This window comes from Actinomadura meyerae (assembly GCF_900188445.1).
Lineage (GTDB): Bacteria > Actinomycetota > Actinomycetes > Streptosporangiales > Streptosporangiaceae > Spirillospora > Spirillospora meyerae.
In genome coordinates this window covers 1-53977 of record NZ_FZOR01000052.1, presented here as the reverse complement: position 1 = coordinate 53977, position 53977 = coordinate 1, and the positions used below count along the sequence as shown (strand labels likewise).

43 protein-coding genes are annotated in these 53977 nt (G+C 73.8%); 23 read left to right on the top strand and 20 right to left on the bottom strand.

All coding sequences use genetic code 11. The features are described from left to right. From CHF16_RS35015 to CHF16_RS34970, 11 genes are all read left to right on the top strand, one after another. Positions 1 to 198, top strand: a 198-nt coding sequence (locus CHF16_RS35015; RefSeq protein WP_143228241.1) for a response regulator transcription factor, incomplete at its 5' end; no start/stop codon positions are given. 160 nt (positions 199 to 358) lie between these two features. Next, positions 359 to 2971 (top strand): cation-translocating P-type ATPase, encoded by a 2613-nt coding sequence (locus CHF16_RS35010; protein ID WP_089330471.1) that lies wholly within the window; start codon positions 359 to 361, stop codon positions 2969 to 2971. A 133-nt stretch (positions 2972 to 3104) separates the two neighbouring features. Continuing rightward, positions 3105 to 4073, top strand: coding sequence for an Acg family FMN-binding oxidoreductase (locus tag CHF16_RS35005; protein ID WP_089330470.1), 969 nt, complete (start codon positions 3105 to 3107; stop codon positions 4071 to 4073). A gap of 53 nt (positions 4074 to 4126) precedes the next feature. Beyond that, positions 4127 to 5608 carry a beta/alpha barrel domain-containing protein gene (locus CHF16_RS35000; protein WP_245869715.1) on the top strand — a complete coding sequence of 494 codons (1482 nt, stop codon included), beginning with the start codon at positions 4127 to 4129 and terminating at the stop codon, positions 5606 to 5608. After that, positions 5605 to 6801, top strand: a complete 1197-nt coding sequence (locus CHF16_RS34995; protein ID WP_089330469.1) for a TIGR04053 family radical SAM/SPASM domain-containing protein — start codon at positions 5605 to 5607, stop codon at positions 6799 to 6801. Before CHF16_RS35000 ends, CHF16_RS34995 begins: the two co-directional genes overlap by 4 nt. Positions 6802 to 6923: 122 nt before the next feature. Continuing rightward, positions 6924 to 7277: a PRC-barrel domain-containing protein gene (locus CHF16_RS34990; protein ID WP_089330468.1), complete on the top strand. Its 354-nt coding sequence runs from the start codon at positions 6924 to 6926 to the stop codon at positions 7275 to 7277. 31 nt (positions 7278 to 7308) lie between these two features. After that, on the top strand, positions 7309 to 7479 hold the full coding sequence (locus CHF16_RS40650; protein ID WP_179271853.1) for a hypothetical protein: 171 nt from the start codon (positions 7309 to 7311) through the stop codon (positions 7477 to 7479). Positions 7480 to 7657: 178 nt separating this feature from the next. Beyond that, complete coding sequence (gene chvE, locus CHF16_RS34985) at positions 7658 to 8788, top strand: multiple monosaccharide ABC transporter substrate-binding protein (RefSeq protein WP_245869714.1); 1131 nt, start codon at positions 7658 to 7660, stop codon at positions 8786 to 8788. 64 nt (positions 8789 to 8852) lie between these two features. Beyond that, positions 8853 to 10475 (top strand): multiple monosaccharide ABC transporter ATP-binding protein, encoded by a 1623-nt coding sequence (gene mmsA / locus CHF16_RS34980; RefSeq protein WP_089330467.1) that lies wholly within the window; start codon positions 8853 to 8855, stop codon positions 10473 to 10475. Continuing rightward, on the top strand, positions 10472 to 11713 hold the full coding sequence (gene mmsB / locus CHF16_RS34975) for a multiple monosaccharide ABC transporter permease (protein ID WP_089330466.1): 1242 nt from the start codon (positions 10472 to 10474) through the stop codon (positions 11711 to 11713). The genes mmsA and mmsB overlap by 4 nt, the downstream gene beginning before the upstream one ends. A 44-nt stretch (positions 11714 to 11757) precedes the next feature. After that, the gene (locus CHF16_RS34970) at positions 11758 to 12768 is read left to right on the top strand and encodes a LacI family DNA-binding transcriptional regulator (protein WP_089330465.1); all 1011 of its coding nucleotides are present in this window, start codon (positions 11758 to 11760) and stop codon (positions 12766 to 12768) included. Here CHF16_RS34970 and araB read toward each other — a convergent pair. The 6 genes from araB to CHF16_RS34940 all read right to left on the bottom strand — a co-directional run bounded on the left by araB (position 12765) and on the right by CHF16_RS34940 (position 20536). Further along, positions 12765 to 14393 carry a ribulokinase gene (gene araB / locus CHF16_RS34965; RefSeq protein ID WP_089330464.1) on the bottom strand — a complete coding sequence of 543 codons (1629 nt, stop codon included), beginning with the start codon at positions 14391 to 14393 and terminating at the stop codon, positions 12765 to 12767. The genes CHF16_RS34970 and araB overlap by 4 nt on opposite strands. 51 nt (positions 14394 to 14444) lie before the next feature. Continuing rightward, a complete protein-coding gene (araA, locus tag CHF16_RS34960) occupies positions 14445 to 15941 on the bottom strand; it encodes an L-arabinose isomerase (protein ID WP_179271852.1) in 1497 nt (498 codons plus the stop codon). Positions 15942 to 15943: 2 nt separating this feature from the next. Next, positions 15944 to 16609, bottom strand: a complete 666-nt coding sequence (locus tag CHF16_RS34955; protein ID WP_089330463.1) for an L-ribulose-5-phosphate 4-epimerase — start codon at positions 16607 to 16609, stop codon at positions 15944 to 15946. A gap of 119 nt (positions 16610 to 16728) precedes the next feature. After that, positions 16729 to 17781 carry a LacI family DNA-binding transcriptional regulator gene (locus tag CHF16_RS34950; protein WP_245869713.1) on the bottom strand — a complete coding sequence of 351 codons (1053 nt, stop codon included), beginning with the start codon at positions 17779 to 17781 and terminating at the stop codon, positions 16729 to 16731. A 143-nt stretch (positions 17782 to 17924) separates the two neighbouring features. Continuing rightward, entirely contained in the window at positions 17925 to 19334 is a 1410-nt protein-coding gene (locus CHF16_RS34945; protein ID WP_089330462.1) for an MFS transporter, read from the bottom strand. Then, positions 19331 to 20536, bottom strand: a complete 1206-nt coding sequence (locus tag CHF16_RS34940) for a M20 metallopeptidase family protein (RefSeq protein ID WP_089330461.1) — start codon at positions 20534 to 20536, stop codon at positions 19331 to 19333. The genes CHF16_RS34945 and CHF16_RS34940 overlap by 4 nt, the downstream gene beginning before the upstream one ends. Positions 20537 to 20607: 71 nt before the next feature. Between CHF16_RS34940 and CHF16_RS34935 the strand changes: the two genes are divergently transcribed. From CHF16_RS34935 to fdh, 4 genes are all read left to right on the top strand, one after another. After that, on the top strand, positions 20608 to 21714 hold the full coding sequence (locus CHF16_RS34935) for an Lrp/AsnC family transcriptional regulator (protein WP_089330460.1): 1107 nt from the start codon (positions 20608 to 20610) through the stop codon (positions 21712 to 21714). Positions 21715 to 21754: 40 nt separating this feature from the next. Next, positions 21755 to 22519 (top strand): SCO6745 family protein, encoded by a 765-nt coding sequence (locus CHF16_RS34930; protein ID WP_089330459.1) that lies wholly within the window; start codon positions 21755 to 21757, stop codon positions 22517 to 22519. A gap of 159 nt (positions 22520 to 22678) precedes the next feature. After that, positions 22679 to 24394, top strand: coding sequence for a hypothetical protein (locus CHF16_RS34925; protein WP_218826987.1), 1716 nt, complete (start codon positions 22679 to 22681; stop codon positions 24392 to 24394). A 94-nt stretch (positions 24395 to 24488) separates the two neighbouring features. Next, the gene (fdh, locus tag CHF16_RS34920; protein WP_089330458.1) at positions 24489 to 27779 is read left to right on the top strand and encodes a formate dehydrogenase; all 3291 of its coding nucleotides are present in this window, start codon (positions 24489 to 24491) and stop codon (positions 27777 to 27779) included. Between the two features lie 21 nt (positions 27780 to 27800). Here fdh and selD read toward each other — a convergent pair whose 3' ends face one another. From selD to selA, 3 genes are read right to left on the bottom strand one after another with little or no spacing between them, the layout of a single operon-like run. Next, positions 27801 to 28808 carry a selenide, water dikinase SelD gene (selD, locus tag CHF16_RS34915; RefSeq protein WP_089330457.1) on the bottom strand — a complete coding sequence of 336 codons (1008 nt, stop codon included), beginning with the start codon at positions 28806 to 28808 and terminating at the stop codon, positions 27801 to 27803. Next, positions 28805 to 30568 (bottom strand): selenocysteine-specific translation elongation factor, encoded by a 1764-nt coding sequence (gene selB, locus CHF16_RS34910; protein WP_089330456.1) that lies wholly within the window; start codon positions 30566 to 30568, stop codon positions 28805 to 28807. Before selB ends, selD begins: the two co-directional genes overlap by 4 nt. Then, on the bottom strand, positions 30568 to 31890 hold the full coding sequence (selA, locus tag CHF16_RS34905; protein ID WP_179271851.1) for an L-seryl-tRNA(Sec) selenium transferase: 1323 nt from the start codon (positions 31888 to 31890) through the stop codon (positions 30568 to 30570). Before selA ends, selB begins: the two co-directional genes overlap by 1 nt. A gap of 213 nt (positions 31891 to 32103) precedes the next feature. On the opposite strand from selA, the gene CHF16_RS34900 reads away from it, so the two are divergent. After that, positions 32104 to 33369, top strand: a complete 1266-nt coding sequence (locus CHF16_RS34900) for a PucR family transcriptional regulator (RefSeq protein ID WP_245869712.1) — start codon at positions 32104 to 32106, stop codon at positions 33367 to 33369. A gap of 3 nt (positions 33370 to 33372) precedes the next feature. Here the strand turns inward: CHF16_RS34900 and CHF16_RS34895 are convergent, their stop codons facing one another. The 3 genes from CHF16_RS34895 to CHF16_RS34885 are packed head-to-tail and all read right to left on the bottom strand — an operon-like array spanning position 33373 to position 37467. After that, positions 33373 to 35148, bottom strand: a complete 1776-nt coding sequence (locus CHF16_RS34895; RefSeq protein WP_089330453.1) for a fatty acyl-AMP ligase — start codon at positions 35146 to 35148, stop codon at positions 33373 to 33375. Next, positions 35145 to 36149, bottom strand: a complete 1005-nt coding sequence (locus CHF16_RS34890) for an acyl-CoA desaturase (RefSeq protein ID WP_089330452.1) — start codon at positions 36147 to 36149, stop codon at positions 35145 to 35147. Before CHF16_RS34890 ends, CHF16_RS34895 begins: the two co-directional genes overlap by 4 nt. 31 nt (positions 36150 to 36180) lie before the next feature. Beyond that, positions 36181 to 37467: a lipase family protein gene (locus CHF16_RS34885; RefSeq protein WP_089330451.1), complete on the bottom strand. Its 1287-nt coding sequence runs from the start codon at positions 37465 to 37467 to the stop codon at positions 36181 to 36183. 154 nt (positions 37468 to 37621) lie between these two features. On the opposite strand from CHF16_RS34885, the gene CHF16_RS34880 reads away from it, so the two are divergent. Next, positions 37622 to 38842, top strand: coding sequence for an MFS transporter (locus CHF16_RS34880; RefSeq protein WP_089330450.1), 1221 nt, complete (start codon positions 37622 to 37624; stop codon positions 38840 to 38842). A 38-nt stretch (positions 38843 to 38880) separates the two neighbouring features. Here CHF16_RS34880 and CHF16_RS34875 read toward each other — a convergent pair whose 3' ends face one another. Further along, on the bottom strand, positions 38881 to 39579 hold the full coding sequence (locus tag CHF16_RS34875; protein ID WP_089330449.1) for a hypothetical protein: 699 nt from the start codon (positions 39577 to 39579) through the stop codon (positions 38881 to 38883). Between the two features lie 172 nt (positions 39580 to 39751). Between CHF16_RS34875 and CHF16_RS34870 the strand changes: the two genes are divergently transcribed. Next, the gene (locus CHF16_RS34870) at positions 39752 to 41203 is read left to right on the top strand and encodes a carbon-nitrogen hydrolase family protein (RefSeq protein WP_143228240.1); all 1452 of its coding nucleotides are present in this window, start codon (positions 39752 to 39754) and stop codon (positions 41201 to 41203) included. 33 nt (positions 41204 to 41236) lie between these two features. Here CHF16_RS34870 and CHF16_RS34865 read toward each other — a convergent pair whose 3' ends face one another. Continuing rightward, positions 41237 to 42058 carry an IPT/TIG domain-containing protein gene (locus CHF16_RS34865; RefSeq protein WP_179271850.1) on the bottom strand — a complete coding sequence of 274 codons (822 nt, stop codon included), beginning with the start codon at positions 42056 to 42058 and terminating at the stop codon, positions 41237 to 41239. A gap of 174 nt (positions 42059 to 42232) precedes the next feature. On the opposite strand from CHF16_RS34865, the gene CHF16_RS34860 reads away from it, so the two are divergent. From CHF16_RS34860 to CHF16_RS34840, 5 genes are all read left to right on the top strand, one after another. Beyond that, complete coding sequence (locus tag CHF16_RS34860; protein ID WP_089330446.1) at positions 42233 to 43921, top strand: ExeM/NucH family extracellular endonuclease; 1689 nt, start codon at positions 42233 to 42235, stop codon at positions 43919 to 43921. A gap of 105 nt (positions 43922 to 44026) precedes the next feature. Then, the gene (locus CHF16_RS34855) at positions 44027 to 44332 is read left to right on the top strand and encodes a hypothetical protein (protein WP_089330445.1); all 306 of its coding nucleotides are present in this window, start codon (positions 44027 to 44029) and stop codon (positions 44330 to 44332) included. Positions 44333 to 44396: 64 nt separating this feature from the next. Further along, positions 44397 to 45383: an LLM class flavin-dependent oxidoreductase gene (locus CHF16_RS34850; protein WP_089330444.1), complete on the top strand. Its 987-nt coding sequence runs from the start codon at positions 44397 to 44399 to the stop codon at positions 45381 to 45383. 79 nt (positions 45384 to 45462) lie between these two features. Further along, positions 45463 to 46968 (top strand): PucR family transcriptional regulator, encoded by a 1506-nt coding sequence (locus tag CHF16_RS34845; protein ID WP_089330443.1) that lies wholly within the window; start codon positions 45463 to 45465, stop codon positions 46966 to 46968. 4 nt (positions 46969 to 46972) lie between these two features. Then, positions 46973 to 48400, top strand: coding sequence for an aldehyde dehydrogenase family protein (locus CHF16_RS34840; protein ID WP_089330442.1), 1428 nt, complete (start codon positions 46973 to 46975; stop codon positions 48398 to 48400). Here CHF16_RS34840 and CHF16_RS34835 read toward each other — a convergent pair. From CHF16_RS34835 to CHF16_RS34810, 6 genes are all read right to left on the bottom strand, one after another. Continuing rightward, positions 48397 to 49461, bottom strand: a complete 1065-nt coding sequence (locus tag CHF16_RS34835) for an alpha/beta hydrolase (RefSeq protein ID WP_218826986.1) — start codon at positions 49459 to 49461, stop codon at positions 48397 to 48399. The two genes, CHF16_RS34840 and CHF16_RS34835, sit on opposite strands and share 4 nt — an antisense overlap. 75 nt (positions 49462 to 49536) lie before the next feature. Next, entirely contained in the window at positions 49537 to 50148 is a 612-nt protein-coding gene (locus CHF16_RS34830; protein WP_089330441.1) for a hypothetical protein, read from the bottom strand. A 107-nt stretch (positions 50149 to 50255) separates the two neighbouring features. Continuing rightward, a complete protein-coding gene (locus CHF16_RS34825; RefSeq protein WP_218826985.1) occupies positions 50256 to 51056 on the bottom strand; it encodes an SAM-dependent methyltransferase in 801 nt (266 codons plus the stop codon). Positions 51057 to 51129: 73 nt separating this feature from the next. Beyond that, positions 51130 to 51582, bottom strand: coding sequence for a hypothetical protein (locus CHF16_RS34820; RefSeq protein WP_143228239.1), 453 nt, complete (start codon positions 51580 to 51582; stop codon positions 51130 to 51132). Between the two features lie 60 nt (positions 51583 to 51642). Continuing rightward, entirely contained in the window at positions 51643 to 52044 is a 402-nt protein-coding gene (locus CHF16_RS34815) for a hypothetical protein (protein WP_089330439.1), read from the bottom strand. Between the two features lie 23 nt (positions 52045 to 52067). Beyond that, positions 52068 to 53977 (bottom strand): RHS repeat domain-containing protein (locus tag CHF16_RS34810; protein WP_143228238.1); only part of this gene is annotated, 1910 nt, incomplete at its 5' end.

Sequence of the window (53977 nt, the reverse complement as noted above, 5' to 3'; positions counted from 1 at the left end):
GAACAAGAACGCCACATCTTCGACCTCATCGGCGAAGGCCTCACCAACCGCCAGATCGGCGAACGCCTCTACCTCGCCGAAAAGACCGTCAAGAACTACATCTCCAGCATCTTCGCCAAGCTCGGCATGAGCCGCCGCACCCAGGCCGCCGCACTCGCCGCCCAGCTCAAGGCCGACCGCAGGGACTCGCACGAATAGCTGAACTTCCGCCGCCGGGCCGTCCCGCCCCCGCCGCGCGGGCGTCGCCGCCGCGTCCGGGGGCATGAAGCGGACGATTCGCGGGACCGCGGTCGCCGGGGAGTCCGCCCCCGCGCGCCTCGCCGGAGGGGGCGCGGGCCGAGGGTGACAGGAGGATGGGATGACGACGGCTCTCGCGCCCTACCGCAGGCCGGCCGAGGACGTCGTGCGCGACCTCGGCGGCGACGCGTCCCGCGGGCTGACCGCCGCCGAGGCGGCCGCCCGGCTGGAGCGGGATGGGCCGAACACGCTGCCCGCCGCGCGCGGGCGCGGGCCGCTGCTGCGGTTCCTGCTCCAGTTCAACAGCCCGCTGATCTACGTCCTGCTCGCGGCGGCGGCCGTGACCGCGCTGGTCGGCGAGCACGTGGACGCGCTGGTGATCCTGGGCGTGGTGATCGTGAACGCCGTGGTCGGGTTCGTCCAGGAGTCGCGGGCGGAGAGGGCGCTGACCGCGCTCGCCGCGATGGCGCGCACGACGGCGGTCGCCGTCCGGGACGGCGCGCCGGTCCGGGTCCCGGCGGCGGACCTGGTGCGCGGCGACCTGGTCGTGCTGGAGGCCGGCGACAAGGTCCCGGCCGACCTGCGGCTGCTGCGCACCGACGAGCTGGCGGTGGACGAGTCGGCGCTGACCGGCGAGTCGGCGCCGGTCGCGAAGGACCCGGCGCCGCTGCCCGAGGTCGCCCTCGGCGACCGGGCCGCGATGGCGTTCTCCGGGACGCTGGTGGCGGCGGGCCGGGGCGCCGGGCTGGTCGTGGCGACCGGCGCGGACACCGAGCTCGGCGGCATCAACCGGCTGGTGCAGGGCACGGCGGCGGTGCGGACCCCGCTGACCCGCAAGATCGCCCACTTCAGCCGGGTGGTGACGGTCGCGATCCTGGTACTGGCCGCCGCCACCTTCGCGATCGGGGTGCTGCGCGGCCGGGGCGTGACCGAGATGCTCACCGCGGCGGTCGCGCTCGCCGTCGGCGCGATCCCCGAGGGCCTGCCCGCCGTCGTGACGATCACGCTGGCGCTCGGCGTCGCGCGGATGGTGCGGCGCGGCGCGATCGTCCGGCACCTGCCCGCCGTCGAGACGCTCGGCGGCACGACCGTCATCTGCACCGACAAGACCGGCACGCTCACCCAGAACCAGATGACCGTCACCGCGATCAGCGCGGGCGGGCGCGACTACACCCTCACCGGCACCGGCTACGCCCCGCACGGCACGGTCGAGCACGACGGCCGCGCGGTCGACCTCGCCGAGCACCCCGCGCTCCGGGAGACGCTCGCGGCGGGGCTCGGCTGCAACGACGCCCGGCTCGCCGAGACCGGCGGCGGCTGGCGTATCACCGGCGACCCCACCGAGGGCGCCCTCCTCACCAGCGCCGCCAAGGCCGGGCTCGACCGCGTCCCGGAGCGGACGGCGACGCTCCCGTTCAGCTCCGAGCGCCGCTACATGGCGACGCTGCACGAGGACGGCACCGTCTACGTCAAAGGCCAGCTCGAACGGGTCCTCCAGCTCTGCGGCGACGCCGCCGGGCCCGGCGGCGAGCCCGTGCCGCTGGACGCGGACGCCGTGATCGCCCGCGCGGAGGCGTACGGCGCCGAGGCCCTGCGCGTCCTGGCGTTCGCCCGGGGTCAGGGCGACTCGCTGGACGAGCTGCCCCGGCTGACCTTCCTCGGCCTTCAGGCGATGCTCGACCCGCCCCGCGAGGAGGCCGCCGCCGCCGTCCGGACCTGCCACGACGCCGGCATCCAGGTCAAGATGATCACCGGTGACCACGCGGCCACCGCCGCCGCCATCGGCGAGCGCGTCGGGCTGGCGGGCGAGGTCATGACCGGCGCCGAGCTGGCCGGGGACGTCTCGCCCGAGCGGGTGCGGGCGACCACGGTCTTCGCCCGCGTCTCCCCCGAGCAGAAGCTCCGCCTCGTCCAGGCGCTGCAGAGCACCGGGCACGTCATCGCGATGACCGGCGACGGCGTCAACGACGCGCCCGCGCTCAAGCAGGCCGACATCGGCGTGGCGATGGGCCGCAGCGGCACCGACGCCGCCAAGGAGTCGGCGGACATGGTGCTGACCGGCGACGACTTCGCGTCCATCGAGCAGGCCGTCGAGGAGGGGCGCGGCGTCTTCGACAACCTGGTGAAGTTCATCGTGTGGGCGCTGCCGTCCAACATCGGGCTCGGCCTCGTCCTCGTCGCGGCGATCGTCGCCGGGACCGCGCTGCCGATCCTGCCGCTGCAGGTGCTGTGGCTGAACATGACCGCGGTGCTCGTCCTCGGCCTGCCGTTCGCCGTCGAGCCGAAGGACGAGCACATCATGCGCCGCCCGCCGCGCGACCCGGCGCTGCCGCTGCTCACCCGCGCGATGACCGCCCGCATCCTGCTGGTGTCGGGGATCCTGCTGGCCGGCTCCTTCGGGCTCCAGCACTGGGAGCGCGGCCACGGCGCCTCCCCCGAGGTCGCGCAGACGATCGTCGTCAACGTGTTCGCGCTGACCCTGCTCACCTACATGTTCAACTGCCTGTCCCTGGACCGGCCGCTGCTGTGGCGGGGCGTCCGCCGCAACCCGTGGATCGCCGTCAGCGTCGCCGCCCTCGCCGCGCTCCAGGTCCTCTACACCTACACGCCCGGCATGAACGACGTGTTCGGCTCCGCACCGCTCGGCGCCGCCGCCTGGGCGCGCATCGCGGTCATCGCGGTGGTGTCGTACCTGCTGGTGGAGGCCCTGAAGCTCGCCCAGCGCCGCCGCTGACCTGCGCGCGCCGCGCGGGGCCCCGGACCTGCCGTCCTTGGTCCCCTTCCGCGCGGGACCTTCGGCCCTGTGGCCCCCGCCCCCGCGGCGGAAGCCTGGTAACGCACAGCGCCGGCTCGTGGAGGTGTGCGGAATGCTCCATCCGTTCGCGACGCACGTCGGGGTGCGCCGCCTGGTCACCGCGGCCATCGCGGCGCCGTCGGTGCACAACACCCAGCCCTGGCTGTTCCGGCTCGACCGCGACGCGTCGGTCCTGGAACTGCACGCGGACCTGGACCGCACCCTGCCGGTCATCGACCCCGCGGGCCGCGCCCTGCACATCAGCTGCGGCGCCGCCCTGCTCAACCTGCGGCTCGCGGTCCGGTCGACCGGGCACCGCCCGATGGTCGAGCGGTTCCCCGACCCCGAGCGGCACCCGGCGCTGCTGGCGTCCGTCCGGGCGGTGGAGGCGACGATGCCGTCGCCGGGGCAGGCCGAGCTGTACGCGGCCATCCCGCACCGGCGCACCAACCGCGGCCCGTTCGGCAAGCGGCGGGTGCCGCAGGCCGTCCGGGACGAGCTGCTGGCCGCCGCCCAGGAGGAGGGGGCGGTGCTCGCCCTGCCCGGCCCCCAGACCACCGCTTACCTGCTCAGCCTGATCGCCGCGGCGGACGCGAAGCTCGCCGCCGACCCCGCCTACCGCGACGAGCTGGCCGCCTGGACACCGGGCCGGACCCGCGGCGACGGCATCCCCTGGTACGCCTTCGGGCCGCGGCCGAGCGGGCGGGGGCTGCCGCTGCGCGACTTCGGGCTGTCCGGGCCGTCCGCAGGGCGGAGCCGCGACGACTTCGCCGCGCGGCCGCAGCTCGGGGTGCTGCTCACCCGCGGCGACGGCCCCCGGGACTGGCTGCTGGCCGGGCAGGCCCTGCAGCGGGTCCTGCTCACCGCCGAGCGGCGCGGCGTGTCGGCGTCGCTGCTCACCCAGCTCCTGGACGGGCGCGGCCCCGCGACGTCCGGGCCCTGCCCGAACGGGCACATCCAGGCCGTCATCCGGTTCGGCTACGGGCAGCCCGTGCCCGGCACGCCGCGCCGGCCGTTCCCGGAAGTCCTGGAACGCGTCTGATCCGCGACCGGACGCTACCGGACGCGCCCGATCCGAACCGAGAGAGGCGAACGATGCCCACACCCGTCCAGGAGTCCACCACGGTGCCCCGGCCGCGCGACACCGAGCGGGCCCGGATGCCCGACGCGGCCCTGCCCCGCATCATCCAGGGCGGCATGGGCGCGGGCGTCTCGGGATGGCGGCTGGCGCGCGCCGTCGCGCGGACCGGGCAGCTCGGCGTGGTGTCCGGGGTGGCGCTGGACGCCCTCCTCGCGCGCGGCCTCCAGACCGGCGACGAGGGCGGCCACCTGCGCCGCGCGCTCGCGCACCTGCCGCTCCCGGGGGTGGCCGAGCGGATCCTGGAGCGCTACTTCGTGCCCGGCGGGATCGAGCCGGGTCGGCGGTTCCGGCCGGTGCCGAAGCTCGGGCTGCGGCCGAACCGGACCCGCGACGAGCTGACCGTCGCGGGGAACTTCGCCGAGGTGTGGCTCGCCAAGCAGGGGCACGGCGGCCCGGTCGGCGTCAACTACCTGGAGAAGATCCAGCTCGCGACACCGGCCGCCGCGTACGGGGCGATGCTGGCGGGCGCCGACTACGTCCTGATGGGCGCGGGCATCCCGAGCGAGATCCCCGCGCTGCTGGACGCGCTCGCCGCCGGGTCGCCGGGGAAGGTCACGGTCGACGTCGCGGGCGCCGCCGAGGGCCGCCCGTTCGCCTTCGACCCCGCCTCGCTGGCCCCGCCGGGGACGGAGGCGCCCCGGCCGCGGTTCCTGGCGATCGTGTCGTCGCCCGTCCTGGCGATGTACCTGCACCGGTCGCCCGCCACCCGCCCGGACGGGTTCGTGCTGGAGTCGGCCGTCGCGGGCGGGCACAGCGCGCCGCCGCGCGGGCGGCTGCGCCTCGACGAGAACGGCGAACCCGTCTACGGCAAGCGGGACCGCATCGACCCCGCGAAGGTCGCCGCGCTCGGCCTGCCGTTCTGGCTCGCGGGCGGGCACGCCCGCCCCGGCGCGCCGGACGAGGCGCAATCCGCCGGCGCGGCGGGCGTCCAGGCCGGCAGCGTGTTCGCGCTGTCCCGGGAGTCCGGCCTCGACCCGGAGCTGCGGCGGCGGCTCATCGCGCGGGCGCTGGACGGGACGCTCCGGGTCCGCAACGACCCCCGCGCCTCCTCGACCGGGTTCCCGTTCAAGGTCGCCGAACTGCCCGGCACGCTCTCCGATCCGGACGTCCACGCGGCGCGCCCCCGGCTGTGCGACCTCAGCTACCTGCGGACCCCCTACCTCAAGCCGGACGGGACGGTCGGCTACCGCTGCCCCGCCGAACCCGTCGACGCCTACGTCCGCAAGGGCGGCGCCGCCGAGGACACCACCGGGCGCCGCTGCCTGTGCAACGGGCTCGTCGCGAACACCGGCCGCGGCCAGCACCGGCCGGACGGCTACACCGAGCCGCCGCTGCTGACCCTCGGACAGGACCTCGGCTTCCTGCCGGAACTCGTCCGGGCGGCCGGAGCCGACTACTCCGCCGCCGACGCCGTCGACTACCTCCTCGGCCGATGAAGGAGATCCGCACGCCCCGCCACGACTCCGGCGACCGGCCGTTCATCGTGATCTGGGAGGCCACGCGGGCGTGCCCCCTGGCCTGCCGGCACTGCCGCGCCGAGGCCCGGCCCGACCGCGACCCCGGCGAGCTCACCACGACCGAGGCGCGCGGCCTGATGGCGCAGGTCGCCTCGTTCGGCCGGCCGGCGCCGGTGTTCGTCATCACCGGCGGCGACCCCTTCCAGCGGCCCGACCTCTACGAACTCGTCCGGCACGGGACCCGGCTCGGGCTGCCGGTCGCGGTCTCCCCGTCCGGCACGCCGACGCTCACCGCGGCGGGCCTGGCCCGGCTCCGGGACGCGGGCGCGCGGGCGATCTCGCTGAGCCTCGACGGGTCGACGGAGCGGATCCACGACGCGTTCCGAGCGACGCCCGGCGTCTACGGCTGGACGCTGGACGCCTGGCGCGCCGCCCGCGACCTCGGCCTGAAGGTCCAGATCAACACGACGGTCGCCGGGCACAACCTCACCGACCTGCCGGAGATCGTGCGGCTCGTGCGGGAGATGGGCGCGCTGACGTGGAGCGCGTTCCTGCTCGTCCCGACCGGGCGCGGCAGGCTGCTGCCGGGGCTCGACCCGCTCCAGGTGGAGGACGTCCTGAACTTCGTCTACGACGCGGGCGCCCACATTCCCGCCCGGACGACCGAGGCCCACCACTTCCGCCGGATCGCCGTCCAGCGGGAGATCCTCGCGCGGCACGGCGCCGACCACGCCGAGGTGCTGGGGCTCGGGCCGCTCTACGCGACGCTGCGGCGGCGGCTGGACGAGCTCGACCTGCCGGTGCGGCGCGCCCGGCGCCCGCCCATGGACGTCGGCTCGGCACGCGGGTTCGTGTTCGTCTCGCACCGGGGCACCGTCCACCCGAGCGGGTTCCTGCCCGCCGCGGCCGGCGACGTCCGGCGGGAGCCGCTGCCGGACATCTATCGGCACGCGCCGCTGTTCACGGGCCTGCGCGACACCGCCAACCTCACCGGGAAGTGCGGCGCCTGCGAGTTCCGGACGATCTGCGGCGGCTCCCGCTCGCGCGCCCTCGCGGTGTCGGGCGACCCCTACGCGGCCGAGCCCTGGTGCTCCTACGAGCCCGGCTCGTTCCCCTACCCGGACGACCTCGCCGCCCACGGCCTCCCGATGCCCCGGCCCCACCGGACATGACCCCGCCGGACATGACCCCGCCGGACATGACCCCGCCGAACCCGGCCCCCAACCGGACATAACCGCTGTGAGCTGGGTAGATCCTGGAACAGGCATCCGATCCAGAAGGCTGGGCGAGGGACATGTTCCAGATCGAGGACATCCGGGAGTGGCGCGGCCGGCCCGTGCTCGACGAGTCCGGGAGCAAGGTCGGCGAGCTGGAGGCCGTCTACGTCGACACCCTCACCGACCAGCCGGCCTTCGCCACCATCAAGACGGGCATGCCGATGCGGCAGCGGCTGGTGTTCGCGCCGCTCGACGGGGCGACGGTCGGGCCGGACCACGTCCGGGTCGCCCACCCGAAGAAGCAGATCAAGACCGCGCCCGCGATCGACACCGACGGCGAGCTGCTCGCCGCCGACGAGGGCGCGGTCTTCGCCCACTACGAGCTGGCCTACCAGGCCGCGCCGGACGAGCGCCGGCTCGCGCGCCGCTGAGCGCCGGCCCCGTTCCGGGAGGGAGCGCACCGTGGCACTGTTCCTGTTCATCCTGCTCATCGCGGTGGCGCTGGGCATCATCGGCGTCGTCGTGAAGGGCCTTTTCTACCTGCTGATCATCGGGATCGTGCTTTTCCTGATCAACCTGGTGCTGAGCGGCCTGCGGATGGGGCACCGCCGGGGCTCCCGCCCCACCCGCTGACGGCCCGGCGCGCCACCCCCATCCGGGCGGCCTGTGCCCGGGCCCGCGCCCGGCGCCGGATGTTTGCGATAACAACAACCGGGTCACGGTTGTGACGCGGGCCACGGGGGCCCTTGACATGCCAGTGTGACCGGTAACACTGTGACCGGGACACCGGCACCACCCCCGAGGTGAGACGTTGAAGCACAGGAAGCTCGTCAGCCTGGCGCTGGGCCTCGGCCTCGCGCTCGGCATGACCGCGTGCGGCTCGACCCAGAAGACCGTCGACAAGGAGAAGGCCGACAAGAAGCCGGCGGCGGGCGCGCTCGTCGGCGTCACGATGCCCACCCGCTCGTCCGAACGCTGGATCCACGACGGCGACAACCTCAAGAAGCAGCTGGAGCAGCTCGGCTACAAGGTCGACCTCCAGTACGCCGAGAACGACATCCCCACCCAGGCCAACCAGATCGACAACCAGATCACCAAGGGCGCCCGGCTGCTGGTGATCGCGTCCATCGACGGCACCGCGCTCACCACGCAGCTCCAGAAGGCGGCCGACAAGGGCGTCCCGGTCATCTCCTACGACCGGCTGATCCGCAACTCCCCGAACGTCGACTACTACGCCACCTTCGACAACTACAAGGTCGGCGTCCTGCAGGCGACGTCCCTGCTCGCCGGCCTCGGGCTGAAGAAGCCGGACGGCTCCGAGGGCACCGCGAAGGGCCCGTTCAACATCGAGGTCTTCGCCGGCTCGCCCGACGACAACAACTCCACGTACTTCTACAACGGCGCCATGGACACCCTGAAGCCATACCTCGACCGGAAGGCCCTCGTCGTCAAGAGCGGCCAGACCGACTTCAAGACGATCGCGACGCTCCGCTGGGAGGCCGAGCGGGCGCAGAAGCGCATGGAGGACCTCCTCACCCGGCACTACGGCGGCGGGACGAAGGTGAACGGCGTCCTGTCCCCCTATGACGGGCTGTCGATCGGCATCCTGTCGGCGCTGAAGTCCAACGGCTACGGGACGCCCGGCCAGCCCTACCCGGTCGTGACCGGCCAGGACGCCGAGGTCGCCTCGGTCAAGTCGATCATCGCGGGCGAGCAGTACTCCACCGTCTACAAGGACACCCGGCAGCTCGCCGCGGTCACCGTGAAGATGGCGGACGCCGTGCTGAAGGGCGGCAAGCCCGAGGTGAACAACGTCAAGGACTACGACAACGGCGTGAAGGTCGTGCCGTCCTACCTGCTCAACCCGGTCGTCGTGAACAAGGGCAACTACAAGAAGGAGCTCATCGACACCGGCTACTACACCGAGGCCCAACTGGGGTGACAGCGGGGCGGGCGCCCCCCGGAACCTCTCCCGGGGCGGCGCCCGCCCGTCCGCGAGGAGAACCATGACCGACGCGATACTGCGGATGCGCGGCATCACCAAGACCTTCCCCGCGGTCACCGCCCTCCAGGACGTGAACCTGGAGGTGCGGCGCGGCGAGATCCACGCGATCTGCGGCGAGAACGGCGCCGGGAAGTCGACGCTGATGAAGGTGCTGTCCGGCGTCCACCCGCACGGCGACTACACCGGCGAGATCGAGTTCGAGGGCGAGCCCTGCCGGTTCTCCGGCATCCGCGACAGCGAGCAGCGCGGGATCGTCATCATCCACCAGGAGCTGGCGCTCAGCCCGTACCTGTCGGTCGCCGAGAACATCTACCTCGGCAACGAGCGCCGCGGGCGGTTCGGGCTGATCGACTGGAACCGGACCAACGCCGACGCGGCCCGGCTGCTGGAGCGGGTCGGGCTGCGCGAGAACCCGGTGACGCCGGCGATGGAGCTCGGCGTCGGCAAGCAGCAGCTCGTCGAGATCGCCAAGGCGCTGTCGAAGCGGGTGAAGCTGCTCATCCTGGACGAGCCGACCGCCGCGCTGAACGACGCCGACTCCGCGCACCTGCTCGACCTGCTGCGCGGGCTGCGGGACGAGGGCATCACCTGCGTGATCATCTCGCACAAGCTGAACGAGATCCGCGCGATCGCCGACTCCACGACGATCCTGCGGGACGGCCGGACGATCGAGACGCTCGACATGCGCTCCGGCGTCTCGGAGGACCGCATCATCGCCGGGATGGTCGGCCGCGACCTGGAGCACCGGTTCCCCGAACGCGTCCCCGCGATCGGCGACGAGGTGCTGCGGATCGAGGACTGGACCGTCCACTCCCCCACCCAGCACGGCCGGGTCGTGGTGGACCGGGCCTCCCTCACGCTGCGCCGCGGCGAGATCGTCGGGCTCGCGGGCCTGATGGGCGCGGGCCGCACCGAGCTCGCGATGAGCGTGTTCGGCCGCAGCTACGGCACCGGGATCAGCGGCCGCGTCTACAAGGACGGCGAGGAGATCTCGGTCCGCACGGTCACCGACGCGATCCGGCACGGGATCGCCTACGCGACCGAGGACCGCAAGACCTACGGCCTCAACCTCATCGAGGACGTCAGGCGGAACGTCTCCGCCGCCGGGCTGCGCGGCCTCGCGCGGGCCGGCTGGGTGGACGCGGGCCGCGAGTACGCGACCGCCGAGCGGTTCCGCACCGAGCTGAACATCAGGACGCCGAGCGTCCTCACCCCGGCCGGGCAGCTCAGCGGCGGCAACCAGCAGAAGGTCGTCCTGTCCAAGTGGATCTTCACGGACGCGGACGTGCTGATCCTGGACGAGCCCACCCGGGGCATCGACGTCGGCGCCAAGTACGAGATCTACTCGATCATCAACCGGCTGGCCGACCAGGGCCGCGCCGTGCTGGTGATCTCGTCCGAGCTGCCGGAGCTGATCGGGATCTGCGACCGCCTGTACGCGATGGCCGAGGGCCGGATCACCGGCGAGGTCACCCGCGCCGAGGCGACCCCCGAGCGGCTCATGCAGTTCATGACCCGGCAGACCCAGCAGACGGCGCCGGCCCGGCAGACGGAGCAGACGGAGCGGATCGAGCCCGCCCGGGAGGACGGGCCGGCCCAGCGGACCGAGGAGACCAGAGCATGAGCAGCGTCGCACCGGCCGGGAAGGCCCTGGCACCGCCGCCTGCGGAGCGGCCGAAGCAGGGCCGCGGCCTGCCGGTCAACCTGCGGCAGAGCGGGATCTACATCGCGTTCGCGCTGATCGTGGCGCTGTTCGCGGTGCTCACCGACGGGCAGCTGCTGTCCCCGCAGAACATCTCCAACATCATCGTCCAGAACTCCTACATCCTGATCCTCGCCATCGGGATGATCCTGATCATCATCGGCGGGCACATCGACCTGTCGGTGGGGTCGGTGGTCGCGGTGACCGGCGCGATCGCTGCGGTGCTGATGGTCGAGCACGACGTGCCGTGGCCGCTCGCGATCCTGCTGACGCTGCTCGCCGGCGCGGCGATCGGCGCGTGGCAGGGGTACTGGATCGCCTACTTCGAGATCCCGGCGTTCATCGTGACGCTGGCCGGGATGCTGGTGTTCCGGGCGCTGACCCTCACCATCCTCGGCAACCAGGGCATCGGCCCGTTCCCGGACGAGGTGCGCACGATCGCGAACGGCTTCCTGTCCGGCTACCTCGGCAACATCGGGCTCGGTCCGCTCGGCGGCGCCGACCTGTTCACGCTGCTGGTCGCGCTGGCGCTGGTCGGCGGGTACGTGGCGCTCGGCTGGCGGAACCGGCAGGGGCGCATCCGGTACGGGCAGCAGGTCGAGCCGCTCCCCGTGTTCGCGCTGCGCAACGCCCTCGCGGTCGTGGTCGTCATGTTCATGGCCGTGCAGCTCGCCCGGTTCAAGAACATGCCGTGGGTGCTCGTCCTGCTGGGCGCGCTGGTGCTCGGCTCCACGCTGGTGATGAACCGGGCCGTGTTCGGCCGGCACGTGTACGCGCTCGGCGGCAACCCGCTCGCGGCGCGGCTGTCCGGCATCAAGGTGAAGTCGGTGTCGTTCTGGCTGTTCGTCAACATGGGCGTGCTGTCGGCCGTCGCCGGGATCGTGTTCGCGGGACGGCTGAACCAGGCGGGCCCGACCGCCGGGAACATGTTCGAGCTGGACGCGATCGCGGCGGCGTTCATCGGCGGCGCGGCCGTGCAGGGCGGGGTCGGCAAGGTGGTCGGCGCGATCACCGGCGGCCTGATCATGGGCGTGATCAACAACGGGATGTCGCTGCTCGGCGCGCCGAGCGAGCGGGTCATGCTGATCAAGGGGCTGGTGCTGCTGGCGGCGGTGGCGTTCGACATCTGGGCCAAGCGGCGCGCCGGGACGTCGCGCTGAGCGGGCCGCCCGGGGACGGCGGACGCGGTAGGTTCCGAGGTGACATGACCGCCACGCCACCACCGGCCCGCCCCGGGCTCCGCGACGTCGCCCGGCTCGCCGGGGTGTCCCACCAGACCGTGTCGCGGGTGTTCAAGAACCATCCGATGGTCAGCCCGAAGACCCGCGACCGGGTGCTCGCGGCCGCCGCGCAACTGGACTTCCGGCCCAACGCGGCGGCGCGGGCGCTCGCCACCGGCCGGTCCCGGACGCTCGGGGTCGTCAGCTTCGACACCGCGCTGTTCGGCCCGGCGTCGATCATCGCGGCGATCGAGCGGAACGCGCGCGCCGCCGACTTCTTCACCAGCGTCGCGAGCCTGGAGTCGCCGGGGCACGGCGCGGTCGCGGGGGCGGTCGACCGCTTCCGCGACCAGGGCGTGGACGGCATCATCATGATCCCCGGGCACGTCCCGCCGGACGAGGCGCTGCGGCACCTGCCCGGCGACCTGCCGACGGTGCTGCTCGGGCCGGAGGCCGCCGTCCCGACGGTGTCCGCCGACCACTACCTGGCGCCCAAGGAGGCGACCCGGTACCTGCTCGGCCTCGGGCACCGGACCGTCCACCACCTGCCGGGGCCGGACGACTGGTCGGAGGCGACCGAGCGGACCCGCGGCTGGCGGGACGCGCTCACCGAGGCGGGCGCCGAGGTGCCCGACTGCGCGCCCGGCGACTGGAGCGCCCGGTCCGGCTACGAGCGGGGCCGGCTCCTCGCCGCCGACCCCCGCGTCACCGCGGTGTTCGCGGGCAACGACCAGATCGCGCTCGGGCTGCTGTGGGCGATCCACGAGAGCGGCCGCCGCGTCCCGGGCGACGTCAGCGTGATCGGGTTCGACGACATCCCGGAGGCGGCGTTCCTGACGCCGCCCCTCACCACCGTCCGGCAGGACTTCACCGCCCTCGGCCGCCACTGCGTGGAGCTGCTCGTCGCACAGCTCACCGGGACCGAGGCGAACGTGCCGAAAGTCGTCCCCAGCGAGCTGGTCGTCCGCCGCAGCACCGCCCCCGCCCGCCCTTAGCGCAGGGCGCGGAGGCGGTGCATGATCTCGCCGCCGGCGAAGTGGTCGTGCAGGCTCCGGTAGATCGCGTACAGGTCGTCGTAGGCGTCGGCGCGGGCCTGATCGGGGACGTAGGCGGACGGTACCCGGCGCCCCATCGCGGCGGCGGCCGAGGTGATGTCGGGGTGGGCGCCGGCGGCGACGGCGGCGTGGATCGCCGAGCCGAGGGCCGGGCCCTGGGACGAGCCGATCACCGAGAGCGGGCGGCGCAGGACGTCGGCGTACACCTGCATCAGGAAGGCGTTCTTCAGCAGGCCGCCCGCGACGACGAACTCCCCGACGGGGACGCCGGACGCCTCGAACGTCTCCACGATCATCCGGGTGCCGAACGCGGTCGCCTCGATCAGCGCGCGGTACACGTCCTCGGGCTTCGTGGCGAGCGTCTGGCCGACGATCAGGCCGGACAGGTCGTGGTCGACGAGGACCGAGCGGTTCCCGCTGTGCCAGTCGAGCGCGACGAGCCCGTGCCGCCCGACCGGCTGCGCCTCGGCGAGCGCCGTGAGGTGCTCGTGGACGGTCCGCCCCTCGGCGGCGGCGACCTGGTTGTAGTAGGCGGGCACGCAGTTGTCGACGAACCAGGCGAAGATGTCGCCGACGCCGGACTGCCCGGCCTCGTAGCCCCACAGGCCCGGCACGATGCCGTCGGCGACGACGCCGCACATGCCGGGGACCTCGGCGAGCGCGTCCGAGGACATGACGTGGCAGGTGGACGTCCCCATGATCGCGACCATCTGGCCGGGCCGGACGGCGTCGGCCGCGGCGGCGGTGACGTGCGCGTCGACGTTGCCGACCGCGACCGCGATGCCCTCGGGGAGGCCCGTCCAGGCGGCCGCCTCCGCGGTGAGGGTCCCGGCGAGGCCGCCGAGGGGGGCGAGGTCGTGGCCGAGCTTGTCCGCGAAGCCGGCGAAGCCGGGGTGCAGCGCGGCGAGGAACTCCCGGGACGGGTACCGGCCGTCCTGGTAGATGCCCTTGTAGCCGGCCGTGCAGATATTGCGGGACTCGGTGCCGGTGAGCCGCCAGACGATCCAGTCGGCGGCCTCGATCCAGCGGTCCGCCTCCGCGTACAGCTCCGGGTCCTCTTCGAGGAGTTGCAGGCCCTTGGCGAACTCCCACTCCGAGGAGATCTTGCCGCCGTAGCGGCGCAGCCACGGCTCGCCGCGCTCGGCGGCCAGGGCGTTGATCCGGTCGGCCTGCGGCTGCGCGGCATGGTGCTTCCACAGCTTCGGCCACGCGTGCGGCCGGTCCGGGTACCGCTCGCAGAGCGGGGTGCCGTCGGCCGCCGCGGGGAGGATCGTGCACGCGGTGAAGTCGGTGCCGATCCCGATGACCCGCGACGCCGGGACGCCCGCGACGGCCAGGGCCTTCGGGACGGCGAAGCGCAGCACGTCCACCCAGTCGCCGGGCGCCTGGAGGGCCCAGTCGGGGGCGAGGCCAGTGCCGGACGGCAGCGCCTCGTCGATCACCCCGTGGCCGTACTCGTGCACGCCGTCGCCCAGGGTGGCGCCGTCCCGGACGCGGACGACCACCGCCCGCCCCGACAGCGTGCCGAAGTCGACCCCGACGACGTACCGCTCGTCCTCGCTCATGCGCCCTCCTCCGGGCCCTGCCTCGCAGACCCCGCTCTCACAGACCTGCCCTCACAGCCCCTGGGCCAGGCGGTGGTAGGCCTGGTTCCAGCGGATCTCCTTGGTGAACTGCCGCAGCGTGGTGCCGCCGTCGATGGTGAGGAGCTCGACCCCGGCCATCTCGGCGAGGTCGTCCAGCACCTCGGTGCCGAGCGCGGCCGACAGGACGGTGTGGTGCGGCGCCCCGGCGGTCAGCCACGCCTCGGTGGACGTGCGCAGGTCCGGCAGCGGGCGCCACACCGCGCGGGCGACCGGCAGCATCGGCAGCGGCTCCGGCGGCGCGACGACCTCGATCTCGTTCGCGACGAGGCGGAACCGGTCCCCCATGTCGGCCAGCCCGGCGACGACGGCGGGGCCGGGCGCGGCGTCGAACACCAGCCGCACCGGGTCCTCGCGCCCGCCGATGCCGAGCGGATGGATCTCCAGTGAGGGCCGCCCCGCCGCGATGGACGGGCAGACCTCAAGCATGTGCGCACCGAGGATCAGCTCGTTGCCGGGCTCCAGGTGGTAGGTGTAGTCCTCCATGAACGAGGTGCCGCCGGGCAGCCCGGCGGACGCCGCCTTCAGGGTGCGCAGCAGCGTCGCCGTCTTCCAGTCGCCCTCGCCGCCGAAGCCGTAGCCGTCCGCCATCAGCCGCTGGACCGCGAGGCCGGGGAGCTGCCGCAGCCCGCCGAGATCCTCGAAGTTCGTGGTGAACGCCTTGAAGCCGCCGTCGTCGAGGAACGTCCGCAGCCCCAGCTCGATGCGGGCGCCGTAGCGGAGCGACTCGTGCCGCTCGCCGCCCGCGCGCAGCGCCGGGACGACGTCGTAGGCGTCCTCGTACTCCTTGACCAGCTCGGTGACCTCGACGTCCGGGACGGCGTCCACCACCTCGACCAAGTCGTTCACGCCGTAGGTGTTCACGGAGACGCCGAACCTGAGCTGCGCCTCGACCTTGTCGCCCTCGGTGACGGCGACGTCCCGCATGTTGTCGCCGAACCGGGCCAGCTTCAGCGTGCGCAGCTCGTGGTGCCCGGCCGCCGCGCGCGCCCATGCCGAGATGCGCGCGCCGACGGACGGGTCGCTGACGTGCCCGGCGACGGTCTTGCGGGCGACGCCGAGCCGCGACTGGATGTAGCCGAACTCCCGGTCGCCGTGCGCGGCCTGGTTCAGGTTCATGAAGTCCATGTCGATCGAGTGCCAGGGCAGCTCGACGTTCGCCTGCGTGTGCAGGTGCAGGAGCGGCTTGGACAGCGCGTCCAGGCCGGCGATCCACATCTTGGCCGGGGAGAAGGTGTGCATCCACGCGATGACGCCGACGCAGGCGTCGTCGGCGCTCGCGTCCAGGCAGGTCCGGCGGATCGCGTCCGCGCCGGTCAGGACGGGCCTCCACCGCAGCGCGACCGGCAGCGCCTCGCCGAGCCGCGCGGCGATCGCCGCGGACTGCTCGGCGACCTGGCGGAGGGTGTCCTCGCCGTACAGGCCCTGGCTGCCGGTGAGGAACCAGATCTCGCGGTTCGGAAAGCTCATGGTCAGCCCCTCTGCCCGTAGACGTTCTGGTAGCGGTCGTACAACCGGTCGATGTCGCCCGCGTCCATCGGCAGCGGCTCGCCGAGCTGGCGGGACAGGTGGACGGTGCGGGCGGCGTCCTCGCACATCACGGCCGCCTTCACCGCGGCGCGGGCGTCGGCGCCGATCGTGAACACGCCGTGGTTGCGCATGAGGACGGCGGGGCTGCGGTGCCCGGCGAGCGTCTCCACGATGCCGCGGCCGATGTCGTCGCCGCCGATCAGCGCGAACGGGCCCACCGGGATCTCGCCGCCGAACTCGTCCGCCATCGCCGTCAGCACGCACGGGATCGGCTCGTTGCGCGCCGCCCACGCGGTCGCGTAGGTCGAGTGGGTGTGTACCACGCCGCCGACGTCCGGGCGGTGCCGGTACACGTACGCGTGGGCGAACACGTCGCTGGACGGCTTGAGCGGCGATCCGTCGGCCGGCTTGCCCTCCAGGTCGCAGAGCACCATCGAGTCGGGGGTCAGGTCCGCGTAGGGGACGCCGCTCGGCTTGATGAGGAAGGCGTCGTCGCTCACCCGGGCGGACACGTTCCCGGCCGTCCAGACGACCAGCCCGCCCTCGACGAGCATCCGGTGGAGGGCGGCGAGTTCGGTGCGGAGCGCGGCGGTCTCCGGCTCTGTCATGTCCGCTCCTTTGTTAGCGCTAACATCATCGGGCTGCCGACGGGGACTCGCGAGGACTGGGCGGGGACGGGCTGGGGCGGGCTGAGGACGGGCGGGGGCGGGCAGGGACGGGGCGGGGGTCAGGTGGGGCGGCGCACCCCGGTGCTCTCCCGGACGACGAGTTCGGGTTCGACGACGCGGTGCGTCCCGTCCGGGGCGGGAACCGGCCGCGCGCCGCTCTCGATCCGGTCGAGCAGCAGGCCGAACGCGCGCCGCCCCACCTCGGCGAAGTTCTGCCGGACGGTGGTGAGCGGCGGCGGGAAGTAGGCGGCCTCGGGCACGTCGTCGAAACCGACGACGCTCACCTCGCCGGGCACGTCGCGGCCGGCCTCGCGCAGCGCCCGCAGCAGCCCGAGCGCCATCGCGTCGTTGGCCGCGAACACGGCGGTGACCTGCGGGTCGGCGGCGATGCGGCGGCCGAGCTCGTAGCCGGACCGGGCGCTCCAGTCGCCCGCGGACGCGGCCGGGACCTCGCGCCCGGCGGCCTCCAGCGCGGCGCGCCAGCCGTCGGTGCGGCCGCTCGCGTCGACCCAGTCGGCGGGGCCGGCCAGGTGCGCGACGGTCTCGTGGCCGAGGCTGAGCAGGTGCCGGACGGCCCGCTCCGCGCCGGCCCGGTGGTCGACCGCGACCACGGGGAACGGCACGTCGCCGCCCGCGCCGACCGCGACCAGCGGCGTGTCGGAGGGCAGCTCCTTCAGCCCGTCGGCGGCCGACTCGTGCGGCGCGACGACCATGATCCCGTCGGCGGACTGGGCGCGCAGCCGCTCCACGCCCTCGCCGATCGAGCGGCGGTTCAGCGAGCTGAGGCTGACGATGCTGACGTTGTAGCCGTGCTCGCGGGCGGCCTGCTCGATGCTGAACACCGTGGACGCCGGGCCGTACAGGGTGGTGTCGAAGCTGACCACGCCGAGCACCCCGGACCGGCCGGTCGCGAGCACCCGGGCCGCCGAGTTCGGCCGGTAGTCCAGCGCCTGCACCGCCGCCATCACCCGGGCGCGCGTCTGCGGGCGCACCTTCTCGGGGGTGTTCAGCACCCGCGACACGGTCATCGCCGAGACGCCCGCCATCGCGGCCACGTCCTCCATCACCGCCAGCCGCCGGCCGTCGGGCGCCTCCGGTGATTCGGCGGCCACATCGCCTCCCCGAGCCGAGCCATCGCTACGCCCCGAATGTTTGCGCTAACTCCCGCGAATGTCAACAGCGGGCGCCCCGCGCCGGCGGGGCGCCCGCGGCCGTCCCGGCGGCCCGCCGGCCCGGCCCGCCGCATGGCCCGGCGTCAGTCCGCCGAGCGCCCCCGCGCGGCGAGCGCGAGCACGGCGGCCAGCAGCGCGAACCCGGCGCCGACCAGCCAGACGGCCAGGTAGCCGCGCTCGGCCGGGTCGTCCGAGCCCGCCGGGGCGGCGAGGAGCGTCCCGAACATCCCGCCCGCCACCGCCCCGCCGACGGTCTTGACGTTGTTGTAGACGGCGGTCGCCACGCCGGTGCGGGACGGGTCGGACGCCTCCGCGATCACGGTCGGCATCGCGCCGAGCGCCACGCCCATCCCGGCGGCCAGGACGGTCAGCTCGGCGACGACCAGCCACAGCACGTCGTGCGCCGCGGCGAACGCGGCGAAGCCGGCCGCCACCAGCAGGAACGACCCGATCAGGGCGTTGCGGTAACCGACCCTGCGGGCGACGACGGCGGTGGACGCCGACGCGACGACGCTGACGAGCATCGCGGGCAGCATCGCCAGCGCGATCGACAGCGACGACAGGCCGAACCCGTAGCCGGCCTCGTCCGGGTCGGTCGCGAAGAAGGTCGAGTTCGGCGACTGGCTCCCGAAGTAGATGACGCCGAACGCGAACGAGGCGAAGTAGTAGGGCGCGACGTGCCGTCCGGCCATGGCGCGCAGGTCGACCAGCGGCTCGGCGGTCCGCAGCTCGACCACCGCCCACGCCGCCAGCAGCGCCAGGCCCGCGAGGACGGGGACGAGGGTCGTCCCGGACAGCCACCCGTTGTCCCCCGCGCCGGACACCCCGGCCAGGACGGCGACGACGGCCAGGCCGAGCAGCGCGACGCCGGGCCAGTCCACCCGCCCGGTCGCGCGGCGCGCCGACTCGGGGATGGCGACGAAAGACACCGCCACGCACACCAGCGTCAGCACGGCGGGCACGCCCAGCGCGAGCCGGACGTCCCCGAACGCCTTGTCCGCGATGCCCATGCCGAGCCCGCCGAGCAGCCCGCCGAGGGTGAGCGCGCCGACGAGCCGGGCGATCGCGGAGCGGGCGAGGTCCACCGGCAGCCGGTCGCGGACGAGGGAGATCTCCAGCGGCAGCAGTGCCGCGAGCGGGCCCTGCAGGAACCGCCCGGCGAGCAGGACGGCGAAGGACGGCGCGAAGGCGACCAGGACGGAGCCCACCGCGACCGACACCAGCGCGATGCGGAGCATGCGGCGGTGCCCGTACAGGTCGCCGAGCCGCCCGAACGCGGGCAGCGACACGGCCGCCGACAGCAACTGGACGGCGATCACCCAGGTCAGCGCGGAGTCCGAGACGCCCCACTCGTCCCCGATGCTGGGCAGCACGGGCGCGATCCCGGCCTGGAGGAACCCGCTCACCAGCTCGAACAGGACGAGCAGCCCGACGACGGCGGTGACCGACACGCCGGGCGGGGCCGGCTCCTTCCGGTGCGCCGCGGTCGTCACTCGGCCTCCAGGCGGCGGACGGCCAGCTCGGCCAGCAGGGCCGCGGCGTCGGGCAGCACGGAGTCGTCGTAGACGGCCTGCGGCGAGTGGTTCATCGGCGCGGTCGCGAGGTCGCGGTCGGGCGGGCACGCGCCGAGGCAGACGAACGCGCCGGGCACCCGCTGGAGGACGAACGAGAAGTCCTCCGACCCGGCGACCGGGCGCGGCGCCTCCAGGACGCGGTCGCCGCCGAAGACGTCGCGGGCGGTGGCGAGCGCGAACGCGGCCTCGTCCGGGGTGTTCACGGTGACCGGGTACTGCTCCCGGTAGTCGACGTCGGCGGTCACGCCGTGGGCGGCGGCGACGCCGTGCACCACCCGCTCGAACCCGGCGCGGACCCGGCCGTGGGCGTCCTCGGAGAACGACCGGATCGTGGCGGTCAGCTCGGCCGTCTCGGGGATGACGTTCGCGGCCGTCCCGGCGTGCGCGGACCCGACGGTGACGACGGCGGGATCGAAGACGTCCAGGTCGCGGGTGACCATCGTCTGCAGCGCGTTGATCATCGCGCCGAGGGCGGGGACGGGGTCCTTGGCGCCGTGCGGCGAGGAGCCGTGCCCGCCCTTCCCGCGGATCACCACGTGCGCCTCGTCGGAGGCGGCCATCATCGGCCCGGGGCGGGTGACGACCATGCCGCGCGGCAGGGCGGTGGAGAAGACGTGCAGGGCGTAGGCGGCGGAGACCCGCTCCCCGGCGGCGTCCAGTACCCCCTCGTCCACCATGATCTTGGCGCCGCCCATGCCCTCCTCGCCGGGCTGGAACATCAGCACGACGTCGCCGGGCAGCTCGGCCCGGCGGGCGGCGAGCAGCCGGGCCGCGCCGACCAGGCCGGCGACGTGCAGGTCGTGGCCGCAGGCGTGCATGCGGCCGGGGATCCGCGAGGCGTAGTCGAGCCCGGTGTCCTCCTGGACGGGCAGGGCGTCCATGTCGGCGCGCAGCAGCACCGCCGGGCGGCGCTCCCCGCTCGCCTTGCCGCCGCGCAGGACGGCGGTCACCGAGGACAGTCCCCTGCCGGTGCCGATCTCCAGGGGCAGGCCGTCCAGCGCGGCGAGGACCTTCTCCTGCGTGCGCGGCAGTTCCAGGCCGGTCTCCGGCTCGCGGTGCAGGGCCCGGCGCAACTCGGTCAGCTCATGCCGCAGGTCGGCGGCGTCATCACGGAGAGACATGGCAGGTATGGTGCGGATCGCACCTTTCATCACCGCTGACATGCCGGTATCCGCCAGAAGAGCCCGATCGAATGCACGCATCAGCCGAGCTGGACGAGCTGGACCACCTGCTCGTCACCGCGCTCCAGACCGCGCCGCGCGCCGACTGGCGGCGCATCGGCGCCGCCCTCGGGGTGGACGCCTCGACCGCCGCCCGCCGCTGGGCGCGGCTGACCGCGTCCGGCCTGGCCTGGCTGACCTGCTTCCCGGCGTCGGTCGACTGGATGACGCCCGTCGTCGCGTTCATCGAGGTGGACTGCGCGCCCGGCCGGCTGCACGCGGTGGCCGCCGAGCTCGCCGAGGACCCGCACGTGTTCAACCTGGAGCACGTCACCGGCGGCCGGGACCTGATCATGACGGTGGTGCTGCGCGACAACGCCGAGCTGGCCCGGTACGTGGGCTTCCGGGTCGGTCGGCTGGCGGGCGTCATCGCGACCCGGACCCAGCTCGCCACGACCCTGCACGCCGAGGGCAGCCGGTGGCGGCTGGACCGGCTCGACCAGTCCCAGCGGGACCTCCTGGTCGGCGCCCCCGAGCGCGGCACGGGCGACTGGGCACTGCGGCCGGGAGACGAGGACCTGGTGCGGCTGCTGGTGCGCGACTGCCGCCTGCCGGTCGCGCGGCTCGCCGAGGGCAGCGGGCTCAGCCCGACGACCGTCCGGCGGCGGCTCGCCCGCCTGCACCGGGGCGGGGCGCTGGTGTACCGGTGCGAGGTCGCCCGGTCGGCGTCGGGCTGGCCGGTCACGGTCTACCTGTGGGCGACCACGCCGCCGGACGAGGTGGCGCAGGTCGCCGGGAAACTCGCGGGCATGCGGGAGACCCGCATGTGCGCGTCGCTGTCCGGCCCGCACAACCTGCTGTTCGCCGTGTGGCTGCGCTCGGTGGAGCACGTGCAGTCGTTCGAGGCCGGGCTGCGGCGGCGCTTCCCGCGGCTCACCGTGGCCGACCGGGCGGTGGCGCTGTGGCAGCTGAAGCTGGCGGGCCAGCTCCTCGACCCGCGCGGCCGGCACCTGCGGACCGTGCCGTTCTGGACGTGGGACGACCCCGGCACCGAGGACGAGCAGGCGGCGCTCGTGGCCCGGCTGCGCACGGGCGAGCGGCCCTCCCCTGCCCGCCCCGGCCCACCGGCCGCCGGGTAACCTCCCGCTTACCGGTCGCCCCCGAACGCGAGGAGCCCCCATGACGGACCAGCCGGACCTGACGGACCAGACGGAGCTGAGCGCCGCCGAGACCGTGCGCGCCGCCGACACGACCATCCACGACATCGGCTCGAAGTGGATGCTGGACCCGGCCGTCTCCGAGCACGGCACCCGGCTCGGGTACGCCAACCCGTTCGCGTTCTACTTCGCCGGGCGCGCCGGGGTGCTCGGGGACGTCGACGGGAGCGTGGCGTGGTCCGCGCTGGGCTTCTTCGAGCCGGGCGTCGTCCGGGCCATGTGGGACGAGGGTGTCGCGGTCGCGGGGGCGCGGGAGGCCGCGCGGCGGTACGCGCGCGCGTTCACGGCCTGGGCCGAGGAGCGCGTCCCCCATGACCAGCGCCTATGCGAGCTGGCCGAGCGGGTCGCGGACGCGGCCGACGGCGCGGGCCTGCCGCTCTTCTGCGGCTGGCGCGCCGAGCCGCGGCCCGATCCCGGCCCCGGCCGCCTGGTGCAGGCGCTCCAGGTGCTGCGCGAGCTGCGCGGCGGGATGCACCTGGTCGCGACGACGGCGGTCGGGCTGACCCCGCTGGAGGCCGTCCTCACCAACGAGGGCGAGGGCAAGGCGAAGTTCTGCGGGTGGCAGGGCGGGTTCCCCGACTGCACCGCGCTCAAGCCCCGGCTGGCCGAGGCCGAGGAGATCACCGACCGGCTGTCCGCCGCGGTGTACGAGCGGGCGCTGTCGCCGTCCGAGCGCGCCGAGTTCGCCGGCCTGGTCGCGAAGGCGGGCGCGGCCGTCCTCCCCTGACCGGCGTCCTCCCCTGACCGGCCCTGGCCGGGCTCGCCTGATCGGTTTGTCGCGGCCGGACAAGGCCACCGCGGAAATTGTGCGAAGGAGCGACTGTCGTCGGGAGATCGACGGGTTCATTGTTGCCCTGTTACCGATCACCTCCGGAAGGAGCCCGTGATGGGGCGACCCCCACTCCCCCTGACGGCCCTCGCCGCGTCCCTCCTCGTGCTCGGCGCTGCGGCCGGGCCGGTCGGCGCGCGCGAGGCCGACAGGTCCGAGACGCCGGTGGCGTCCGGTTCGCCGGTCACCGACGTCGCCGAGTCGGTGGTGCGGGTCAGGGTGCCGCTGCCCGCCGCCGCCGGCCCGCGCCCCGAAGCCTGCGACTGGCTGTCCTACCTGCGGTTCCGGCACAAGGACGGGCCCGCCGAGTCGGCCCGCGCCGACAAGATCCTGGTCGCGCAGCCCGGCATCTTCGAGGGCGCGGGCGCGTTCGACAGCGTCGCCCGCAACACCGTGTCGGCGGCGGCGAAGAGCGGGCGGCACATCGAGTTCTGGGCGCTCGACCGGCGCTCCAACTGCCTGGAGGACCGCACCGGCGTCCTGGCCGGCCTGAAGGCGAAGGACGTGCACCTCGCCGTCGACTACTACTACCGGCAGAAGGAGGTCGACGGCCGCACGTTCGCCGGCTACCAGACCAACGACCAGGTGAAGTGGCTCCAGACGGTCGGGCTGGCGCAGACCGTCCGCGACCAGTACGACCTGATGGCACGTGAGCTGCCCGACCAGGCGGAGCGCAAGCGCCGGATGATGTGCGGCGGCCACTCGCTCGGCGGCGTCCTGACGGCGTACTTCGCCGAGTGGGACTTCGACGGGAATCCCGCCACCACCGGCGACGCCGGGTACAACCAGTGCTCCGGCTACTTCGCGCTCGACACCCGCATCGCGAAGGGGCTCCCGGGCCTGGGCGGCGAAACCCCGGCGGAATGGGTCCCGCTCGTGGAGTTCGGCGCGGGCGCCGTCCAGGCCGGGCTGGAGACCGGACTGGTGCCGCGCGCGCTGTCGGCCCCGGCCGTGGTCAACACCGAGACGATGAACCTGCTGTCCATCGCCGGCCTCGCCGCCAACCTCGACCCGGGCGGCCTCTCCGACCTCGCGACGTACGTCCCGTCCGGGTTCAACCAGGACATGACGTACCGGCTGCTGTTCTCCAAGGACTACCCGACCTTCCTCACGGGCTCCCCGTCCGTGAAGGACTTCCGGTTCACCAACGCCGCCGCGCTCGGCGGGCTGCTGGACGACAACTCCGAGCCGCTCGCGTTCATGCAGGCCAGCGTCGGCTTCTGGGACGGCGGGAAGATCGTCGACAAGGAGTTCCCGGCCCCCAACAACCTCGACGAGATCGGGCTCAGCGGCCTCGCCCGGCTGCTCGGCACGGACAAGAAGGCGATCCCGGACGAGCCCGGCGGCCCGCTCTACTCCTGGCGCAACTACGACCGGATCGGCGCCCCGGACGATCCCGGTCACACCGCGAAGGACGGCAAGCCGTTCACGTCCGCGGGCAAGGAGGTCACCGACATCGCCGAGCTGGCCCGCAGCCTGTCGGAGCACCCGCTGGACTTCACCGAGCACTACTTCCCGACCAAACTGATCACCGACATCGCGCTGGCGGGCGCGCCCGGCATCGCGGACGGCGCCGTGCACGGCGGCGGCATCGCGGCGAACCCCGTCCTCAACCTGGAGGCGGGCGACGGGCTCGGCGCCGCCGACCCGCAGCCCGGCGACGTCATCGCGCCCGGCTACCAGCACATCGACGTGCTCACCGCGTCCGCCGTGCAGAACGACGGGAGGCCGGAGCCGATCTCCACGGCCCTCGCCGCCTTCGCGGCCGGATGACGCCCGCGCCCGCCGCCCGGCCCGCGAAGAAGGGTGTTTTGCGGGACGGGCGGCGGGTAGGTGGACGGCGCGCCGAAGTGAGGGGTGGTGTGACGTGGGCGTTCGTACCTGGATCGAGTCATGGCCCGTCTACCGCCAGTTCACCGGCGGCGACCCGCTCGGGCGCGGGGCGGCGGCGAAGAGCGCCGGGTCCGAGCGGATCAAGGCGCGGGTCAGCACCGCCGACCGGGTCGTGAAGTCCGTCTGCCCGTACTGCGCGGTCGGCTGCGGCCAGGACGTCTACGTCACCGACGGCAAGGTGACCCAGGTCGAGGGCGACCCCGACTCGCCGGTCAGCAGGGGACGGCTGTGCCCGAAGGGCTCGGCGACGCTCCAGCTCACCACCGGGTCCGCGCGCGGGCAGCAGGTGCTGTACCGGCGGCCGGGCGGCACCGACTGGGAGCCGCTCGACCTCGGCACCGCCATGGACATGATCGCCGACCGGGTGATCGAGGCGCGCCGGCACGGCTGGCAGTGGGAGCAGGACGGGCTGCGGGTGCGGCGCACGCTCGGGGTCGCGAGCCTCGGCGGGGCCACGCTCGACAACGAGGAGAACTACCTGATCAAGAAGCTGTTCACCGCGCTCGGCGCGGTGCAGATCGAGAATCAGGCCCGCGTTTGACACTCCTCCACCGTTCCCAGTCTGGGAACCTCGTTCGGGCGCGGCGGAGCGACCACGTTCCAGCAGGACCTGCAGAACTCCGACTGCATCGTCATCCAGGGCTCCAACATGGCCGAGTGCCATCCGGTGGGGTTCCAGTGGGTGATGGAGGCGAAGGCGCGCGGCGCGACGGTCATCCATGTCGACCCGCGGTTCACGCGGACCAGCGCCCTGTCGGACCTGCACGTCCCGCTGCGGGCGGGCAGCGACATCGCGTTCCTGGGCGGGATCATCAACTACGTCCTGGAGAACGACAAGTACTTCCGTGACTACATCGTCGCGTACACCAACGCGTCCGTCATCCTGACGGAGGACTTCCGCGACACCGAGGACCTCGACGGCGTGTTCTCCGGGCTGAACCCGGAGACGCGGAGCTACGACCACAGGACGTGGCAGTACGAGGGCATGGAGGTCCAGTCGGCGGCCGGCGAGCGCGACATGTCCTACAACGAGCGCGTCGGCCGCGCCGATTCCGCCGAGGAGGCCGAGGCGTCCGCCGAGTCCGTCGAGGAGGCGGCACGGGGCGAGGCGCACGGCTCCGGCGGCGCGGCGATCGGCGAGGGCCACCCGCCGCGCGACCCCGGCCTGGAGCATCCGCGGTGCGTCTTCCAGGTGCTCAAGCGGCACTACGCGCGCTACACGCCGGAGATGGTCGAGCGGATCTGCGGCGTCCCGCAGGACCAGTTCCGCAAGGTGTGCGAGATGCTCACCGAGAACTCGGGCCGCGACCGGACGTCCGCGTTCGTCTACGCGGTGGGCTGGACGCAGCACACGGTCGGCGTCCAGTACATCCGGACGGCGGCCATCCTGCAGAGCCTGCTCGGCAACATCGGGCGGCCCGGCGGCGGCATCCTGGCGCTGCGCGGCCACGCGTCCATCCAAGGCTCGACCGACATCCCGACGCTGTTCAACCTGCTGCCCGGCTACATCCCGATGCCGCACGCGCACAGCAACGAGGACCTGGACGCCTTCGTCCAGGCCGAGTCGGCGCGCAAGGGCTACTGGGGCAACATGCGCGCCTACGCCGTCAGCCTGCTGAAGTCGTACTGGGGCGACGCGGCGACCGAGGACAACGACTACTGCTTCGACTACCTGCCGCGGCTGACCGGCTCGCACAGCACGTACGAGACGGCGATGGCGCAGATCGACGGCGTGTGCAAGGGCTTCTTCCTGATGGGCGAGAACCCGGCGGTCGGGTCGGCCAACGCCAAGATCCAGCGGCTCGGGATGGCGAACCTGGACTGGCTCGTCGTCCGCGACTTCTCGCTGATCGAGTCGGCGACCTGGTGGAAGGACGGCCCGGAGATCGAGTCGGGCGAGCTGCGCACCGAGGACATCGGCACCGAGGTGTTCTTCCTGCCCGCGGCCGCGCACACCGAGAAGGACGGCAGCTTCACCAACACGCAGCGGATGCTCCAGTGGCACCACCAGGCGGTGGAGCCGCCCGGCGACGCGCGCAGCGACCTGTGGTTCACCTACCACCTCGGTCGCATCATCCGGGAGAAGCTCGCCGCGTCGGACGACGAGATGGACCGGCCGATCCTCGACCTCACCTGGGACTACCCGACCAAGGGCGCGCTCGACGAGCCGGACGCGGAGGCGGTGCTCGCCGAGATCAACGGCTTCGACGCCGACGGGAACCCGCTGTCGTCCTACACCCAGCTGAAGGACGACGGGTCCACCCGGTGCGGCTGCTGGATCTACTGCGGCTGCTACGCCGACGGCGTCAACCAGACCGCGCGCCGCAAGCCCGGCAAGGACCAGCACTGGGTCGCGCCCGAGTGGGGCTGGGCGTGGCCCGCCAACCGCCGCATCCTCTACAACCGGGCGTCCGCCGACAAGGACGGCAACCCGTGGAGCGACCGCAAGGCGTACGTCTGGTGGGACGCCGAGCAGGGGAAGTGGACGGGCCACGACGTGCCGGACTTCATCGCCGACCGCCCGCCCGACTACAAGCCGCCCGGCGACGCGACCGGCCCGGACGCGCTCGCGGGCGACGACCCGTTCATCATGCAGGCGGACGGCAAGGCGTGGCTGTTCGTCCCGGCGGGGCTGACGGACGGCCCGCTGCCGGCGCACTACGAGCCGCAGGAGTCGCCGTTCACGAACCCGCTGTACGGGCAGCAGCGCAACCCCGTCCGGCAGCTGCTGCCGCCGCATCCCGACAACCGGTACGCGCCGAGCGACGGCTCGCCGGGCGCGGCCGTCTACCCGTACGTCGCGACGACGTACCGGCTCACCGAGCACCACACGGCGGGCGGCATGTCGCGGTGGCAGCCGTACCTGGCGGAGCTCCAGCCGGAGTTCTTCTGCGAGGTGTCACCGGAGCTCGCGGCCGAGCGCGGGCTGGAGCACGGCGGCTGGGCGACGATCGTCAGCCCGCGCGCCGTCGTGGAGGCCCGCGTCCTGGTCACCGAGCGGATGCAGCCGCTCGTCGTGGACGGCCGCACGATGCACCAGATCGGCCTGCCGTACCACTGGGGGCCGAACGGCTACAGCACCGGCGACGCCGCCAACGAGCTGCTGCACATGTCCCTGGACCCGAACACCCACATCCAGGAGGCGAAGGCGCTGTCGGTCGACATCCGGCCGGGCCGCCGCCCGCGCGGCGCCGCCGCCGACGAGCTGGTCCGCGCCTACCGCAGGCGGGCCGGCGTCACCGACGAGACGGGCACCGAGGTCTGACGGGACCGGGGGTCCAGGGGTTCAGCGGACGACCAGCGGGTGCGGCCCCGCAGGGACCAGCTCCCCGATGACCGGTTCGCCGGGGATCTCACCCGCGACGAGGAGGCCGCCGGAGGTCTGCGCGTCGGCGAGGAGGAGGCGGTCCTCCTCGGGGGCGCCGCCGAAGTCGGTGTGCGGGGCGACCCAGTCGAGGTTGCGGCGGGTGCCGCCGCTGACGTACCCGGCGCGCAGCGACTCGCGGGCGCCGTCCAGGTACGGGACGGCGGCGGCGTCGACCACGGCGGTGACGCCGGACGCGCGGGCCAGCTTGTACAGGTGCCCGAGCAGCCCGAAGCCGGTCACGTCGGTGGCGCAGGTCGCGCCCGCGTCGAGCGCGGCCGCGGAGGCGTCCCGGTTCAGCGCGGCCATCGCCGCGACGGCGTGCGGGAAGACCTCCCCGGTCGCCTTGTGCCGGTTGTTCAGCACCCCGACGCCGAGCGGCTTGGTCAGGGTGAGCGGCAGGCCCGGCTTGCCGGTGTCGTTGCGGAGCAGGGCGGCGGGGTCGGCGACGCCGGTGACGGCCATGCCGTACTTGGGCTCGGGGTCGTCGACGCTGTGGCCGCCGCCGACGTGGCAGCCCGCCTCGGCGGCGACGTCCAGGCCGCCGCGCAGCACCTCCCGGGCCAGCTCGAACGGCAGCACCTCGCGGGGCCAGGCGAGCAGGTTCACCGCGACGAGCGGGCGCCCGCCGACGGCGTACACGTCGGACAGGGCGTTGGCGGCGGCGATCCGCCCCCAGTCGTAGGGGTCGTCGACGACGGGGGTGAAGAAGTCGGCGGTGGCGACGGCGGCGAGCCCGCCGCGCGAGCCGGGCAGCCGGACGACCGCGGCGTCGTCGCCGGTCTCCAGCCCGACGATCAGCTCGCCGTGGGGGGCGGCGGGGGCGGTGGTGAGGCCGGCGACGACGTCCTCCAGCTCGCCGGGCGGGATCTTGCAGGCGCAGCCGCCGCCGTGCGCGTACTGCGTCAGCCGCTTGGCCGTGTCGGTCATGGCGTCCTCTCGGTACAGCGCCGCCGGAGGTCGTCCACCCGGACGGTGTAGCCCGCGGCGTCGAGGTGCTCCAGGAGCGGGACGGCGACGCGGCGGGTGGTGCCGAGCGCGCGGCGCGCCTCGCTCAGCGTGAACGGGCCGCCGAGCCCGGCGAGGAGCGCGGCGGCGCGGGCGTCGTCGCCGGGCAGCAGCACGATGCCGCCGCCGACCCGCAGCAGCGCGCCGGCCGCCGCGGCGGCGGCGAGCATCTTCGGGGTGAGGCCGAGCTCGGCGAGCCGGCCCGCGTCGGGCGCCCGGAACGGCGCCGCGGCGAGGTCGCGGCGGACGGCGTCGACGGCCGCCCGGACCGGCGGCGGCAGTTCCGGCGCGGTCGCCCGGCCGTAGATCCGGCCGTCGCGGCGGTGCAGCCCTTCGGCGAGGGCCTCGACGAGGGCGCGGTCGGGCAGGCCGAGGGCGCGGCGGGCGGCGTCGGCGGGCAGGCCCGGGTCGGCGGGGTGCGCGGCGGCATGCTCCTCGACGGCGGCGATGAGGCGCTTGCGGAGGTCTTCCCAATGGCCGGGGTCGGCGAGCCAGTCCCCGGCGACGGGTTCGGACGGGACGGGCACGCCCATCGCGACCAGCTCGGCCCGCTTGATCAGCCCCCGGCGGCGCAGCTCGCCGGGCCCGTCCGGCCGCCCATTGATCGAGTCGAGCTCGCGGGCCCGCGCCGCCGCCGCGCCGCGCCGCCGGAACGGCTCGGGCCGGACGTCCAGCACGGTGACCCCGGCGGGGACGCGGTGGGCGCCCGGGTCGCGGAGCAGCGCGGTGTCGCCGACCCGCAGCGGCAGCGGCCGGCGCAGCGCGAGCCGCGCGGTGTCGGCGCCGAGCGGGCGCACGTGCACCGGCACCGCCGCCGACCCGGCGTGCAGGGTCAGCTCGCGCGGCAGGCCATCGGCCGGATCGCCGCGCAGCCGCACGTCGACGACGGCGGCGGTGAGCCAGCGCCCGGGGGTGAGCAGGGCGTCGCCGCGACCGGCCCGCCGCACGTCCCCGTGCAGGTTGACCGCGACGCGGGCGACGGCGCCGACGGCGTCGCGGTCCTCCTTGAGGCTCTGCAGGCCGCGCACGCGCACCAGCTCGCCGCCGATCTCCAGGCGGTCGCCGACGCGCACCGTCCCGGCGCCGAGCGTCCCGGTCACGACGGTGCCGCGCCCGCGGACGGTGAAGACCCGGTCGATCCACAGCCGCACGTCGGCGCCGCGGTCGGGTGCCGGGAGGGACGCGGTGAGCCGCTCCAGCGCGGCGCGCAGCTCGTCCAGGCCCTCGCCGGTGGCGCCGCTGACCAGGACCGGCTCGACCTCGCCGAGCGAGGTGGCGGCGAGGTGCGCGAGGGCCTCGTCCCGTGCCCGCTCCGCAGCGCCGGGCCCGGCGAGGTCGCGGCGGGTGACGGCGAGGAGGCCGTGCCGGACGCCGAGCGCGTCGAGCACCGCGAGGTGCTCCTCCGACTGCCGCTGCCAGCCCTGGTCTGCGGCCACCACGAACATCACCGCCGGGGCGGGCCCGACCCCGGCGAGCATCGTGGTGACGAGCCGCTCGTGCCCGGGGACGTCCACGAACGCCAGGCGGCCGCCGCCGGGCAGGGTCGTCCAGGCGAAGCCCAGCTCGATCGTCAGGCCGCGGCGGCGCTCCTCCTCCAGCCGGTCGGGCTCCATCCCGGTGAGGGCGCGGACGAGCGTGGACTTGCCGTGGTCGACGTGCCCGGCGGTCGCGACGACATGCATCACGGCGCCGCCGCCTCCCGGACCGCCGCGGCCACGGCGGCGTCCTCGCCGGGCGGCACCGCGCGCAGGTCGAGCAGGCACCGCCCGTCCTCGACCCGGCCCATCACGGCCGGGACGCCGCGCCGCAGCCGGGCCGCGAACGGCTCCGGCAGCGCCACCGCCGCGCTCGGCAGGACGACGCCGGGCGCGCCGCCGCCCCCGACGGCCGCCCCGCTGTCCACGGCCGCCGCGTCGATGCCCTCCTCCCGCAGGCGGGCGGCGAGCCGTTCGGCCCGCTCCCGCAGCGCCGCGGCCCCGGCCCGCAGGGCCTCCTCGGTCGGCGTGCGCGGCCCGCGGACGGTGGCCTCCAGCGCGGCGAGCGTCATCTTGCCGACCCGCAGCGCGCGGGCGATCGGATGCCGCGCCAGCCGCCGCACCACGTCCTCGCGGCCGAGGAGGAGCCCGCACTGCGGCCCGCCGAGGAGCTTGTCGCCGCTGGCGGTGACCAGGTCCGCGCCCGCCTTGAGCACGGACGCGGCGTCGGGCTCGTCCGGCAGCAGCGGTTCGGGGGCGAGCAGGCCGGAGCCGATGTCGGCGACGACCGGCACGCCGAGCCCGGTCAGCTCGGAGACGTCCGCGGCCCGTGTGAAGCCGGCGACACGGAAGTTCGACGGGTGCACCTTGAGGATGAAGCCGGTCCGCTCGCCGACCGCCGCCGCGTAGTCGTCCGGCGAGGTGCGGTTGGTGGTGCCGACCTCGCGCAGGACGGCGCCGGTCGCGGCGAGCAGCTCGGGGATGCGGAACCCGTCGCCGATCTCCACCATCTCGCCGCGGCTGATGACGATCTCCCGGCCCGCGGCGAGCGCGGTCGCGGCCAGCACGAGCGCCGCCGCGCCGTTGTTGACGACGTGCGCGGCCTCCGCCTGCGGCACCCGCTCCAGCAGGGCGTCCAGCACGGACCGGCCCCGCTTCGCGCGGCGCCCCGTCGCCAGGTCGAGTTCCACGTCGGTGGCGCCGGAGGCCACCGCCACGGCCCCCCGCGCGGCGTCCGACAGCGGCGCTCGGCCGAGGTTGGTGTGCAGGAGGACGCCGGTCGCGTTGATCACGGGCCGGAGCCCGGAGGCGGTCGGCGGCAGCGACGCGACGGCGGCGTCGGCCACGGCGTCCGGGGGGATCTCGCCGCTCCGCGCCCGGCGCTGGGCCGCGACGACCGCCGCCTTGACCACGCCCCGCCCGAGCCGCCCGGCCGCCCCGGCGAGCCGCGGGTCGGCGAGCACCACGTCCGTGCGGGCGATCCGCCGCCGCCCGTCCTCCTCCGCGACGGGCACGGCTTCACGATCCATCAGGCGACCTCCGAGCGCAGCGCTACCCGCCAGCATCGCACGCAAACGAGCGGTCCCCGAAGCACGCGCCGCGCGTGCCGGACGGACCGTTCCCGCCTGCACCGTTCGCGAGGTATGACAAGGAATCTGGCGGTCTTGTCATTGATATGAGTGTCCTGTGTGACGCGCGCTCCTTAGCCTGACGGCCCGGTGTCCGCTCATGGAGGTGACACTTTGACGGAGCTGTGCGAGAGGTCCCCCTCGACCGACGACCTGTCGAGGGAACCGTGGCGCGACGTGCCCAGAGAAGAGGCGCAGTGGATGCGCCCCCACCTTCCCGCCCTGGTGGAATCCATGGTGGAGGGGGTACGGCGGCACGTCCCGGAGTACGCCCGGCCCGACGACCCGGTCTACACCGAGGTGATGCGCGTCGCGGCGACCCGCGGCATGGGGCACTTCATCCAGCTGATCGCCGACCCGGACGCGTCCTTCAAGGAGGTCCACCAGGTCTTCTTCGACATCGGGTACGGGGAGGCGATGGAGGGCCGCTCCCTGGAGCACCTGCAGAACGCGCTGCGGATCGCGTCCCGGACGGCGTGGCGGTACCTGTCGCGGGAGGCCGACCGGCTGCAGAAGCCGCGCGAGCTGGCGATCTCGCTGACCGAGGTGAACTTCGCCTACCTGGACCTGCTGGCGTCCGCCGCCGCGCAGGGCTACGCGCGGGCCAGGGAGCGGACGGCGGGCGAGCGGGAGCAGCGCCGCGCCCGGCTGCTCGGCCTGCTGCTGTCGGACCCGCCCGCCCCGGCGGACGTCCTCGCCGAGCAGGCGAACCTCGCCGGGTGGGCGCTGCCCGAGCGGCTCGCGGTGATCGTGCTGCTGCCGCGCCCCGGCAGCGGCGGCGAGGGCCCGGCCGGGCTGCCGCCGTTCCTGCTGAGCGGCCTGGACCGGGGCCGCCCGTGCCTGGTCATGCCGGACCCGGACCGCCCCGGCGGCACCGGCCGGCTCACCGCGTCGCTCGGCGGCTGGACCGGCGCCGTCGGCCCGCCGGTGCCGACCGCGCAGGCCGGCGTGTCGCTGCACTGGGCGCACCGCACCCTGGATCTCATGGCGGACGGCCGGGACCTCGTGGCGGACGGCAAGCCCTCCCCGCCCGGCCCCGGGAAGCTGGTGCACGCCGACCGGCACGTGCCCGGCCTGCTGCTCCAGGAGGGCCGGACGCTCGCCGAGGCGGCGGCGCGGCGCCGGCTGGCCCCGCTCGCCGCGGTCGGCCCGCACCGCGGCGCCCGGCTCGCGGCGACGCTGCTGGAGTGCCTCAAGCACGGCTTCAACGCGACGGACGCCGCCGAGGCGCTCTGCGTGCACCCGCAGACCGTCCGGTACCGGCTCGCGCAACTGCACGAGCTGTTCGACTACGACTTCGAGGACCCGGCGGTCCGGCTGGAGCTGATGCTGCTGCTCCCCGTCTGGCTGCGGGACCACCCGGACGGGGAGCAGGCGTGAGCGTCAGCCGCCCCCGGCCGGTACCCCGCCACCCGGTACCCGGGTGACCGGCAGCGTCCCGTCGAGGTAGCCGCGCCGGCAGGCCGAGCGGGCGATCTTCCCGCTGCTGGTGCGGAGCAGGCCGCCCGGCTCGATCAGCACGAAGTCGTGGACCCGCAGGTCGTGCTGCTGCTTGACCGCCGCCCGCACGGCGCGCGCCGCGTCCTCCGTGTCGAGCAGCGCGACCGGCACCCGCCGGTTCCGCTCGGCGATCACGACGAGGCCCTCGGTGTCGCCGGTGTCGACCGCCACCGCGCACGCGTACTCGCGGCGGATCGCCTTGTGCGCGCCGGACACGGTGAACTCGATGTCCTGCGGGTAGTGGTTGCGGCCGTCGACGATGACCAGGTCCTTGATGCGGCCGGTGACGAACAGCTCTCCGCCGTGCAGGACGCCGAGGTCGCCGGTGCGCAGCCAGGGCCCGCGCGGCAGGTCCCCGAGCGTGCCGGACAGCTCCGCCTGGAACGTCTCCTTCGTCGCCTCGGGCCGCCCCCAGTAGCCGGCGGCGACGTTCGGGCCGTGCACCCAGATCTCGCCGACGGCGCCGTCCGCGAGCCGGACGCCCGTCTCCGGGTCGACGATGGCGACGTGCTGGCCGTAGGACGTCCCGCACGCGATCAGCTGGATCGCGCCGGGCGCGGCGGCGTCGCACGGCTCGGCCGTGCCGCGGCGGAGCGCCTCGTGGTCGAACGCCACCCGGGTCGGGGTCCGGAACCGCGACGACGCCGACACGTACACGGTCGCCTCGGCCAGGCCGTAGGCGCACACCTGCGCCTCGGGCCGCAGCCCGCAGTCCTTGAACGCCTCGTAGAAGCCGGTGAGGGTGCTCTCCCGGATCGGCTCCGCGCCGTTCATGAACACCTGCACGCCGCTGAGGTCGAGCTTCTGCTTCTCCTCCTCGGTGACCTGCGCGGTGACGTACTCGTAGGCGAAGTTGGGGCCGCCGGTGAACGCGTGCCGCTGCCCGCTGAGCAGTTCCAGCCAGCGGACGGGCCGCATGATGAACGCCACCGGGTCCATGATCACGCCCGGGTTCCCGTAGACGAGCGGCAGCGCCACGGTCGTGACCAGGCCCATGTCGTGGAACACCGGCAGCCAGTTCACGCCGGACGACTCGCGCGGGATGCCCTCGAACGTCCGCCAGAGCTGCTCGGCGTTCGTCGCGAAGTTCCCGTGCGTGATGATGACGCCGGCCGGGGTCCGGGTCGAGCCGGACGTGTACTGCAGGTAGGCGACGTCGTCGGGGTCGATCGGCTCCGGCGCCCAGTCCAGCGCCGGGTCGACCTCGTCGAGGACGATCACCTCCTTCGGCGCGCGCACCCCGTCCCCCGCCAGGAACGTCTCGACGTGCGGCATCGACGCGCGCGTGGTGAGCACGACGTCGGGCGCGGCGTCCTGGTAGACGGCGAGGAGCCGGTCGCCGTGGCCGGGCAGCTCGGGCGAGAACAGCGGGACGCCGATGACGCGGGCGTACATCGCGCCGAGGAAGCCGGTCACGTAGTGCAGGTCCTGCGGGGCGAGCAGGGCCGCGCGGGCGCCGGGGTCGGCGGCGCGGCGGATCGCGGCGGCGATGGAGCGCGCGCGCTGGTCCAGCTCGCCCCAGGTGACGTCGGTGGCGATGCCGTCCGGGTCGGTCAGGTAGTCCATGAACGTGTACGCGCGGTCGCCGGGGAAGTCCTTGGCGAACCGGGCGAGCCGTTCGATCAGCGGGGTCCGGTCGAGGTCGGGCAGGTCGGTCATGCTGCTTCTCCATTGGCGTTCGCACTCGCGGGAGTGCTCGCGGGGTCGGCGCGGTCGGCGGTGACGCGGCGGGCGGCGAGGCGGTCGTGGTCGGGCCAGCGGACGTCCCAGACCCAGCCGAGCCTCTCGAACAGCCAGATGACGCGGGCGCTGATGTCGATCTGGCCCTTCAGGACGCCGTGCCGCGCGCAGGTCGGGTCGGCGTGGTGCAGGTTGTGCCAGGACTCGCCGAACGACGGGATCGCCAGCCACCACACGTTGCGGGCCTTGTCGCGGGTCCTGAAGTCCTCCTTGCCGAACACGTGGCAGATCGAGTTGATCGAGAACGTCACGTGCTCGCCGACGAACACCCGCATCAGGCCCGCCCAGAACAGCGCGGTGAGGGCGCCGTGCCAGGACTGGGTGAGCAGTGCGCCGAGGCCCATCGGGACGAGGAACGTCGACAGGACGATGACGGCGTAGACGGGGTCCAGCGACAGGAACCGGATGTCCCTGTCCTTGAGCAGGTCGGGCGCGTACTTGCTGCGGGACGTGCGGTCCTTGCTGAACAGCCAGCCCATGTGCGCGTGGTACAGGCCCTTGGTGAGGCCCCACACGCCAGGCCCGTACGCCCACGGCGAGTGCGGGTCGCCCTCCTGGTCGGAGTACTTGTGGTGGCGGCGGTGGTCGGCGACCCACCGGACGACCGACCCCTGCATGGCCTGCCCGCCGAGGATCGCCAGCGCGATCCGCAGCCACCGCTTGGCCTTGAAGCCGCCGTGCGTGAAGTGCCGGTGGTAGCCCACCGTGATGCCGAGGGCGTTGAGCGGATAGAGGAAGGCGAAGATGGCGACGTCCGTCCAGCCGAGGCCCCAGCCCCACAGGAAGGGGACGGCGCCCAGCAGCCCGAGGATCGGCGCGACCACGAACACCACGACCGCGACGCGCTCGGGCAACGGGACCGTGCCCGAGATGTCGGGCTGCGGGGTTCGGCTGCCGGCGTCGGCGACACCCGCTGTCATAGTCGGACTCCTTAGTGGTGGTGGTGCGGGCTCAGCAGTTGCCGGTGACCGGCTTGCCCTCGAAGCGGTCGCCGAGGAAGTTCGCCACGTCCCCGGCGGCGCCCCAGTCGGTCGACAGGTGCTCGGTCGGGTAGGTGTTCTTCCAGGTCGTGTTGATCCCGGCCGCGCAGTACGCCTGGCGGGTGGCGTCCTCGGTCTCGTGCGGGATGATCTCCTCCAGCCAGCCGCGGTACTGGAACACCGGGAAGCCGATCTTGTACTTGGCGGCGGAGGCGGGGGTGCCGATGTCCACGCCGAGCTTCTGCCGGTCGACGATCTCGCCCCAGGTCGTGCCGTCCGGGCCCTTGACCGCGTACAGCTGCTCCAGGCTCAGCTTGTCCTTGGAGAAGTTCTCGACCCGGGCGCCGAGGAACACCGCGAGCGTCCCGTACAGGCAGTGGGACTTCACGTCCTTGATGGCCTGCGCGCCCTTGTCGTTCATCAGCTCGGTGAACGGCATCTCCGGGTAGGCGGCGTTCAGGCCCACGAGCGCGTCGGCGAGGAAGCCCGCGAAGAAGCCGCCGTTGAGCTGCTTCGCCGTCAGCTTCAGGTCGCCGGGCACGCCGCCCGCCGCCGCGCCGGCCACGTCCAGCTCGGGGGCGTAGGACGCGGCGAGCTGCGCGCCCCACAGCGCGGCGGCGCCGCCCTCGGAGTAGCCGGAGATGCCGACCTTGCCGTCCGCGGCGAGCGTCCCGCCGGGGATCCTGCGGGACGTCCGGACGACGTCGAGCAGCGCGTGCCCGGCGTTCGCCCCGATCATGTACGTGTGGACCTGCCCGTCGAGGTACCCGACCCCGTCGGTGGCGGCCACCGCGAACCCGGCCTTGAGGAACAGCGTCAGGTTCGCGCCCTCGTACATGTCGACGAACTCTCCGGCGAGCTGCCTGGAGAACGCGCACTGCGGCCCGGAGCCGAGCGTGCCGGGGTTGAACGCGACGGTCGGGCGGGAGCCGCCCTTCGTCCACGCGGCGTCGGGGATCGCGACCGTCCCCGTCACCACGTTCTTCGCGCCCTTGGCGTCGGTCGAGACGTACCGGACCTTCCACGCCTTCATCGGGACGTCGCCGGGAATGTTCGTCAGCTTCGCCGGGCGGCAGGCGAGCAGGTCGCCCGGGTTCCCGGTGACCGCGGCCGGCGGCGCGGCGTAGATGTCGGCGTCGGTGGCGTCGCACGCCGGCGGCGCGGCCCCCGCGGGGGCGGCGGCCGCGGGCGGCGCGGCGGCGGGCACCGCCAGCGCCGCGCCGAGCACGGCGGTGCCGAAGAGGGTGCGCAGGCGCATTCTCGCTCCAGGAGACGGGGCTGGAAACCGAATGCAGACGACTGTGCCGATCACGTCCGGCGCGCGGAATGCACTCCGGTCACAGGGTCGGCGCCCGTTCTTAGCAACGAACCCAAGAACAGGACTGTCCGGTCGGTCACCTAATGTCGCGTCCATGAGCGAGTCACTGCGGCGTGCCGAGCGCACCGGCGGGCCGCGCCCGCGCCTGGTCACCCGGCCGCTGGCGCTGCTGTTCACGGCGACCGTCACCAGCCTGACGGGCGTCTTCCTGCTGCTGTCGGTCGTGCCGATGTACGCGGTGGACGGCGGGGCCGGGCAGGCCGGCGCGGGCCTCGCCACCGGGGCGCTGATGCTGACGACGGTCCTCGCCGAACTCGCCCTCCCCCGGCTGCTCGGCCGGTTCGGGTACCGGGCGGTGTTCGGGGCGGGCACGCTGCTGCTCGCGCTGCCGACGCTCGCGCTGCCGCTGTCGTCCGGGCTGCCGATGGTCCTCGCGGCGAGCCTGGTGCGGGGGCTCGGCTTCGGCGTGGCGGTGGTCGTCCCGAACGCGCTGGTGGCGGCGCTCGCCCCGGCGGAGCGGCGCGGCGAGGCGCTCGGCCTGTTCGGCATCACCGCCGGGGCGCCGGCGGTGCTCGCGCTGCCGCTCGGCGTGTGGCTCGCCGACCGGATCGGCTATGAGCCGGTGTTCCTGGCGAGCGCGGCCGCCTCGCTCGTCACGCTCGCGGTGCTCCCCGGCATCCCGCGCGGGCTCGCCGCGCCCCCGGCGTCCCCCGGCGGCGGCGCGCCCTCGGCGTCCCCCGGCGGCGACGCGTCGCGGTCACCGCGGCGGCCGCTGGGGATCGTCGCGGGGCTGCGGTCGCCGGCGCTGCTGCGCCCGGCCGCCGCGTTCGCCGCGACCGCGATGGCGGCGGGCATCCTGATCACGTTCCTGCCGGAGGCGGTGCCGAACGGGGGCGTCGCGGCGGCGGCGCTGTTCGTCCAGCCGGCCGCGACCACCGCCGCGCGCTGGTGGGCGGGCCGCGCCGGCGACCGGCACGGCGCGTCCCGGCTGCTGCTGCCCGCGCTGGCCGTGGCGGCGGCGGGCATGGCGCTGCTGGTGCTCGTCCCGCACCCGGCCGCCGTGTTCGCCTCGATGGCCGTGTTCGGCGCGGGCTTCGGCGTCACGCAGAACGCGAGCCTGTCGATGATGTACGAGCGGGCGCCGGCGTCCGCCTACGGGACGGTCAGCGCGCTGTGGAACACCGGCTACGACGGCGGGATGGGCGTGGGCGGCGCCGCCTTCGGCGCCGCCGTCGCGCAGACCGGCTACCCGGTCGCCTTCGCGCTGACGGCCGCCGTGATGCTGCTCGCGCTGCCGCTGGCCCGCCGCACCTGACCGTCCGGCAGCCCCGCCCCGGCGGTGGGTGCCCCGCCTCACCCGCGGGCCGGGCGGGGACGGTCCGGAGGCGGCGCCTGGCGCGGCTCCTCGCTGCGCTGCGGGACGGCGTCCGGGGACAGTCTCGGCCGCTCGGCGGCCCGCTCCGACGCCGAACCGGCGCGCAGCAGGCCCGAGGTCTCCAGATAGTGGCGCCCCCTGGGGGTGAGGTCCCAGGCGTTGTGACGCCACTCCTTGCGCCGCCACACGACGCCCGCCGACAGCAGCTTGCGGCCGACCCGGCTGATCTCGGTCTCGTCCGTGCCCAGCTCGGCGGCGAGCTGCTGGTTCGACAGGCCCTGCCGCCGGGACACCGCGACCAGGAAGCGCGCCGCGTGCCCGTCGGGCTGCAGCGCGAGCTGGAGGCCGGACGGGAGCCGCTTCAGCGCCCAGTGCACGACGTCGATCAGCCCGAGGATGCGGCCGCGCTGCTCGCGCTGCGCGCCGTCGAGGCGGTCGACGTCGAGGTAGTGGCGGTGCAGCCATTGCAGGCCGTCCTGGCATTCGGTCAGGGCCGGCTCGTCGGCGCTCAGCGAGGCGTCGGTGATGAGCATGCCGAGCGCGGAGAAGTGGCCGTCACTAATGATCTTCGCGTGCTCCATCGCGTCGATGAGGCGGCGGATCTCGGTGCGGCGGTCGCGGATCCCGGGGGCGCCGGGGGCCGCGGGGACGGGGTCGTTGCCGGTCGTGGTGTGCACGGCTCACTCCTTGGTCGACGAGCATCGCCGGACACCTCCAGCGTGCGTCCATGCCAAGTCAATGTCAAGTGACGCGGGTCTCTGTTGCAGACGACACGGTCTCGGGGCTCCGGGAGAGTTACCATCGAGCCACCAGCCGTAACCGTGCCTGTCAATCCCCCCGGGGGCGCTTATGACGGATCAGTGGGCCGCAGCCGTGTATCCGGCCGACCCAGCTGATCTCTTCGTCGAGCTCTACGACTCGATGCCCGACGACGTCTTCGCAGGCTGGACGGCGACGCGCTGGTACGAGGACGAGCGGGTGCGGCGCCGCGCGAACGAGATCGCCGAGACCGTGCTGGAGCACGGCGCCCTCGACCCCGCGGCCACCGCGCGGATCGTCGCCGAGCGCGGCGACCTCGGGCGCTTCACCCTCCTGCTCGGCCTCGACATCGCGCTCGCCCACGCCAGCCCGTACGCCCCCTACCACGAGGCCCCGGCGCTGGCCGGGGTGCTCGTCAACTACCTGACCGAGGGCAGGTTCAACGGGCCCGGCACGACCGGCGCGCTGCTGCCCCGCTGCGCCTTCCCCGGCCGCCCGCGCGGGCTGCGGACGAAGGCGGAGTTCTTCGGCGTCCACCGCGTCCCGCAGGCCGAGTGGGAGCTGATCGACCACAGCGTCCTGCCCGCGGTGCACGACCCGCACTTCAGCCGGGACGAGCCGGTCGCGGTCGGCTGCGCGCCGGTGCTGGAGACCTACGACGACGTCGAGATCGAGTTCGCCGAGCGGGACGGCGGCACCGTCTACCGGCTCCGCCCGATGGACTCCTCCGGCCTGCGCAGCCGCATCAAGGCGATCATCCGGCGGCTGGACGAGTCCGGCGCGCAGCTCGCCGTGATGCCGGAGGCGTCGCTGTCGGACGCGCTGCTGGAGCACTGGAAGGAGGTCGCGTTCGACACCGCCGGCCGCGACCGGGACCGGCGCCCGCTGCGCTTCCTCATGCTCGGCACCGGGCCGCTCGGCGGCGGCGACCCGCCGCCGAACCGCGCCGTCCTGCTCGACCGCTGGACCGGGCGGGAGCTGCTCGTCCAGGACAAGCTGTCCGGTTTCACGCTCGACGCGGCGCAGCGGAGGCTGTGGCGGCTGCCGGACGCGCCCGGCGACGGCACCGCCGCCGAGCACATCCGGCCCGGCCGCAGGGTCAGCGTGCTCGACTGCTCGCTCGGCCGACTCGCCGTGCTGATCTGCGAGGACCTCGGCCGCTCGATCCGCTGGGAGCGGGAGCTGCTGGCGTGCGGGGTGTCGCACCTGCTCGTCCCGATCTTCTCCAAGCCGATCCTGGAGCACCGCTGGGAGGACCAGGGCGCCGCGCGGCAGATCACCGAGCTCGGCGCCTGGGTGACGGTGTCCAACAGCCTCGCGGTCGGCGCCGCGATCCCCGACGCCGACCTGCCCGGCCCCCGCTACACCTGCCTGGTCGCCGGCCCCGAGAGCCTGGACCGCAGCGCCTACGCCGGCGACCGGCAGTTCGGCGTCGCGCGGACGGGCGCCGAACTGGGCCGGCTGCCCACCTCGGAGCTGCCCCGCGTGTTCCCCGGCGCCGCCTACGACGCCTGGCACGACCACTGGCGCGAGGCGAAGTAGCCCCCGCCCACCGGGCCCCGCTCACCCGCCCGGTCAGCCGGGCGCGGGCTCGACCGTGAACGTCTCCGAGCTCGCCGCCGCGCCGGTCGGGGTGACCACGATGAGCGGCCCCGAGGCGGCCCCGTCCGGGACGATCGTCTCCACGCGCGTGTCCGTCACGTCCGTCGCCGGGGCCCGGCCCGTGCCGAACCGGACGAACGTCGCGGATCCCAGCCCCGATCCGGCGATCGTGACCCGCGTTCCGGGCGGGCCGCTGAGCGGCTCGATCGCGGTGACGGCCGGGGTGAAGGCGTGGTCGCGACCCTGCGGCGCGGGCGCCAGCAGGGTGGAGAAGACGTCCCGGAACTTCTCGGCGGTCTCGCGCGAGAACTGGCCGACGAGCGCGGCGATGGCCGCGATCCCGTACGGGTTGATGTCGCCCGCGCCGCCGAACGGCGAGGTCAGGCCGCCGCGCACGACGAGGTAGACGATGAGCCCGAAGAGCGCGCCGACGATCGGGAGCAGCAGGTACATGAGCAGCCAGCTCCGGCGCAGCGCCCGGTTCCCGGCGTACCAGTAGAACGACCGGAGGACGTGCGCGATGCCGCCGAGGGCCCCGGCGGCCATCACGATCACGAACAGGCTGGTCTCCCGCGACATGGTCGTCGTCCAGCCCGGGAAATGGACGGTCTTGGCGGACGGGGTGACCTCCGTGCGCCCGTCCGGTCCGGTCTGCGGGCCCGCGGGCCATGCCTGGACGAGCACGACCACCAGCACCGCCGTGATGATCAGCAGCAGGGCGAAGACGAGGACGATGTCGCGGGTCCGGGCGGCTCCCTCGCCCGGCGACTCCGACGCTGCGGACGCTTCGGTCACGGCCCTCCTCGGGGGTTCGGCGGGGCTGCTCAGCCGGTTATCCCTCCGGAGGCCCGGGGCGTTTCGCAAAGGGCGGGTCGCGCGATGCCCAAGATTCCGACAATCCATTGCAAATTGGTGGAGTCTTCATTAACGGTTCGCCGGTGCGCGGGAGCCGCGCCCTACTCTCCCGCCATGCGCCGAACAGCAGCAGCAGTCGCGACCGCCGTGGCCGCCGGCCTCACCGCCGGCGTGCCGGCGGCCGCCGCGGCGGAGCCGTCCACCTGCGGCACTCCCGCCGACCACCGGATCGCCGAGGTCCAGGGCCCCGGCGACGCGAGCCCTCTCGCCGGACAGACCGTCCGGGTCGAGGGCGTCGTCACCGCCGACTTCCAGCGGTCCGACCAGCTCAAAGGCTTCTTCGTGCAGGACCCGGCGCCCGACCGGGACCCGCGCACCTCCGACGGGATCTTCGTGTACTCCACGCAGGAGGTGTCTCCCGGCGACCGCGTCCTCGTCACCGGCAAGGCCGTCGAGTACAACGGGCTGACCGAACTGTCACCGGTCACGGTCGTGGACGTGTGCGGCACCGGCCGGGTCGCTCCCACTCGTGTCGACCTCCCCCTGCGGGGCGGCGCCACGCTGGAGCGGTACGAGGGCATGCTGCTGCGCTTCGGGCAGCGGCTCACCGCCACCGAGGTCTACCAGCTCGGACGGTACGGCGAGGTCACCGTGTCGGCGGGCGGCCGGCTCTTCCAGCCGACCGAGGGCCAGGGCGCCACCCAGGCCGAGAACGACGCGCGCAAGCTGCTCGTCGACGACGGGTCGAACGTCCAGAACCCGGACGCCATCCCCTACACCGACCCGCGCGTCCTGCGCATCGGCGACTCGGTGAACGGGCTCACCGGCGTGCTCAACTACGGGTTCGGCGAGTACCGCTTGGAACCGACGAAGACGGCGCACTTCGCCAACACCAACCCGGCCCCCAAGAAGCCCGGGCACGTCGGCGGAGACGTGCGCGTGGCCAGTTTCAACACGCTCAACTGGTTCACGACGCTCAACCGGCGCGGCGCGAACACCGCCGAGGAGCAGGAGCGGCAGCTCGCCAAGCTGACCGCCGCGCTCACCGGCCTGGACGCCGACGTCGTCGGCCTCATGGAGGTCGAGAACAACGGCGACACCGCCGTGAAGGCGCTCGTCGACCGGCTGAACGAGCGGGCCGGGGCCGGGACGTACGCGTGGGTCCGGCACCCCTATCCCGGGACGGACGAGATCCACGTAGCGCTCATCTACAAGCCGGCGAAGGTCGTGCCGGACGGCGCGGCCCGGTCGTCGCAGGACCCGGTGTTCGACCGGCCGCCGCTCGTCCAGACGTTCCGCCCGGCGTCCGGCGGGACGGCGTTCACGATGATCGTGAACCACTTCAAGTCGAAGGGCTGCGGCGGCGCCACCGGCCCCGACGAGGACCAGGGCGACGGCCAGGGCTGCTACAACGCCCGGCGCGTCGCCCAGGCGAAGGCCATCGCGAAGCTGGCGGAGGGCGTGCGGAACCCGCTCGTCGTCGGCGACCTCAACGCCTACGGGGCCGAGGACCCGGTGAAGGTGCTCGCCGGCGCGGGGCTCGCCTCGCAGACGCGGCGCTTCGTCCGCCCGTCCGACCGCTACAGCTACGTGTTCGACGGGCAGTCGGGCGAGCTGGACCACGCGCTGGCCGGACGGTCCCTGGAGCGGCACGTGACGGGCGCGACGATCTGGCACATCAACAGCGACGAGCCGGTGTTCCTCGACTACAACACCGAGTACAACCCGGCGAGGTTCTACCGGCCGGACGCGTTCCGCGCGTCCGACCACGACCCCGTCCTGCTGGGGCTGAACCTGCGCTGACGCGCACCGGGAGGCCGGCCGCCGGAAAAGGGCGGCCGGCCTCTCGATTACGGCGGTCGCGACGCGTATGATCCGCATCACAGTTCTAGTGATCGGTGCGCTGAGATGACCGCAACCGCCCCCTTCGCCGTCCCCTCTCCCGCCCCCGTCCTCGCCTTCGGCATCGGCCCGGACGGGACGTACACCCGGCTCGGGCAGGTCGCCGCCTTCGTCCTCGGCACCTTGACGACGCTCGTGTTCTTCCCACTCGCCGTCGCCGCCGCGGTCCTCTACACCCGCGCCGAGACCCGCTTCGCCGACGACCCGGCGCGGGCCCGCGCGCTGGTGAACTGGTCGTGGCTCTGCATCGCCGCCCCCGTCGTGCTCGGGTCGGTGGCCGCCGTCCTCGTCGCCGCCCTCATGGTCATGTAGCCGCCCTCATGGTCATGTGGCGGCCCCGGGAAGAGGACCGCCGCCCGGCGGGTTGGCACACGGTATGACCGTGCGCTTCTCCGTCCTCGATCTCGCCCCCGTCGTCAGCGGCTCCACGTCCGGCCAGGCGCTGCGCAACACCCTCGACCTGGCCCGGCACGCCGAGCGGCTCGGCTACCACCGGTACTGGCTCGCCGAGCACCACGCGATGCCCGGCATCGCCAGCTCGGCGACGGCCGTGCTGATCGGGCAGGTCGCGGCGGCCACGTCCACGATGCGGGTCGGGTCGGGCGGCGTCATGCTGCCGAACCACGCGCCGATGGTGGTCGCCGAGCAGTTCGGGACGCTGGAGGCGCTCTACCCGGGGCGCATCGACCTCGGCCTCGGCCGCGCCCCCGGCACCGACCAGGCCACCGCGCTGGCACTGCGCCGCTCCCCCGAGGCGCTGTCGGTGGACGACTTCCCCGAGCAGGTCATCGAGCTGCGCGATTACTTCGCCGCCGAGAGCAAGGTGACGCCGGCGGCCGGGAACGAGCCGCCGATCTGGCTGCTCGGCTCCAGCGGCTACAGCGCCCGCCTCGCCGGGCTGCTCGGGCTGCCGTTCGCGTTCGCGCACCACTTCAGCGCCGAGAACACCGTCCCGGCGCTCGCGCTGTACCGCGACTCGTTCCGCCCGGGGGCGCTGGAGGAGCCGTACTCGATGATCGGCGTGTCGGTCACCGCCGCCGACACCGACGAGCGGGCGCGGGAGCTGGCCGCGCCGCAGGCGCTCTCGTTCCTGCGGCTGCGGCAGGGCGCCCCGGGGCCGCTGCCGACGCCGGAGGAGACGGCCGCGCACCCGTACACGCCGCTGGAGCGGCAGATGATCGACGCGCGGCTCGCCGACCAGGTCATGGGCTCGCCGGAGACCGTCCGGGCGCAGCTCGACGCGCTGATCGGGCGGACCGGCGTCGACGAGGTCATGGTCGTGACGCAGGTGTTCGACCACGCCGACCGGCTGCGGTCGTACGACATCGTCGCCGACCTCTACAAGGAGAGCTTCGCGGCCTGACGGCCGGCGCCGCCTACGATGAAGCGTACGGGACGGCAAGATCCGTCCGGCGAGGTAGACACTCTGCACAGGGATCGACATGCCGCCCACGCTGGCCGCCGTGGCCGCCCTCCCGCAGCTCGGCCTGCGGTCGCGCACCGGCCCGCTGCCGGACGCGCCGGTCGTGTGGGTCGCGGTCAGCGAGCTGGAGGACCCGACCCCGTTCCTGGAGGGCGGCGAGCTCGTCCTCACCACCGGCATGCGGCTGACCCCGGCGAACGCCGCCGGGTACGTGTCCCGGCTGGTCGGGCGGGGCGTCGCCGGGCTCGGGTTCGCGGTCGGGGTGATCCACGAGACCGTCCCGGCGGAGCTGATCGCGGAGGCCCGCGGCCAGGGGCTCGCCCTGCTGGAGGTACCGCGGCCGACGCCGTTCATCGCCGTCGGCAAGGCGGTGTCGCGGATGCTCGCCGCCGAGTGGTACGAGGACGTCACCCGCGCCTACCAGGGCCAGCGGGAGCTGACCCGGGCGGCGCTCACCGGCCCCGGCGCGGTCGTCACCCGGCTGGCGCGGCTGCTCGGCGGCTGGGCGCTGCTGCTGGACGCGTCCGGGGCCGTCGAGCACGCCGAACCGGCGGGCGCCCGCGACCGGGCCGGCGCGCTCGCGCCCGAGCTGGCGCGGCTGCGGCGCCGTCCCGCGAAGGGCGGCAGGGCCGGGGCCCCTGCGGAGGGCGGCCAGGCGGCGAGCCTCGCACTGTCGGACCACGGCGACCACATCGCCGTGCAGCGGATCGGGCTCGGCGGGCGCCCGCGCGGGTTCCTCGCGGTGGGCACCGGCACGCCCTTGCAGCCCGCCGCGCACACGATCGTCGGCGCGGCCGTCGCCCTGCTCACACTCCAGTCGGAGGGGCCGCGCACCGGGCGCGACCTGCGCGCCTCCGTCGCCGCCCTGCTGCTCGGGCGGCCGGGCGACGGGCCCGCGGTGCCGCGCGGGCCGGTGCGGGTGCTGGCCTGCGCGGGCGGGACCGCCGTGCTGGACGCGCTGGAGTCCGACCCGGCCGGGGCCCGCTGCCCGGCGGTGCCGCTGGACGGGCACATCGCCGTCGTCGTCCCGGACGAGCTGTCCGGCACGGTCGAGGCGCTCCTCGCCGGCACCGGCCCGATCGGCGTCAGCTCCCCGGCGTCCGAGGATCCGGCGGCGGCCCTCCGGGAGGCCGAGGAGGCGCTGGCGGCGGCGCGGCAGACCGGGAAGGACGTGCTCCACTACGCCGACCTTCCCGGGCAGGGCGTCATCGGCCTCCTGGACCCGGCCCTCGCCCGCACCTTCGCCGACACGCTCCTCGCGCCGCTGCGCAAGGAGGATCTGGTGGAGACCGTACGGGCCTATGTCGAGGCCAACGGGCAGGGTGAGGCGGCGGCGCGCGCGCTGGGCGTCCACCGGCACACCCTCCGGGCGCGCATGCGCAAGGCGGCCGATGTTCTGGGCCGCGACCCGGACGACCCGGGCGTCCGCGCCGAACTGTGGATCGCGCTCGCCGTGATGTCCAGCCGAGGCGACCGGATTGGACATCGCGGAGACTCCCATTCGGGGCCCGCGGAGATAGCGTGAACGCATGAACGCGACCCCATTCTGGCTGGCCGGCCGGCCCGAGACCGGTGACGGCGAGCTGACCGTCACACATCCCTACGACGGCCGCGTGGTCGGGACGGCGGCCGTCCCGACGCCCGCGCAGGTGGAGGAGGCGATCGCCGCCGCGGACGCCGTCCGCCGGGAGGCGGCCGCGCTGCCGCTGCACGTGCGGGCCGAGGCGCTCGCGCACGTGTCCGCGCGGCTCGCCGAGCGGGCCGAGGAGATCGCCCGGCTGATCACCGGCGAGAACGGCAAGCCGCTGCTGTGGGCGCGCGGCGAGGTGACCCGCGCGATCTCCACGTTCCGGTTCGCCGCCGAGGAGGCTCGCCGCTTCAGCGCCACCACCCAGCGGCTCGACACCGACCCGGCCGCCGAGGGCCGGATGGCCTACATCACCCGCGTGCCGCGCGGTCCGGTGCTCGGCATCTCGCCGTTCAACTTCCCGCTGAACCTCGCCGCGCACAAGATCGCCCCGGCGATCGCGGCGGGCGCGCCGATCGTGCTGAAGCCGGCGCCCGCCACGCCGCTGTCGGCGCTGCTGCTCGGCGAGCTGCTCGCCGAGACGGACCTGCCCGCCGGGATGTTCTCGATCCTCCCGGTGCCGAACGACCGCGCGTCCGACCTGGTCGACGACCCGCGGCTGCCGATCGTGTCGTTCACCGGCTCGGTCCCCGTCGGCTGGGCGATCAACGACCGGGCGCCGCGCAAGCACGTCACCCTCGAACTCGGCGGCAACGGCGCGGCCGTCGTGCTGCCGGACGCCGACCTCGACTGGGCCGCCCAGCGCATCGGCCTGTTCGCCAACTACCAGGCCGGGCAGAGCTGCATCGCCGTCCAGCGCGTCTACGTCGACCGCTCGGTCTACGACGCGTTCGTGCCGAAGCTCGTCGACACCGTCGCCTCCCTCGTCACCGGCGACCCGTGGGACGACAAGACGCAGGTCGGCCCGCTCGTCAGCGAGGAGGCCGCCCAGCGCGTCGAGTCCTGGGTGGACGAGGCCGTCGCGGCGGGCGCGAAGGTGCTGACCGGCGGCACCCGGGAGGGCGCCGCCTACGCCCCGACCGTCCTCGCCGACGTCCCCGCCGACGCCAAGGTGTCCCGCGAGGAGGTCTTCGGCCCGGTCATGTTCGTCCAGCCGGTGGACGGCGCCGACGAGGCGTTCGCGCTCGTCAACGACTCCAAGTTCGGCCTCCAGGCGGGCGTGTTCACGCGCAGCCTCGACATCGCGTTCCGCGCGCACCGCGAGCTCGACGTCGGCGGCGTCGTGATCGGCGACGTGCCGTCCTACCGCGCCGACCAGATGCCGTACGGCGGCGTGAAGGACTCCGGCGTCGGCCGGGAGGGCCTGCGGTCGGCGATGGCCGACTACACCGAGGAGAAGGTCATGATCCTGACGGGCCTGCCCCTCTAGCTTCCGCCCCGGGGCCCCGCGTACAGGCCGGTGCGCAGGGCCCCGGCGGCCTCCGACAGCGCCTCCCGGGCCCGCCCGCCCAGCGACCAGGTGTTGGCGAACCCGTGGATGAGGTCGTCCTGGCGGCGCAGCGCCACCCGGACCCCGTCCTTCTCCAGCCGCTTCGCGAACTCCTCGCCCTCGTCCCGCAGCGGGTCGAACCCGGCGGTCGCGATGTAGGCGGGCGGGAACCCGCCGAGGTCCTCGGCGAGCAGCGGCGACGCCTTCACCTCGGCGCGGCGCTCCTCCTCCGGGCAGTAGTGGTCGCCGAACCACGTCATGTCGGCGTCGGTGAGGTAGAACCCCTCCGCGAACAGGTCCCGCGACCGCCGCCGGGCGGACAGGTCGGTCGCCGGGTAGAACAGCAGCGCGAAGTCCGGGGTGCGCTCGGCGAGCAGCCCGACGACCGCTGCGAGGTTGCCGCCCGCGCTGTCGCCGCCGACCGCGATCGCCGCGGGGTCGGCGCCGAGCTCGGCGGCGTGCTCGACGGCGTGCTCGACGGCGTACGCGTAGGCGGTCAGCGCGTCGTCCGCCGCCGCCGGGTAGGGGTGCTCGGGGGCGAGCCGGTAGTCCACGGACAGCACCCGCACCTCGGCGTGGACCGCCAGGTACCGGCAGACGGTGTCGTGGGTCTCGAGGTCGCCGAGGACCCAGCCGCCGCCGTGGTAGAAGACGAGCAGCGGCGACCCGTCCGGGAGCGCCTTCGGCGTGTACAGCCGGGACTCCACACCGCCCGCGTCGACCGCGCGCGTGACCACCGGACGGGCGGGCATCCCGGGCAGCAGCACCTTCAACCGGGCGAGGCCCGCCCGGTTGTCCGCGACGGACCCGCCGGCCAGGCGCCGCTCACCCTCCAGCCGCATCATCGTCAGCAGCAGCTGCGCGTCGAGCGACAGCTCCTGCCCGTCCCGGCGCACCGGCGCCCCGACGATCAGCCGCTTCACGGGATCCGGCAACGCGAAGACGCCTCGCAGCATCAGCCCGGTCACCGACGGCGGCACCAGCTCCACCAACGACGCCACACGAACCTCCAACCCTGGGGGATGCCGCACACCGTACTCGGGCGCGTTCCCCCTGGGCGAGGGCGCGTCCGCCTTTCAGGCGACGGCGCGTCGCCGGTAGTACGCGACGGTGACGGCGGCGAGCAGCGGCCCCCACGCGACCAGCGGCGCGTAGGCGAGCGCACCGAGCGCCCCCTCCCAGCTGTGGAAGTGGATGGGGAAGCCGTCCGGCAGCGGACGCCCCTGGATGGTCTTCTGGAAGACGAGGCAGTTGACCACCGACAGCGTCCACATCACCGTCAGCACCGCCGCGCCGAGCGACGCGGGGATCACCGCGGCCATCACCGGCACCCGCCGTCCGCGCAGGAACGGCACCCACCCGGGGAAGACCTCGCCCCACCGCGCGATCAGCCCCACGGCGGTGAAGGCGACCAGCTCGGACACCAGCGACAGCACCACCACGTACGCCTCCATGGGCATCCAGCCCGGGAGGTCGCCCTGCGCGTCGCCGGGGCCCATGCCGTCCCCGTCGATGATCGGCAGGTGCAGCGCGAACACCGCGATCCGCCACAGCCCGGCGGGCAGCACGGTGAACGGGACGGCCAGCGCGGCGATCCGCGCCCACCGCGGCACCCCGTCGACCGCGTCGTGCGCGCTCCGCCACCCGTCCCGCACCCGCACGGCGGGCGATGTCGTCATGACCGTCATCGCGGTCTCCTCTCATGGCGCTCCCAATTCCGGAACACCACGGTCACAGCCGCGACCGCCCGCACCGATCCCCCTCCGGCGCGATCCGCCTCCCCCGCGCGGGTGAATCAGGGCTTGCGGGCCACGGCCGCGTACCCCGGCACCTCCTCGGGCTCGCCCCACGGCGTGTGCTCGGGCCTCCAGCGCGACATGGACACCACGCCCGGCTCCAGAAGCTCCAGGCCGTCGAAGAACCGGGTGATGGCCGCGCGCGTGCGCGGCACCATCGGGTTGGCCGACTTCTCGTTCCAGTCGTCCTGGGCCTCCGCCTGGGCCGTCTCCCCCTCGTCGAAGTCGAGGGTGGAGTGCGTCATGGCCACATGGCTCCCGGACGGGACGGCGTCCAGCAGCACCCCGAGCAGCCGCCGGGCCTCATCGTCGTCGTGGATGAAGTGCATGATCCCCAGCAGCATGATCGCGACCGGCTTGCCGAAGTCGAGCGTCGCGGCGGCCTTCTCCAGGATGTCGCCCGGCTCGCGCAGGTCGGCGTGGATGTAGTCGCAGGCGCCCTGCGGGCTGCTGCTGAGCAGCGCCCTCGCGTGTGTCAGCACCAAGGGGTCGTTGTCCACATAGACGATCCGCGCGTCCGGGGCCACGCGCTGGGCGACCTCGTGGGTGTTGTCCATGGTCGGCAGCCCGGTGCCGATGTCGAGGAACTGCCGCACCCCGGCCTCGCCCGCCAGGTACCGGACGGACCGCCCGAGGAACGCCCGGTCGGCGCGGGCCACATCGGTGATCTGCGGGAACATGGCGCGGAACTGCTCGGCCGCCTGCTGGTCGACCTCGTAGTTGTCCTTTCCGCCGAGCAGGTAGTTCCACACCCGCGCCGAATGCGGAACGCTCGTGTCGATCTGCGGCTTCTCACCCACGGCGGGCACCTCCGGATCGTCGCTTTTCCGGCAAACCTAGCGGATCCCGCCCGGCCCCCACGGCCCGTTCGGATCACCCGGCGCCAATACCACGCCTACGCTCCTCCTCAAGCAGCCATTGCGGTTTGACCTCGTCCGGATATCCACTCAGATGGCGCTTGACGGCGACGGCGGCGGCGATCGCCGAGAGGATCGCAAGGATGCCGATCGCGTAATCGGTGATGTCGTTGTCGGGAAGGTGGCTCAACACCGCCACCGCCCCCCACAAGGCGAAGATACTGGCCGTGGGCACGAAGTTCAGCGGCGCATACCTGATCACCGGTGACAGATTCTCATTGAAGTAGTGGTAGCGCAGCCAGGTCTCCGCGAGACGGCCTTTCTTACGATACGCGAAGCGGCCGAGGAATCCGATGAAGCACATGCCGAAACAGATCACCGCGACCCACCACGACAGCGGCTCGGTCGACGCCTCGGCATCATCCACGGATTCTCCTGCCAAACAGGCGGAGAGCGGCATCTTCGCCATCCCGCTGAAGCTCCCGGAGTGGATCCGCGTCTGGTCCCGGCGCGACGGTGGCACCGCGCATCAGCCGCCCCGCCCTCGCCGCCGGTCGGCGGTGTCCTTCGCGGCAGCCCTCCGCTGCCGGGCCGTCGACACCATCATGACGATGGCGGGCGGGACCAGGATGAGGCCCGGCGGACCCGTGTTGGCCGCGACCGCCATCGCCACGAGCGCGATCGCCACCGGCAGTGGTGGATAGAACCGAAGGAACGACCCGCTCTTCAGCACCTGTCCCAGCGTCTCCCGCCGCGCGGATGCCCCGGGACGGTGCATATCGCGACGGCGAAGCTCGAACTCCAGCGCCGTACCCAGCACGACCACGGCAAGCGCCCAGCCGAAGAACCCGGGAGACGGATACAGCACGGCACCGACCGCGATGAGGGCGATGACGAGGACCATGCCGACGATCAACAGGAACGCTCGCATCCGTTCTCTCCCCTGAGCCTCGCCTACGGCGCGTACTTGGTGCCGAACCCCATATGGTTCACCACTTCAGGTTTCGGCGGCCGCTTGCCACCGCCGGCCGTACCCCGTTCAAGGAAACGGAGCGCGTCGACGAAGTCACGGTACCGGGATACATTGCCGGCCACCTGCAACTTAGCTTGGCCTGCCCCTGCACCGAAGGGCACCCCGCCGATCGCCGCATTCGTCGCGTACTCCTGCCAGGTGGCGTTTCCATCGGAGTCGCCCAGCCAGGTCGTGGCAAGTCCTCCTCCGGCGCCCATCGCGCTGCTCAGAATGACGCCTCCCGCGCCGGCGCAAACTCCCGCGGTCGCCGCGGTACAGGCTGTGACCCCGACCGTCACAACGACCGCCACCGCGCCGATGGCCACTGGGCGCCATGCCTTCTGGAAGAAGTTCCGGCGATCAGGCTGAGGAACGACCTCTGGACCCGGTGTACTCGGCGTCAGGTAACGAATGATGGTCTCGAGCTTCTTCTGCTCTTCCGTCTTGCCGTCATCGCATACCGGCAAGAGCTTGCAGAACACGGGAGGGATCTTCACCTTCGGTTTCGGAGCCGGTGGGCAGGCGCCACCGAACACCCCGCATGCGAGAGCCTGGAGCCCCGGCGGCATGTCCGGCAGCTTGGGCCGCGGCGGATTCAGGATCCGGCAGAGCGTCGGAAGTGCCTGGCAGATGCCGCCGCCACCACCGCTCGACCGCCGCCGGTTGATCCGGTGCCCACCATTCGATGAGTATACATTCCCATTTCTCGAATGAACCTCGTAACCGTTCTTGGTGGGTCGGCGGTCGACTCCGTCTCCGTTGAAGCATTCGGTGCCGTCGGGTGTGCGGTAGCACATGTTGCCGTCGGCGTCGGCGTTGGTGACGGGAGAGTTGTTGGCGTAGGTGTAGCCGTTCATCTGCTGGGGGTCGGCCTGGTCCATGAGCGGGTCGACGGAGATGAAGCGGCCGGTGTCGGGGTCGTATTGGCGGGCGCCGAGGTGGGTGAGGCCGGTGGGGTCTTGGGTGCCGCCGACGAAGCCCTTGTCGTTGGGCCAGGTGGCGTCCTCGTCGAGACCGCGGATGGAGCCGAAGGGAGTGAAGCGGCGGATTGTACTTGTCTGTGCCGTGGCGTCGACGGCTACCTGACTGGTGCCCTGGTGGTCGGCGGACAGGTAGGTGAGGGCTCCGTCGGAGCTGCGCATGGCGACGGTCTGTCCGGCGAAATCGTAATAGCGGGTGCCGGTGGCGGTGGAGGCGCCGCTGAGGGCGCGCAGTTCGGTGCCGCCGGGCAGGTAGAGGGTGGTGCCGGCGGGGTCCTTGCGGATGAGGCGGTTGCCGTCGGCGTCGTAGATGTAGGTTTCGTCGTTGCCGTTCTCTGTGACCTTGGCCAGCTCGCCTTCGGTGCCCCAGTCGAAGGTTTGGGTCGCGGTGGAGGGACTGCCATCGGCGGTCTGGACGGTGGTGGTGTTGCCGGTGGCGTCGTAGCCGTAGGTGTCGGTGCGGTTGCCTGCGGGGCCGGTCTGGGTGACCTGGGTGAGGCGGTTGCCTTGGCCGGCGGGTGCGTAGGTGTAGGTGCGGGTGGTGTCGGCGGTGCCGCCGATGCCGTGCTGGATTTCGCTGGTGCGGTTGCCGGCCTTGTCGTAGGTGAAGGACTGCCAGTACGGGGCGGGGCCGCCGATCAGTGAGGCGGTGGGCTGGGTGGCGCAGGGGTCGGTGGTGCTTTGGGTCCAGGCGTGGGTGAGGCGCTGGAGGTGGTCGTAGGTGAAGCACTGGTTGTCGACGCCGTCGCGGGAGTCGTCGGTGATGGAGGTGATGGCGCCGGAGTCGGTGTAGTGGTAGGTGGCGAAGCGGTCGTTGCCGTCGATGCCCTCGCGGAAGGTCTTGGCGGTGTCCAGGCGCTGGGTGCCGTACT

Excerpts from the sequence above, each read along its gene's own strand:
- CHF16_RS35010 (WP_089330471.1), top strand. The coding sequence starts at position 359 with ATGACGACGGCTCTCGCGCCCTACCGCAGGCCGGCCGAGGACGTCGTG.
- CHF16_RS35005 (WP_089330470.1), top strand. The coding sequence starts at position 3,105 with ATGCTCCATCCGTTCGCGACGCACGTCGGGGTGCGCCGCCTGGTCACC.
- CHF16_RS35000 (WP_245869715.1), top strand. The coding sequence starts at position 4,127 with ATGCCCACACCCGTCCAGGAGTCCACCACGGTGCCCCGGCCGCGCGAC.
- CHF16_RS34995 (WP_089330469.1), top strand. The coding sequence starts at position 5,605 with ATGAAGGAGATCCGCACGCCCCGCCACGACTCCGGCGACCGGCCGTTC.
- CHF16_RS34990 (WP_089330468.1), top strand. The coding sequence starts at position 6,924 with ATGTTCCAGATCGAGGACATCCGGGAGTGGCGCGGCCGGCCCGTGCTC.
- mmsA (WP_089330467.1), top strand. The coding sequence starts at position 8,853 with ATGACCGACGCGATACTGCGGATGCGCGGCATCACCAAGACCTTCCCC.
- mmsB (WP_089330466.1), top strand. The coding sequence starts at position 10,472 with ATGAGCAGCGTCGCACCGGCCGGGAAGGCCCTGGCACCGCCGCCTGCG.
- CHF16_RS34970 (WP_089330465.1), top strand. The coding sequence starts at position 11,758 with ATGACCGCCACGCCACCACCGGCCCGCCCCGGGCTCCGCGACGTCGCC.
- araB (WP_089330464.1), bottom strand. The coding sequence starts at position 14,393 with ATGAGCGAGGACGAGCGGTACGTCGTCGGGGTCGACTTCGGCACGCTG.
- araA (WP_179271852.1), bottom strand. The coding sequence starts at position 15,941 with ATGAGCTTTCCGAACCGCGAGATCTGGTTCCTCACCGGCAGCCAGGGC.
- CHF16_RS34955 (WP_089330463.1), bottom strand. The coding sequence starts at position 16,609 with ATGACAGAGCCGGAGACCGCCGCGCTCCGCACCGAACTCGCCGCCCTC.
- CHF16_RS34940 (WP_089330461.1), bottom strand. The coding sequence starts at position 20,536 with ATGTCTCTCCGTGATGACGCCGCCGACCTGCGGCATGAGCTGACCGAG.
- CHF16_RS34935 (WP_089330460.1), top strand. The coding sequence starts at position 20,608 with ATGCACGCATCAGCCGAGCTGGACGAGCTGGACCACCTGCTCGTCACC.
- CHF16_RS34930 (WP_089330459.1), top strand. The coding sequence starts at position 21,755 with ATGACGGACCAGCCGGACCTGACGGACCAGACGGAGCTGAGCGCCGCC.
- CHF16_RS34925 (WP_218826987.1), top strand. The coding sequence starts at position 22,679 with ATGGGGCGACCCCCACTCCCCCTGACGGCCCTCGCCGCGTCCCTCCTC.
- selD (WP_089330457.1), bottom strand. The coding sequence starts at position 28,808 with ATGACCGACACGGCCAAGCGGCTGACGCAGTACGCGCACGGCGGCGGC.
- selB (WP_089330456.1), bottom strand. The coding sequence starts at position 30,568 with ATGCATGTCGTCGCGACCGCCGGGCACGTCGACCACGGCAAGTCCACG.
- selA (WP_179271851.1), bottom strand. The coding sequence starts at position 31,890 with ATGGATCGTGAAGCCGTGCCCGTCGCGGAGGAGGACGGGCGGCGGCGG.
- CHF16_RS34895 (WP_089330453.1), bottom strand. The coding sequence starts at position 35,148 with ATGACCGACCTGCCCGACCTCGACCGGACCCCGCTGATCGAACGGCTC.
- CHF16_RS34890 (WP_089330452.1), bottom strand. The coding sequence starts at position 36,149 with ATGACAGCGGGTGTCGCCGACGCCGGCAGCCGAACCCCGCAGCCCGAC.
- CHF16_RS34885 (WP_089330451.1), bottom strand. The coding sequence starts at position 37,467 with ATGCGCCTGCGCACCCTCTTCGGCACCGCCGTGCTCGGCGCGGCGCTG.
- CHF16_RS34880 (WP_089330450.1), top strand. The coding sequence starts at position 37,622 with ATGAGCGAGTCACTGCGGCGTGCCGAGCGCACCGGCGGGCCGCGCCCG.
- CHF16_RS34870 (WP_143228240.1), top strand. The coding sequence starts at position 39,752 with ATGACGGATCAGTGGGCCGCAGCCGTGTATCCGGCCGACCCAGCTGAT.
- CHF16_RS34860 (WP_089330446.1), top strand. The coding sequence starts at position 42,233 with ATGCGCCGAACAGCAGCAGCAGTCGCGACCGCCGTGGCCGCCGGCCTC.
- CHF16_RS34855 (WP_089330445.1), top strand. The coding sequence starts at position 44,027 with ATGACCGCAACCGCCCCCTTCGCCGTCCCCTCTCCCGCCCCCGTCCTC.
- CHF16_RS34850 (WP_089330444.1), top strand. The coding sequence starts at position 44,397 with ATGACCGTGCGCTTCTCCGTCCTCGATCTCGCCCCCGTCGTCAGCGGC.
- CHF16_RS34845 (WP_089330443.1), top strand. The coding sequence starts at position 45,463 with ATGCCGCCCACGCTGGCCGCCGTGGCCGCCCTCCCGCAGCTCGGCCTG.
- CHF16_RS34840 (WP_089330442.1), top strand. The coding sequence starts at position 46,973 with ATGAACGCGACCCCATTCTGGCTGGCCGGCCGGCCCGAGACCGGTGAC.
- CHF16_RS34830 (WP_089330441.1), bottom strand. The coding sequence starts at position 50,148 with ATGACGGTCATGACGACATCGCCCGCCGTGCGGGTGCGGGACGGGTGG.
- CHF16_RS34820 (WP_143228239.1), bottom strand. The coding sequence starts at position 51,582 with ATGGCGAAGATGCCGCTCTCCGCCTGTTTGGCAGGAGAATCCGTGGAT.
- CHF16_RS34815 (WP_089330439.1), bottom strand. The coding sequence starts at position 52,044 with ATGCGAGCGTTCCTGTTGATCGTCGGCATGGTCCTCGTCATCGCCCTC.